We start from the raw sequence: 57408 nt of genomic DNA, 5'->3' as shown, positions 1-57408 counted from the left end.
CGCGGGCGTCGGCCAGGCGGCCCTCCCGCGCGGCGACGGCCACGGTCAGGCAGGACAGCGGCAGGTCGTGCTGGGGCATGGGGTCGTGCGGCCCGTAGGCGGCCCGGCCCTCGGCCAGGTGCCGGGCCGCCTCGGCCACCCGGCCGCGGGCCAGGGCCAGGTACGCAAGGCTGTTGGCGGCCGATCCGTGGGGGCCGGCCGTCTGGCCGCGCCGCTGCGCGGCGGCAGCCGCCTCGGCGGCCTCGTCCCAGCGGCCCAGGGACAGGAGCGACTCGGCGAGGTTGCTCCAGATCCATGCCTCGGCGTCGCGCAGCCCCATCCTGCCGGTGAGCCGCAACCCCTCCTGGAGAACACCCACGGCCTCCTCGGACCGGCCGACGCCTTCGAGCACGGAGGGCAGGTTCACGTGGCTGCGGCCGACCATCGGGGCGAGGCCGCGGGTGACCACCTCCTCGCGCACGTCGTACATGTGGGCCAGTCCGGCGTCGAGCTGGCCGGCGTCGACCATGAGGCAGCCGAGGGTCAGCCGGGCGTGGGAGGCGATGTCGTCGGCGCCGACCATGCGCGCGTACTCCACGGCCCGCTCGGCCGCCGTCAGCGCCTGCGGCCCCGGCTCGCGGAGCATCGACCAGTGAGCGGCGGTGGCCAGCACCTCGGCGTGCACCTCGGACGGCGGCAGGCCGCGCACCAGCTCCTGCGCGGTGGCGATCTCCTTCCAGCCGTCGCCGCGGCCCAGGCCCTGCACCAGGCGGGAGCGCTGGATCCAGAACCAGGCGGCGCGCTGGGGGTCGGCGCTGCCCGGGCGCCGGCCGGGGGGCGCGGTGCCGTCCTCCTCCAGCAGGCGCAGTGCCCGCTTGGTGATCTTCAGGGCCCGTTCGCGCTCCCCGCAGAGCCGGCCCGCCACGGCCGCCTCGGCCAGCAGGTCGAGAAGGCGCAGGGCGGTGGTCGCCGGTTCGCAGCCGCACGGGGGGTAGACCTCGGTGTGGTCGACGGGGCGCAGGGTGCGGCGCACGTCCTCGGGGGCGGCGTCCCACAGCTCCATCGCCCTTTCCAGCAGGCGCAGTTGCTCGGCGTAGGCGTGCCGGCGGCGGGCCTCGACGGAGGCGTCGAGGACGGCGGGCAGGGCCTTGGCGGCGTCGTGCGCGTGGTACCAGTAGCTGGCCAGGCGGGTGGCGCGCTGGTCGGCGGGGACGAGTGCCGGGTCGGCCTCCAGGGCCTCGGCGTAACGGCGGTTGAGGCGGGAGCGCTCGCCGGGGAGCAGGTCGTCGCTGACGGCCTCGCGGACCAGGGAGTGCCGGAAGCGGTAGCCGTCGCCGCCGGGCGCGGGGGTGAGGATGGCGGCGTTGACCGCGGCCCGCAGCGCCTCGATGAGGTCGTCCTCGGCGAGCCGGGCGACCGCCGCGAGCAGCCGGTACTCGACGGTGGAGCCGCCCTCGGCGACGATCCGGGCGACCTGCTGCGCGGGCTCGGGCATCCCCTCGACCCGGACGAGCAGCAGGTCGCGCAGGGAGTCGGTCAGGCCCGTGCGGCAGCCCTCGTGGGCGGCGACCGCGAGTTCCTCGACGAAGAAGGCGTTGCCGTCGGACCGTTCGAAGATCGCGTCGACCTGGTCGGGTTCGGGTTCCTGCGCCAGGATGCCCGCGATCTGGCGGCCCACCTCCTCGCGGGTGAAGCGGCCGAGGTCGAGGCGGCGGACGGTGCGCAGCCGGTCGAGTTCGGCGAGCAGCGGGCGCAGCGGGTGGCGGCGGTGGATGTCGTCGGAGCGGTAGGTGCCGAGGACGACGAGGCGGCCGGTGCGCAGGGTGCGGAAGAGGTAGGCGAGCAGGTGGCGGGTCGAGGCGTCGGCCCAGTGCAGGTCCTCCAGGGCGAGGACGACGGTGTGTTCGGCCGCGACGCGTTCCAGCAGGCGGGCGGTGAGCTCGAACAGGCGGGCCATGCCGTCCTCGTCGTGCCGCCCGGCTGCGGACTCGCCCAGTTCGGGCAGCAGCCGGGCCAGTTCCTCCTCCTGGCCCCGGGCCGCGCCGGCCAGTTCGGCGGGCAGCTCCCGGCGCAGGGCGCGCAGGGCGGTGGAGAAGGGCGCGAAGGGCAGCCCGTCGGCGCCGATCTCCACGCAGCCGCCGAGTGCGACCACGGCGCCCCGGGCGCGGGCCGCGGCGGCGAACTCCTCGACCAGGCGGGTCTTGCCGACCCCCGCCTCGCCGCCCAGGAGCAGTGCCTGCGGTTCGCCATCGCCGCAGCGGGCGAGCGCGTCGTGCAGCGTGCCCAACTCCTCGGCGCGGCCGACGAACACGGGGCTGACGGACCTGGTCTCCACGGCCCCGAGCATCGCACGCGACTCCCCCGCCACGGCACCGGTTTTCCCGGCGGCGACAGCCGCCAGCGCACCGAGGCGACCGCCGGGCCGGGCGGGGGGTGAGGTGCCGGGGGCGGCGGACACGGCTGCCGAAGGGCTGCCGGGGGCGGCGGATGCGGCTGCCGAAGAGCTGCCGGGGGCGGCCGATGCGGCTGCCGAAGGGCTGCCGGGGACGACCGGCTCGGCGGGCTGCGGGGAACCGGGGAGATCAGGACCGGCACCCGGCCTGACGGCCGGGGCGGTCGGAGCGGGGGTTGTGGCTGTGCGGACGAGCGCACCGCCCCCGGAGGGTGTTCCGGGGGCGGTGCCGGTGCGGTCGGTCGTCGGTCGCGGGTTCCGGGACCCGCCGCGCGGGACCCGTCCCGGCGCGGCGTTCACGCCGGCCGGGCGGGGCGCGGACGGCGGAAGCGGCGGCTATGGCTCTCGTGCTCCGCCGAGTCCCGGTCCGTATCGCGGCGGGCGGCGCGGCGGGCCCGTTCGGCCTCGCGGACCCGGCGTTCGTGCTCGGCCCGGCTGATGAGGTCGGCGGTGCGCAGTCGCTGGAGCTCGTACTCGTACATGGTGTGTCCTCGCGGGGAGTCGGTCACGGAGTGTTTCTCGGTGATGACTCCACTGTCGTCCCCCGGGCGGGGCGGCCACATCGGGAGAGTTCCGCATCTCCGGCCGCCGTAGGGGCCTTAGGACACGCCTGAGGGGCCCCGGGTCGCCCGTAAGGTGCTCACGGACGGCCTAAGGCCCCTCGGTGGTCTGCGGCGGGTCAGCTCGCCGACGGCAGTCCGAGCAGGACGTCGGTGTACTTCAGCACGGCCAGGAACAGGCCGATCACGCCGAGCGCGACACCCGCCCAGGCGACCGACTTGACCCAGGGCGCCTGGACGCGTCCGGGCGTGCCGAACGCGGGACGGGCCAGCGTGACGACGCCGACGATCAGCGCGGTCAGCGCGAACAGGCCGGCCCACAGGGCGGTGGTCTGCCAGGCGTCGCCGTAGACGGCCTGGATCTGCTTGGCCACGCTCGCGTTCTGCGTGGTCTCCAGTTGGCCGATGAGGTTCTGGCGGGCGGCGGCCACCGTGCCGACCCAGCTGCCGGTGAGCGAGACGAGGCCCAGCGCGGCGGAGACCACGGCCGCGGCGCCCTGGCCGACGCCGGACGGGCGCTCCTGCTCGGTCGCCGCTTCCCCGGCCTCGTCCGGGGCCTCGTGCTCCTCGGGGGCCCCGGCCGCCGTCACCTCGTCGGACCCGGTGGTCCTCACCGCCTTCTCCTCGGTCGTGGCCTCGGCGGCCTCGGTCTCGTCCACTGCGTTCGTTGCCATGTCTCGCACCGTAGGGTCGCTGTCTGAGAAGTCTCTTAAGGAGCGTCGTCAGCGGCACGCGCGCGTGCGGCGCGCCACTCGGGCGCCAGCAGCGACCAGACTTCGAGATCGTGCCGTACGCCACGATAGGCGTGCGCCTCGCGCCGCACACCGTCGCGGCTCATGCCGAGCCGCCGCGCCACGTTCAGGCTGGGCCCGTTGCCGGCCGCGGCGACCCACTCGACGCGGTGGATGCCGCGCTCCTCGACCGCCCAGTCGATCAGCACCCGCATCGCCCGTGTGACCAGGCCGCGGCCGGTGGCGGCGGGCTCCAGCCAGCAGCCGACCTCGCAGCTGCCGTTCGCCGCGTCGAAGTTGAGGAACAGCACCCCGCCCACGAGCGTGCCGTCCAGCCACAGCCCGTGCAGGGAGCCCGTGTCGGCGGCGCGCATGTCCGCGTACCGCTGGAGCTTCGCCCGGGCCGAGGCCAGGTCGGTCTCGGTCGTGCCGAACGGGATGTACCGGCCGATGAAGTCCCGTCCGCGTTCCAGGTGGGCCAGGAACTCGGCGGCGTGCCAGGGCTCCAGGGGCCTCAGCTCTGCGTCGTCACCCAGGGATATCGCGTACATCCCGCTGCCGCTCCTCCTCCGCCAGGACGTCCGCCACCTCGGCGTCCGTCGCGGCGGCCAGCCTCTCATGGGTGGCACGCGTCTCGGGCGGCTCGATGCTGATGCGCGGCATGCACCGGTCGAGCCAGCGCGGCAGCCACCAGTTCGCGCCGCCCAGCAGGTGCATCAGGGCGGGGACCAGCAGGGTGCGCAGGACGAAGGCGTCCAGGGCGACCGCGGCGGCCAGGGCGATGCCGAACATGGCGATCACGCGGTCGCCGCTGAGCACGAAGGCCAGGAAGACGGAGATCATGATGACCGCCGCCGAGTTGATGACCCGGCTGGTCTCGGCGAGCCCGACGCGCACGGCCCGCCGGTTGTCGCCGGTCTCCAGCCACTCCTCGTACATGCGGCTGACCAGGAACACCTGGTAGTCCATGGAGAGGCCGAAGAGCACCGACACCATGATCACGGGCAGGAAGGGCTCGATGGGCCCCGCGCTGCCGAGGCCGAGCAGGTCGCTGCCCCAGCCCCACTGGAAGATCGCGACGACCACGCCGAAGGCGGAGGCGACGGCGGCGACGTTCATCGCGGCGGCCTTCAGCGGGATGCCGATCGACCGGAACGCCAGCAGGAGCAGCAGACAGCCCAGGCCGATCACGGCCCCGACGAAGACGGGCAGCTTGGAGACGATGACCTCGGCGAAGTCGTCGTAGCCGGCCGTCATGCCGCCGACCTGCACGTCGAGCGAGGTGCCCGACTCGGCGCGCGGCAGCACGTCCTCGCGCAGCCGGTCGACGAGGTCGCTGGTGCGCTGCGACTGCGGGGAGGACTCCGGTACGACGGTGAGGTACGCGGTGCGGCCGCCGGCGTCGAAGGTCACCGGGGTGACCGAGGCGACGCCCTCGGTGGTGCGCAGGGTGGCGTCGAGGTTGTCCAAGGCGAGCCTGTCGGCGGCGCCGTCGACCTCGGTGACGAGGGTGAGCGGGCCGTTCACCCCGGGGCCGAAGCCGTCGGCGAGCAGGTCGTAGGCCTGCCGGGTGGTGGTGGTCCGGGGGTCGTTGCCCTGGTCGGAGGTGCCCAGGTGCAGGGAGAACGTGGGCAGCGCGAGGACGGCCATCACGGCGAGCGCGACCACGCCGAGGAGCTTGGGGTGGCGCTCGACGAACGCGGACCAGCGGGCCGCGAAGCCGGTGGGCAGCTCGGGCTCGGGGCCGTGCTCGGCCAGCCGGCGGCGCTCACGGCGGCTGAGCGCGCGCATGCCGATCAGGGACAGCAGGGCGGGCAGCAGGGTCACGGACGCCGCGACGGTGAGGATCACCGTCAGGCTCGCCGCTATGGCGACGCCGTTGAGGAAGCTCAGCCGGAGGATCAGCATGCCCAGCAGGGCGATGCAAACGGTGGCACCCGCGAACACGACCGCGCGGCCGGTGGTCGCGACGGCGTTGGCGGCGGCCTCGGGGACGGACAGTCCGCGTTTCAGTCCGCGCCGGTGTCTGGTGACGATGAACAGCGCGTAGTCGATGCCGACGCCGAGCCCGACGAGCATGCCGAGCATGGGCGCGAAGTCGGCGACGGTCATGGCGTGCCCGAGCAGCACGATCCCGGCGTAGGCGGTGCCGACGCCGACCAGGGCGGTGGCGATGGGCAGGAGGGAGGCGGCGAGCGAGCCGAAGGCGAGGAACAGCACGACGGCGGCGACGGCCACGCCGACGATCTCGGCGAGGTGCCCGCCGGAGGACTGGGTGAGCGCCACGGCGCTGCCGCCGAGCTCCACCTGCAGTCCGTCGCTCTCGGCGGCCTCGGCGGTGTCGACGACCGCCTGGGCCTCGCTCTTGTCGATGTCCTCGGCCCGGTCGTCGAAGGTGACCGTGGCGTACGCGGTCCGGCCGTCGGCGCTGATGCGGCCGGTGCCCGGACCGTAGGGGCCGGCGACCGAGGCCACGCCGGGCAGGTCCTCGATGCGGTCCAGGGTGCGCGCCATGGTCTGCTCGACGTCGGGGCTGCGCACGCTGCCGGACGGCGTGTGCCACACGACGGTGTCGCTGTCGCCGCCGAGCCGGGGGAAGCCCTCGTGCAGCAGCTGGGTGGCCCGGCCGGACTCGGTGCCGGGGACCTCGTAGTCGTTGGAGTACGTCGTGCCCGCGACGGCGGCGCCGGTGGCGACGCCCGCGAAGGCGAGGAGCCACAGCAGAACGGTGACCAGACGGCGCTGGACGCACCAGCGTGCGAGGGCTGCCACGAACGTGCTCCCGGAGTTGCCTTGTGTGGATCTTTGACCGGGATCAGTCGGTGTGGAACTGAACAGCCCGCAAAGAACGCATGAGCAATGCAAAGCAACTCTTACAGGCGAAAGAGATCGTTTGCCGCTTTCGTGGGCTTATTCACAATGGCCGGGATCAGTCGAACTGGTCACCCAGCGCCATGATCATGACTCCGGCTATGAGCAGCCACAGGGCCCGCCGGGTCCGTCCCCGGGAGCCGAGCACGGCGGCCGCGGCGCAGACCGCGGCTCCGCCGGCGTAGGCGGCCGGGACGAGCGCGGGCACCGAGTGGACGAGGCGGAGCAGGGCGGCGGCCAGGCCGGCCAGCGTCAGGGCGGCGCCGGCACCGGCCGCCGTCCAGCGGGCCCGGCGGGCGTCCTCGAGGAGATCTTCGCCGTCCTCCGGAGAGTCCTCGGCGGCCGGCACGTCTTCGGCGTCGTCCTGCTCAGCGGCCGTCTCCAGGTCCTGCTCAGCGGCCGTCTCCGGGTCCCCTGTGCCGGCGTCGGATTCAGCGCGTCCACTCATGGCCGGAACGGTAGCGCGCCGGCCGGCGAAAACCGGATGCGGGGCCGGTCGTACGGCTGCCGGCTTCCCGCGCGACCCGGGTGCCGGCGGCGGTGGAGCCGCAGCGGGGCCGTGGAGGCCGAGGCCGCTGACCGGCCGGAGCGACCGGCTGCGGTGGTGTCGGCACCGGGTGACGGACGAGGGGGGATGCACCGGGTCCGGTGCATCCCCCCTCGGTCGCGTCGGCGCGAGGTGTCAGCCCTCGCTGACGCCGAGCTTGGCCAGGATCAGCTCCTTGACGCGCGCCGCGTCGGCCTGGCCGCGGGTCGCCTTCATGACCGCGCCGACCAGGGCGCCGGCCGCGGCCACCTTGCCACCGCGGATCTTGTCCGCGACGCCCGGGTTGCCGGCGATCGCCTCGTCGACGGCCGCCGTCAGCGCACCCTCGTCGGAGACGACCTTCAGGCCGCGCTTGTCGACGACCTCGTCCGGAGTGCCCTCGCCCGCGAGGACGCCCTCGATGACCTGGCGGGCCAGCTTGTCGTTCAGGTCGCCCTTCGCGACGAGCTCGGTGACCCGGGCCACCTGCTCCGGGGTGATCGCCAGCTCGTCGAGCGCCTTGCCCGACTCGTTGGCGCTGCGGGCCAGCTCGCCCATCCACCACTTGCGGGCGGACGCCGCGTCGGCCCCGGCCTCGATGGTGGCGACGATCGGCTCCAGCGCACCGGCGTTGAGGATCGCCTGCATGTCGGTGCCGCTGATGCCCCACTCCTCGCGGAGCCGGTTGCGGCGGACCAGCGGCAGCTCGGGCAGACCGGCGCGGATCTCCTCGACCCACTCCCGTGAGGGCGCCACGGGAACGAGGTCGGGCTCCGGGAAGTACCGGTAGTCCTCGGCCTCCTCCTTCACGCGGCCCGAGGTCGTCGACCCGGTGTCCTCGTGGAAGTGCCGGGTCTCCTGCACGATCGTGCCGCCGGAGGACAGCACGGCCGCGTGCCGCTGGATCTCGAAGCGGGCCGCGCGCTCCACGGACCGCAGCGAGTTGACGTTCTTCGTCTCCGAACGCGTGCCGAACTTCTCGGTGCCGTTGGGGCGCAGCGACAGGTTCACGTCGCAGCGCATCTGGCCCATCTCCATCCGGGCCTCGGAGACGCCGAGCGCCTTGATGAGCTCGCGGAGCTCACGGACGTAGGCCCGCGCGACCTCGGGGGCCCGCTCGCCGGCGCCCTCGATCGGCTTGGTGACGATCTCGATGAGGGGGATGCCGGCGCGGTTGTAGTCCAGCAGGGAGTGGGACGCGCCGTGGATGCGGCCGGTGGCGCCGCCGACGTGGGTCGACTTGCCGGTGTCCTCCTCCATGTGGGCGCGCTCGATCTGCACGCGGAAGGTCTCGCCGTCCTCCAGCTGCACGTCGAGGTAGCCGTCGAAGGCGATCGGCTCGTCGTACTGGGAGGTCTGGAAGTTCTTCGGCATGTCCGGATAGAAGTAGTTCTTCCGGGCGAAGCGGCACCACTCGGCGATCTCGCAGTTCAGCGCGAGGCCGATCTTGATGGCGGACTCGACACCGGTCGCGTTGACGACCGGGAGCGCGCCGGGCAGGCCGAGGCAGACCGGGCAGGTCTGCGTGTTGGCTTCCTGGCCGAGGGCGGTCGAGCAGCCGCAGAACATCTTGGTCTTGGTGCCGAGTTCGACATGGACCTCGAGGCCCATGACGGGGTCGTACGACGCGAGTGCGTCCTCGTACGACACCAGGTCGGTCGTGGTGGTCACGGTGAAACTTCCCTCTCAGCCCAGCAGGACGTCGTCGTCGCCCAGCCGCTTCAGCTCGCGGTAGAGAATGGCCAGGTTGGTGACGACCGCGGCACCGGTCACGACGGCGTCGAGCAGCCGCAGCGTGTCGTTGTCTCCGCGGGCCTTCTTGATCTGCTTGTAGACACCGACGGCGCCGAACGCCGACGTGGCCATCGAGACGTACAGACCGGACTTGGACTTCTTGAAGCCCTTGGCCTTGGACAGTGCGCTCACAGCGACGGAGCCTCCTCGATCAGCGGGTGGCCCCACTTTTGCACGAAGGCGGCCTCGACGGCGGCGCCCACCTTGTACAGGCGGTCGTCCTTCATGACGGGGGCGATGATCTGCAGACCGACCGGGAGGTTGTCCTCCGGGGCGAGGCCGCACGGCAGCGACATGGCCGCGTTGCCCGCCAGGTTGGTCGGGATGGTGCACAGGTCGGCGAGGTACATCGCCATCGGGTCGTCGGCGCGCTCGCCGATCGCGAAGGCGGTGGTCGGGGTCGTCGGGGAGACGATCACGTCGACCTGCTCGAACGCCGTGTCGAAGTCCTGCTTGATCAGCGTGCGGACCTTCTGGGCGCTGCCGTAGTAGGCGTCGTAGTAGCCGCTCGACAGGGCGTACGTGCCGAGCATGATGCGGCGCTTGACCTCGGGGCCGAAGCCCGCCTCACGGGTGAGGGAGGTGACCTCCTCGGCGGAGTGCGTGCCGTCGTCGCCGACGCGCAGGCCGTAGCGCAGGCCGTCGAAGCGGGCCAGGTTGGAGGAGCACTCCGAGGGCGCGATCAGGTAGTACGCCGACAGCGCCAGGTCGAAGGACGGGCAGTCCAGCTCGACGATCTCGGCACCCAGTTCCTTGAGCAGCTCGACGGACTCGTCGAAGCGCTGGATGACGCCGGCCTGGTAGCCCTCGCCGCGGAACTGCTTGACGACGCCGACGCGCATGCCCTGCACGCTGCCGTTGCGCGCGGCCTCGACGACCGGCGGGACGGGCTCGTCGATGGACGTCGAGTCGAGCGGGTCGTGCCCGGCGATGACCTCGTGCAGCAGGGCCGCGTCGAGGACGGTGCGGGCGCAGGGGCCGCCCTGGTCCAGCGAGGACGAGAAGGCCACCATGCCGTACCGGGACACCGCGCCGTAGGTCGGCTTGACGCCGACCGTGCCGGTGACGGCGGCGGGCTGGCGGATGGACCCGCCGGTGTCGGTGCCGATGGCCAGGGGCGCCATGTGCGCGGCGAGCGCGGCGGAGGAGCCGCCGCCGGAGCCGCCGGGGATCTTCGTCAGGTCCCAGGGGTTGCCGGTCGGGCCGTAGGCGCTGTTCTCGGTGGAGGAGCCCATGGCGAACTCGTCCATGTTGGTCTTGCCGAGGATGACGACGTCGGCGGCCTTCAGCCGCTTGGTGAGCGTCGCGTCGTACGGCGGGATCCAGCCCTCGAGGATCTTCGAGCCGACGGTGGTCGGGATGCCCTCGGTGGTGAAGATGTCCTTCAGCGCCAGGGGGACGCCGGCCAGCGGGCCGAGCTTCTCGCCGCGCTCCCGCTTCTCGTCGACGGCGCGGGCCTGGGCGAGGGCACCCTCGCGGTCGACGTGCAGGAAGGCGTGCACCTTCTCGTCGACGGCCTCGATGCGGGCGAGGTGGGCCTCGGTGACCTCGACGGCCGTGAGCTCGCCGGAGGCGATCTTCGCGGCGGTCTCGGCGGCGGTGAGCTTGATGATGTCCGTCATGACTTCCTAGTCCTCCCCCAGGATCTGCGGCACCTTGAAACGCTGCTGCTCCTGGGCCGGGGCGCCGGAGAGCGCCTGCTCGGGGGTGAGCGACGGACGGACCTCGTCCGCCCGCATGACGTTCGTCAGCGGGAGCGGGTGCGAGGTCGGCGGTACGTCTTGGTCGGCGACCTCGCTGACGCGGGCGACCGCGCCGATGATGTCGTCGAGCTGGCCTGCGAAGTGGTCGAGCTCTTCGGGCTTCAGCTCCAGACGCGCCAGCCGGGCGAGGTGGGCGACCTCCTCGCGCGTGATGCCAGGCATGCAGCGATCCTCTGGGGTGAGTGAACGGGTTTGGCCCAATCCTATGGGTCCGGGGCCGGTGACCGTGAAACGGTTTGGCGCGCCCGCGGCCGACGGAGGAGCCCGGGCGTGCCGCTACTCGTCGGCCGTCGCCGCCGGCAGGGCGGCGCGCGGGCGCTGCCATCCCCGCGGTCCGCGGGCCCGCAGCCATGCCGTGGTCTCCTCGGGCGGCATCGCCGCAGCGACCAGCCATCCCTGCACGGCGTCGCAGCCGAGGTCGCGCAGGCGCTCCCAGGTCTCGTCGTCCTCGACGCCCTCGGCGACGACGAGCAGTCCGAGGGAGTGCGCCAGGTCGACCGTGCAGCGCACGATCTCGGCGTCCTCGGTGTCGATCGCGAGCCGGGCCACGAACGAGCGGTCGATCTTCAGTTCGCTGACGGGCAGCCGGCGCAGGTGCACCAGCGAGGAGTAGCCCGTGCCGAAGTCGTCCAGGGACATCCTCACGCCGTGCCCGGTCAGCGCGTTGAGGGTGTCGGCGGCGCGCTGCGGGTCCTCCAGCAGCACGTGCTCGGTGATCTCCAGCTGGAGCGCTCCCGCCGGGACGCCGTGCCGGGCCAGCCGGGCGGCGACGGAGCCGGCGAAGCCGGGGGTGTGCACGTCGCGCGGGGAGACGTTCACCGCGACCGGCACGAACAGGCCCTGCTCGCGCCAGCGGGCGACCTGGCCGAGCGCCGTCTCCAGGACGTACTCCGTGAGGTGGGGCATCAGGCCGGAGGACTCGGCGATGGCGATGAACTCGTCCGGCGGCACCTTGCCCCGCTCCGGGTGCACCCAGCGCACCAGGGCCTCCAGCCCCGCGACCTGCCCGTCGAAGCGGACCTTGGGCTGGTAGTGCAGCTGCACCTCGTGCGCGTCGAGGGCGCGGCGCAGGTCGCCCAGCAGGCCGAGCCGGTCGGGGGTGTTGGAGTCCCGCTTGGACTCGTAGACCTCGACGCCCGTGCGGTCCCGCTTCGCCTGGTACATCGCCACGTCCGCGCGGCGCAGCAGTCCTTCGGCGTCCAGGGCGTGGTCGGGGAAGACGGCGACCCCGGCGCTGGCCTCCAGCACGAGGGTGAGGCCGTCGAGGTCGAGCGGGGAGCTGAGCGCGGCGACGAGGGTGCGGGCGACGCGGGTCGCGGAGGTGGTGGAGTCGGCGACCGGCAGTAAGACGGCGAACTCGTCGCCGCCGAGCCGGGCGGCCTCGGCGCCGCGCGGCAGGGCCACCCGCAGCCGGTCGGCGATCTGCAGCAGCAGCCGGTCACCGGCGAGGTGGCCCAGGGTGTCGTTGACCGACCGGAACCGGTCGAGGTCGATCAGCATCAGGGCGGCGCGGGCGTCGATCCGCTCCGCGTCGTCCAGCGCGGTCCAGATCCGCTCCAGCAGCCACTGGCGGTTCGGCAGCCCGGTCAGCGGGTCGCGCAGCTGCTCCTCCGCCCGGGCCCGGGCTATCCACAGGGTGGAGTCCAGGGCCACGAGGGGGATGGCGAACAGCGGCAGCAGGATCGGTTTGGCTACGGCCACCACGCACACCAGCGGCGCGATCCCCAGCAGTGCGACGGCGACCAGGCCCTGCCGGACCAGGGCGGTGCGGGCGACGGTGGGCAGGCCGGGGCGCGGGGCGTGCAAGTACCAGAGCAGGACGCGGGTGACGGCCAGGTAGGCGACGGCGACCAGGGCGACCTGCGGCCCGGTGGCCAGGGTCCAGGAGGCGGGGTCCGCCGGGGACTCGACCGAGGGAACGGTGCCGAAGGCGGCCAGCACCAGGGCTCCGGCGCCGATGCCGAGCAGGTCGACGGCGCCGTGCAGCACGCCCTGGCGCCAGCGGTTGCGCCGGGCGACCCCGACCAGGACGACGACGGTGAGGCTGACCATGCCGGCCGGGACCCAGCCGTACAGCAGCAGCACGGCGAGGGTGAGGGCGGCGCCCGAGCCGGTGCCGCCCCACCAGCGGGAGCGGCCGAGCATGACGAGGTGGCCGACCACGATGCCGGTCAGCACGGCCAGCGACCAGCCGGCCGTGCCCGACGGGAAGAGGGCGTGGCCGCCGGTGAAGGCGCGCTGGAAGCCGGCGCCCAGGACGAGCGCGGCCGCCGCGACGACGGTGGCGGGCAGGGCGGGCCAGGAAGGGTGCCGGTCGGTGTCCCCCGCGCCGAGGGCGCCGCGCGGCCGGTCGCCCGGTCCGGTCCCGCCGCGGCCGTCCGGCGCTGCGGCGCCCTCGCCGGTGGTGTGCCCGTCCGCGGTGTACCGTCCGGCGGCGCGCACCCCCGCGCCCGGACGTCCCGCCGGCCGGCCCGCCCCACGGACTGCGCGCCAGGCGACCGCCATGCGGCGCAGGCGCAGCCGTGAGCCCGGCACGGCGCTCTCGGTCGGTTCCATTCCCGTCCCTCTCACAGCCGGCGGTGCCCACGCCACGCGGGCCGGTGCCCGACAACCTCAACGGCCCGCGCTGGAAAACCTTTCCCCGTGCCCCTGCCCGAGCACGAAGATGCCCCGACCGCAGCTGGGCACGGCAGGCGCACATCTCAACAGTAGGCCGCGGAAGGCTTCCTCGGGCGGCGGTCGCCGACGGTTGCCCGAATGCGCCCTGGCCACCCGTATGCATCTGGTATGCGCCGAACGGGTGGCCTTCAACCGCTACTCCTCGGACGAAAGAGCGACTTCGGCCGCGGCTTCGGGTCCCTGTTCCAGCAGGACGCCGAAGCCTTCCTCGTTCAGAACCGGAACCTTCAGCTGCATCGCCTTGTCGTACTTGGACCCGGGACTGTCACCCACGACCACGAAGGACGTCTTCTTCGAGACAGAGCCGGTGACCTTCGCCCCGCGGCTCTGCAGGGCCTCCTTGGCGCCGTCCCGCGTGAAGTTCTCCAGGGTGCCGGTGACGACCACCGTGAGTCCTTCGAGGGGGCGCGGGCCCTCGTCCTCGCCGGTGCTCTCCTCCTCCATGCGGACGCCGGCGGCCTTCCACTTGCGGATGATCTCGCGGTGCCAGTCCTCGGCGAACCACTGCTTCAGGGAGGCCGCGATGGTGGGGCCGACGCCCTCGGTGACGGCCAGTTCCTCCTCGCTGGCCCGGTCGATCCGCTCGATCGAGCGGAACTCGCGGGCCAGCGCCTCGGCCGCGACCGGCCCGACGTGACGGATCGACAGGCTGGTGAGGATGCGCGCCAGGGGGCGCTCCTTGGCCGCGGCGATGTTCTCCAGCATGGCGAGCGCGTTCTTGCGGGGTTCGCCCTGCTGGTTGGCGAAGATCGTGGCGACCTTCTCCTCGCCGGTCTTCGGGTCGCGCTTGGGCAGGCCGCTGTCCGGGTCGAGGACGTAGGCCTTGATGGGCAGCAACTGCTCGACGGTGAGGTCGAACAGGTCGCCCTCGTCCGCCAGCGGCGGGGTCTCCGGCTCCAGCGGGGCGGTCAGCGCGGCGGCGGCGACGTAGCCGAAGTGCTCGATGTCGAACGCCTTGCGGCCGGCGAGGTAGAACAGGCGCTCGCGCAACTGGGCAGGGCAGCTGCGGGCGTTGGGGCAGCGCAGGTCGACGTCGCCCTCCTTCATGGGCCGCAGCGGTGTGCCGCACTCGGGGCACTCGCTCGGCATGACGAACTCGCGCTCGCTGCCGTCGCGCAGGTCGGCGACCGGCCCGAGGATCTCCGGGATGACGTCACCGGCCTTGCGCAGCACCACGGTGTCGCCGATGAGGACGCCCTTGGCCTTGACCACGTCCTGGTTGTGCAGCGTGGCGAACTCGACCTCCGAGCCGGCGACCGTGACCGGCTCGACCTGGGCGTACGGGGTGACGCGGCCCGTGCGGCCCACACCCACGCGGATGTTGACGAGCTTGGTGTTGACCTCCTCCGGCGCGTACTTGTACGCGATGGCCCAGCGCGGGGCGCGCGAGGTGGTGCCGAGGCGGCCCTGGAGGGGGATCTCGTCGAGCTTGACGACCACGCCGTCGATCTCGTGCTCCACGGAGTGGCGGTTCTCGCCGTAGTAGGCGATGAACTCCCGTACGCCTTCCAGGCCGTCGACCACCCTGTTGTGCCGGGAGGTGGGAAGGCCCCAGGTCTTGAGCAGGTCGTAGGCCTGGGACAGGCGGGTGAGGCCGCTGAAGCCCTCCAGGGCGCCGATGCCGTGGACGACCATGTGCAGCGGGCGGGTGGCGGTGACGCGCGGGTCCTTCTGGCGCAGCGAACCGGCCGCCGCGTTGCGGGGGTTGGCGAAGGGCTTGTCGCCGGCCTCGACGAGGCGGGCGTTCAGCTCCTGGAACTTCTCCATCGGGAAGTAGACCTCGCCGCGGATCTCCACGAGGTCGGGGACGTCGTCGCCGGCGAGGCGGTCGGGGATCTCGGCGATGGTGCGGACGTTGGGCGTGATGTCCTCGCCGGTGCGGCCGTCGCCGCGGGTCGCGGCGCGGGTGAGGCGGCCGTGCTCGTAGGTGAGGTTGACGGCGAGGCCGTCGACCTTCAGCTCGCACAGGAAGTGGTAGGTCTGCTCGCCCAGTTCGCGGGCGATGCGCTCGGACCAGGCGGCCAGCTCGTCGTCGTTGAACGTGTTGTCCAGGGAGAGCATCCGCTCGCGGTGCGCGACGGCCGTGAACTCCGTCTCGTAGGACCCGGAGACCTTCTGGGTCGGGGAGTCCGGGGTGCGCAGCTCGGGGTGCTCCTCCTCCAGTGACTCCAGGGTCCGCAGCAGCTGGTCGAACTCCGCGTCGCTGACGACGGGAGCGTCCTTCACGTAGTAGCGGAAGCGGTGCTCCTCGATCTGCTCCGCGAGGCGCGCGTGCTTCTCCCGTGCCTCGGCGGGCACCGTCGTCGTCTCCGCTTGCTTGTCGCCGGCCACCGTGTCGTCCTCCCGTTACTCTGGGTTGTCCGCGAGAGATCTCGCCGCCCTGGCGCAGTGGGCGAGAGCCGCGCGCGCGTACTGCGGGGAGGCCCCCGCCAGTCCGCACGCCGGGGTGACCGTGACCGCCTCCGCGAGAAGCCCCGGAGACAGCCCCAGCCTGCGCCACAGCGTCCTGACACCCATGACGCTACCGGCAGGGTCTGACAATGGGCCCTCCGCGGACGGGACGACACCGGCGAAGAGCCGGGTGCCGCCCTCCACCGCCTCGCCGATCGCGTCGTCGTCACGCTCGGTGAGCAACGAGAAGTCGAAGGAGACCGCCGCCGCCCCGGCCCGGCGGAGCAGGGCGAAGGGGACGTCCGGGGCGCAGGAGTGGACGACGACGGGCCCGTCCGGGTGCACCGCGACCAGGTCGCGCAGCGTCTGCTCGGCGACCTGCCGGTCCACGGACCGGTGCGTGCGGTAGCCGCTGGCGGTCTTCACCTGCCCGCGCAGGACGGCGGTGAGGGACGGCTCGTCGAGCTGGAGCACGAGCTGCGCGCCCGGGATCCGCCGCCGCACCTCGGCCAGGTGCTCCCGCAGCCCCTCGGCGAGGGAGGCGGCCAGGTCCCGGCAGGCGCCGGCGTCGGACAGGGCGGCCTCGCCGCCGCGCAGCTCCAGGTTGGCCGCGAGGGTCCAGGGCCCGACGGCCTGGACCTTCAGCGGTCCCCGGTACTCCTGGGTGAACTCCTCCAGCGCGTCGAGGTCCTCGCCGAGCCAGGAGCGGGCCCGCCTGGTGTCGCGGCCGGGCCGGTCCCCGAGCCGCCAGCCGCTGGGCTCCACGCGCGCGTACAGCTCGACCAGCAGGCCGGCGGTGCGTCCGATCATGTCCGCGCCGGGGCCCCGGGCGGGCAGTTCGGGCAGGAAGGGGAAGTCCTCGAAGGTCCCGGTGACCGCCCTGGCGGCCTCCCGGGCGTCGCCGCCGGGCATGGACCCCACGCCGGTGGCGGCACCGAACCTGAACTGGCTGTTTTCGCTCACCGCAACAGCCTAGTGAACGGCGGGCCGCGCTCAGGCGCCCGGCCGCACCGTCAGGTCGTTGACCTCGGCGTCCCGCGGCAGGTCCAGGGCCATCACGAGGGTGGTGGCCACCGACTCCGGGTCGATCCAGCGCGCGGCGTCGTACTCCTTGCCCTCCTGCTGGTGGACCTTGGCCTGCATGGGGCTGGCCGTGCGGCCCGGGTAGACCGAGGTGACCCGCACACCGTTGCCGTGCTCCTCGTGGCGCAGCGAGTCGGCGAGGGCCTTCAGGCCGTGCTTGGAGGCGGCGTAGGCGGACCAGCCGGCGTGCGCGTTGAGTCCGGCGCCGGAGTTGACGAACACCACGTGGCCGCGGGCGGCGCGCAGCTGCGGCAGGAAGTGGCGGGTCAGCTCCGCGGGGGCGACGAGGTTGACGTTGAGCTGGTGGCGCCAGGTCTTGGGGGTGAGCTCGCCGACCGGGCCGAGGTCGACCACCCCGGCGATGTGCAGCAGGGAGTCCACCCGGTCCGGCAGCGACTGGTGGGAGAAGGCCCAGGACAGCCTGTCGGGGTCGGCGAGGTCGCCGACCAGGGTCGTCGCCCCGGGGAACGCGGCGGCCAGTTCCTTGGCGCGGCCCGCGTCGCGCGCGTGCAGCACGAGGGCGTCCCCGCGCGCGTGCAGGCGGCGGGCCACGGCCGCGCCGATGCCCGAGCCGGCTCCGGTGATCACATGAGTAGCCATGGGCGCCATGCTCGCATCAGCCGGGCACCGCACCGGTGACCGGGCCGCGCCCGGCGCCTGCGGGGCCGCCCCGGCACCTGGCCGGCCGGGGTCAGACGATGCCCTGGCTCTCCTCCAGGTAGGCGAGCGCGCCGGCCGGCTCCTCGGCGAAGAAGACCAGCTCGCCGAGCGGGCGGGGCAGGAAGCCCTCCGCCTCCATGCGCCGGAACTGCTCCTTCAGGCCGTCGTAGAAGCCGGCCGTGTTGAGCAGGACCACCGGCTTGTCGGTGTGCCCGTGCTTCTTCAGTTCCAGGATCTCGGTCGCCTCGTCGAGCGTGCCGGTGCCGCCGACCATGACGACCACGGCGTCGGCCTTCTCCAGCAGCAGCTTCTTGCGCTCGGCGAGGTCCTCGGCGATCACCATCTCGTCGACGCCGGGGCGGGCGGTGGCCGCGAGGAAGCGCACGGACACGCCGGTCAGCCGGCCGCCCGCCTCCTGCACGCCGTCGGCGACCACCTTCATCAGGCCGACGTCCGAGCCGCCCCACACGAGCGTGTGCCCGCCCTTGCCCAGCAGTTCGGCGAACTCGCGGGCGGGCCGGGTGTAGCGCTCGTCGAGGTCGGCGGCGGAGAGGAAGACGCAGATGTTCATGCGCCCACGGTACGGGCCCGGCCGGCGGCGACGGTGAGGCGCATCTTGGACTGCCGGTGCGGCAGCCGCTCCCAGTCGTCCATGAACCGGGCGTCCAGGCCGTGCCGGGCGGCGAGTGCGGTCAGGGTGCGGGTGCGGTAGTAGAAGTCCTCGCGCAGCACCTGGTGCTCCTCTCCCTCCGTCCGGTCGAAGGTGAAGTCGAAGAACCCGCCGGGGGCGAGGATGCGGCCGACGTGGGCGAAGCACTCCTCGATGACGTCCGGCGGGGAGTGGGAGAAGACGCTGTGCGCGTGCACCACGTCGAAGTGCCCCTCGGGCAGGAACGCGAAGGTGAGGTCGCCGGCGAGGGTCAGGTGCGGCAGTTTGTCCTGGAGCTTGTCGGCCACCAGGGTGTCCTGGGCGGCGAGCAGGATGTCCGGCGAGATGTCGATGCCGTAGTAGTTGCCGGTGTCGAGGTGGCCGATGAACAGCCGCCCGGCGCGCAGGTTGCCGCAGCCGATGTCGAGCATCCGGTGGTGGGGCCGCAGGCCGTGGCCGACGAGGTAGTCGAACTGCAGGCGCCCGATGCGCTCCCACTGCTCGTGCGAGGGGTTGTGGCCCACCGCGGCCTCGACGCTGCGGGCCGCGTCGGAGGCCATGACGGCCCGGTAGTAGGCGATGTGGTCGCGGTGGCGCAGCCGCAGCAGGGCGTCCCGAGCCGCGCGCCGGGCGTGCGCGGGGACGCGCTCGGGGTGGCGCAGGGCGTAGCGGACCTGGTGCAGCAGGCTGGAGCGGTTGCCGGACGGGTCCGTGGCGCGCATGGGGCCTCCTGCGGCAGGGGGAAGAACTCCGCTTCAGCGTGCGCTGTAGGCGAGGAGTCGGCTACCCGAGGAGGGGCGATCGTGACGACAGGACACCGGATCACCGTGGAGCGGAGCGACCGGCACGTGCGCGTGGTGCACGGCGGGGAGGTCCTCGCGGACAGCGACCGGGCGCTGGTCCTGCGCGAGACGGGCTGTCCGGAGCGGTACTACATCCCGCCCGAGGACGTGCGCCTGGACCTGCTGACGCCGTCGGGCACGCGGACGTACTGCCCGTTCAAGGGCACCGCCGCCTACTGGTCGCGGCCCGGCGCGGACGACCTCGTCTGGGCGTATCCCGACCCGAAGCCGGGTGTCGCCGGGATCAGGGATCACCTGTGCTTCTACGAGGTGGAAGTGGAGTGATCGGCTGACGCGCGGCTGGCCTCACCGATGAAGCCGGTGCGGTGCGGCAGTCTGCATGGGCATGGACAAGAAGACCCTTTCGCGCGACGGCACCCGCATCGCCTACGAGAGCACCGGGCAGGGCCCCGTGGTCGTGCTGGTGAGCGGCGCGATGTCGACGGGCGGCACCCTGGCGCCGCTGGCCGTGTCGCTCTCCGAGCGTTTCCGGGCCGTCGTCTACGACCGCCGGGGCCGCGGCGCCAGCGGCGATACCGCGCCCTACGCCGTGGAGCGTGAGGTCGAGGACCTGGCGGCGGTGATCGAGGCGGTGGGCGGCGAGGCGTTCCTGTACGGCATCTCCTCGGGCGGGGCACTGGCGCTGGAGGCGGCGGCGGCCGGACTGCCGGTGCGGCGCGTCGCGGTGTACGAGACGCCGTTCGCGATGTCCGAGGAGGGCGCGAAGGAGCGCGCGGAGTACACCCGGAGGCTGACGGAGGCGCTCGGCGAGGGCCGGCGCGGGGACGCGGTGGAGCTGTTCCTGCGGCTGACCGGCCTGGCCGAGAACGTGATCCAGGGCGCCCGCCAGTCCCCGATGTGGGCCGGCATGGAGGCGATCGCCCCGAGCCTGGCCTACGACGACGCCGTGATGCGCGACGGCCGGGTCCCGCGCGACCGGCTGGGCGCGATCGGGGTGCCGGTCCTGGCGGTGGCGGGCGAGGCGAGCCCCGGGTGGCTGCGCGAGGCGGCCCGGGCGATCGCCGACTGCGTGCCGCAGGGCGCGTACCGGGCGCTGCAGGGCCAGACGCACATGGTGGAGCCGAACGTGCTGGCGCCGGCGCTGACGGAGTTCTTCGGCCGGGGCTGACCGGGCCCGCGCGCGTGGGCCCGGCCGATCGTCCTCGGCGGGTCAGGCCACCCCGGCCGTGGCCCGCGTGGTCGACGCGATGGTCGCCGAGCCCACCACGCGCGTGCCGTCGTACAGCACGATCGCCTGGCCGGGGGCCACGCCGCGCACCGGCTCGGCGAAGGTGACCTGCAGGGTGCCGTCGACCGGTACGGCGGTGACCTCGGTCTCGCCGCCGTGGGCGCGCAGCTGGGCCGTGTAGGTGCCGGGGCCGGTGGGGGCGGCGCCGCACCAGCGCGGCTTGATCGCCCGCAGCCCGGTGACGTCGAGGGCGTCGGCCGGGCCGACCGTCACGGTGTTGTCCACCGGGGAGATGTCCAGGACGTAGCGGGGCTTGCCGTCGGCGGCGGGCGTGCCGATGCGCAGCCCCTTGCGCTGGCCGATCGTGAAACCGTACGCGCCCTCGTGGGTGCCCAGCTTGTTGCCGGCCTCGTCGACGATGTCTCCCTCGGCCTTGCCCAGCCGCCGCGCCAGGAAGCCCTGGGTGTCGCCGTCGGCGATGAAGCAGATGTCGTGGGAGTCGGGCTTCTTGGCCACCGCCAGGCCGCGGCGCTCGGCCTCCGCGCGGATCTCGTCCTTGGTGGTGACGGTGTCGCCGAGCGGGAACAGGGCGTGGGCGAGCTGCCGGTCGTCGAGCACGCCGAGGACGTAGGACTGGTCCTTGGCCAGGTCGGAGGCGCGGTGCAGCTCCCGCGTGCCGTCCTCGCGGACGATCACCTTGGCGTAGTGGCCGGTGCAGACCGCGTCGAAGCCGAGGGCGAGCGCCTTGTCGAGGAGCGCGGCGAACTTGATCTTCTCGTTGCAGCGCAGGCACGGGTTGGGGGTGCGGCCGGCCTCGTACTCGGCGACGAAGTCCTCGACGACGTCCTCGCGGAAGCGGTCGGCGAGGTCCCACACGTAGAAGGGGATGCCGATGACGTCGGCGGCGCGGCGGGCGTCGCGGGAGTCCTCGATGGTGCAGCAGCCCCGCGCGCCGGTCCGGAAGGACTGGGGGTTGGCGGAGAGCGCGAGGTGCACGCCGGTCACGTCGTGGCCCGCTTCGGCCGCGCGGGCGGCGGCGACGGCGGAGTCGACGCCGCCGGACATGGCGGCCAGGACGCGGAGGGGGCGGGAGCGCTGCGGGGTCTCAGTCATAACCCCTCCAGGGTACGGGGGCGCGGGAACCGGGGCCGCCGGGTATCCGTTGACGATCACATGGGAGAGCGGAAGGCTTCGAAGGACGGCGACCGGAAGGTCGGCCGCCGCGCGCTGCTGATCGGCGGCACGGTGGCCGCGGCGGGTTCGGCCGTGCTGGCGCGTGACGAGCTGGCGCGGTTGTGGTGGCGCACCCCCGGTGTCGAGAAGCCCCGTGAGGAGGGCGAGGTCGACCACGCGGGCGCGCGCTGGGTGGCGGCGTCGGAGGCGAACTGGCGCCGGGCGGACCGGCCCGACGACTACGGCATCGACATGGTGATCGTCCATGTGACGCAGGGCAGTTTCGCCAGCGCGGTGAAGGCCTTCCAGGACCCGGGCCACCGGGCGGCCACGCACTACATCGTCCGCCAGGACGGCCACGTCACGCAGATGATCCGCGAGCTGGACGTGGCCTACCACGCGGGCAACCGCTCCTACAACGAGCGCAGTGTCGGCATCGAGCACGAGGGCTTCGTGGACCGCCCGCAGGATCTGACCGACGAGATGTACGAGGCCTCGGCCCGCCTCACCGCCCGGATATGCGCCCGCTACGACATCCCCGTCGACCGCGAGCACATCATCGGCCACGTGGAGGTCCCGGGCACGGACCACACCGACCCGGGCCGGCACTGGGACTGGGACCGGTACATGCGGCTGGTGCGCCGGGCGCGCACCGCGCCCGCCTGACCGGCCCGGCGTCAGAACGGGGCGGCCGGCAGGGCGACGGCGGGCGCCGGCCCCTGGCCGAGCGCGCCGCGCCACGACCGCGGGAACGACACGGCGAAGACGACGGCGGAGACGACCAGGAAGGCGCAGAGGAAGAGGACGAGCGTGCGCCCGGCGGTCTCGTCGCCGGTGTGCCAGACCACGACCCCGGCGGCGAGTCCGAGGCCGAGCAGCATGTTGTACACGGCGACCCCGGAGCGCCACAGCGTCACCTCGGGCGCGTCCGCCGTGGACGTGGTGAGGACGAGCCGGACCTGCGGGCGATGGTGGAGGAAGCGCTCCAGGACGCCCACGACGAGGTGGATCAGGGCGGCGAGCAGGGCGAGGAGCTGGATGACGGCGCTCACGTCCGGAGTGTCCGCCCGGCCGCGTGATGCGGCAAGGGCACGCGCCGGGGGCCGCGCGCGCCCTTCGTGCGCGCGGCGCGTTCCGCCGGGGGCCGGGACTAGGTGAGGCCCGCCGCCCGGGCCCGTTCCACCGCCGGGCCGATGGCCTTGGCCAGGGACTCGACGTCGGCCTCGGTGGAGGTGTGGCCGAGGGAGAAGCGCAGCGTGCCGCGGGCGAGGTCCGGGTCGGTGCCGGTGGCCAGGAGGACGTGACTGGGCTGGGCGACACCGGCGGTGCAGGCGGAGCCGGTCGAGCACTCGATGCCCTGGGCGTCGAGGAGCAGCAGCAGGGAGTCGCCCTCGCAGCCGGGGAAGGTGAAGTGGGCGTTGGCGGGCAGGCGTCCGGCCGGGTCCGGGTCGCCGCCGAGGACGGCGTCCGGGACGGCGCGCAGGACCGCGGTGACGAGTGCGTCGCGCAGGGCGCCGATCTCGCGGGCGAACCACGCGCGCTGTTCGGCGGCGAGCCGTCCGGCGACTGCGAAGGAGGCGATGGCGGGCACGTCGAGGGTGCCGGAGCGCACGTGCCGCTCCTGGCCGCCGCCGTGCAGGACGGGCACGGGGGTGTGCTCCCGGCCGAGGACGAGCGCGCCGATGCCGTACGGGCCGCCGATCTTGTGGCCCGACACCGTCATCGCGGCGAGGCCGGACGCGGCGAAGTCCACGGGGATCTGGCCGAAGGCCTGGACGGCGTCCGAGTGCAGCGGGACGCCGAACTCGGCTGCGACGTCGGCGAGTTCGCGGACCGGCAGGATCGTCCCGATCTCGTTGTTGGCCCACATGACCGTGGCGAGAGCCACGTCGCCGGGGTTGCGGGCGATGGCCTCGCGCAGGGCGTCGGGGTGGACGCGGCCGTGGGCGTCGACGGGCAGGTACTCGACGGTGGCGCCCTCGTGTTCGCCGAGCCAGTGCACGGCGTCGAGGACCGCGTGGTGCTCGACGGGGCTGGCGAGGACGCGGGTGCGGGCCGGGTCGGCGTCCCGGCGCGACCAGTACAGGCCCTTGACGGCCAGGTTGTCCGCCTCCGTGCCGCCCGAGGTGAAGACGATCTCGCTGGGGCGGGCGCCGAGGGCCTCGGCGAGCGACTCGCGGGCCTCCTCGACGGTGCGGCGGGCCTGTCTGCCCGATGCGTGGAGGGACGACGCGTTGCCGGTGGCACCCAGCTGGGCGGTGAACGCCTCAACCGCCTCCGGGAGCATCGGGGTGGTCGCGGCGTGGTCGAGGTAAGCCATGGTGAGCCCGATTCTACGGCTCCCCTCGGACGGGTCCCGGCGCGCGTCCGGCCGGACCCGGGCCGCTTCGCGCGCGGCGGTGCGCGGCGGTGCGCGGCGACGGCCCGTCGTCCACGGGCCCGGCAGCCTCGCGGCGCGGGCGGCTCGCGCGCGGGGCTACAGGCTCCAGGAGATGGAACTGTCGGCCTGCATGAAGGCCGCCAGGACCACGAGGTCGGCGATGCCGAGACCGAGTCCGAGGAGGGCGCGGCCGCGGCGCTCGGTGCCGCGCCACAGGGCGACGCTCGCCAGCACGATGGCGATGGGGCCGAGCAGGAGGTTCAGCACGAGCAGGCCGAGCAGGCCGAGGACGAAGGACGCGACGGCCATGCCGTCGGTGTCGCGGAGACCGGTGCGGCGCGAGGCCGGGGCGGTGAGCTGCATGGTGATCGACTCCCGGAGGGGGTGCGGTCGTGCGGCGGTCGGTGGTGGTCAGTGGGCCTGCGTGTGGCGGCGGCGGCCGCGCTCGCGCAGCGCGAAGACGGCGAGCCAGACGGCGATGACGACGCCCGCGCCGACGGAGAAGGTGAGCGGCGCGTGGGCCACGGTGCCCAGCAGGACACCCAGCAGCAGGAGCGCGGCGACGATGAACAGCACGGGAAACAGCTCCCTGAGTTCGGTGAACGATTGTGGTTACAGTTGTTCACTGACTTCCCAGTCTAGCGTCTCTCATGACTTTCCAATTCCAGAGAACAGTTGTTAACTGCATGGTATGAGTCACACCCTCGGGATCCGGCAGGCCCAGAAGCAGAAGACCCGTCAGGCGCTCCTCGACGCGGCCCTGGGGCTGCTGGAGGAGCAGAGCCTGAGCAGCCTCGGACTGCGTGAGGTCACCCGCGCGGTCGGGGTCGCCCCGACCGCCTTCTACCGCCACTTCCGCTCCACGGCGGATCTGGGCGTGGCCCTGGTCGAGGAGGCGCTGGGCAGCCTGCACCCGATGATCCGGACGACGGTGTCCGCGACGGGTGACCACGAGGAACGCGTCACGCGCGCCATCGAACTGATCGCCCGTCACGTCGACGGGTACCCCGCGCACGTCCGGTTCATCGCCCGGGAACGGCACGGCGGGGTCCAGCCGGTGCGCGAGGCCATACGGGAGCAACTGTCGCGGTTCGCCCGGGAGGTGAGGGACGAGCTGGCCAAGGACCCGGTGTCGCAGGGCTGGAGCGGGGACGACCTGCTGATGCTGGCCCACCTCTACGTGGACCAGATGCTGAGCACGGCGTCGCTGTTCCTGGAGACGCTGGAGGGTCCGCAGGAGGAGCGCGAGGACCGCAAGCGGCAGGTCGAGCGGGTGGCCGCGCGGCAGATGCGGCTGATCGGACTGGGCCGCCGTCATTGGCTCGATTGATACGCCCGCGAACGCACAGGGGCGGCGCGCCCGTTCACGAGCGCGCCGCCTCTGCCGTAGGGGAAGGCCCTGGCGGGCCGGCGGGGGTCAGCCCAGCCGCACCCGGGCCAGCTGCCGGGACTGCGCCACCAGCCGGTCCGCGCTGTCCCAGACCTCGGCGTCCTCCTCCAGGAAGCCGCCGGCGAGGTTGCGCGTGGTGATCGACACCCGCAGCGGGCCCGGGGCGGGGCGGCACCGCACGTGCACGGTCAGCTCGACGGTCGGCACCCAGCCCTTCAGCCCCATCTCGAACGCGGTCGGCGGCAGGGCGTCCACCGCGAGCAGCAGGGAGAGCGGGTCGGGGTCGCGCCCGTCCTTCAGGCCGAACCAGGCCCGCATCTCGCCCTTGCCGGACGGCTGCCCGAGGGCCCAGCCGAGGGTGGAGGGGTCGAGCTTGAGCATCAGGCGCTCGGTGATGGCCGAGCTGCCGTCGACGGGAGCGGGCCCGTCCTCGGGGCCGAAGCAGTGCTCCGGCGGCGGCATGGCGGGCGGCCGCGCCGTGGTGCGGACGTCGTCGGGCAGGGCGTCCAGGTCGCCGTAGGAGGCCAGGACGCGGATGCGCTCGACCTCGCGGCCCTCGTCGTCGTACTGCAGGAGCGAGGCCTGGCCGGTCGACAGGGTGCGGCCGGCGCGCACGACGTCCGTGCGGACCACGGCGGGACCGGGCTGGGACGCGGTCAGGTAGTGCGCCGAGACGGTGAAGGGGTCGGCGTGCGGCAGGGCGTCCGCGAGGGCGCGGCCGAGGACGGCCAGCAGGTAGCCGCCGTTGACGGCGCTGATGATCGTCCAGCCGGCGGACAGGTCGATGTCGTACACACCCGGCGCGCGGCGGGTCAGCGCGGTGTCGCGGTCGAACTCGCTGTCGCCGATCGTGGCCCGGACGGCCGGGGCGGAGGCTGCTTCTGGCATGGCTGAACAGTACAAGAATCAGCTACTAAGCGGTAGCTTTTGCGCTCTCCCCCGGGGTCGACGCCGGGCCGTCAGGGCAGCACGGGCTGTTCCTCCTCGCTCACCGTCGAGCGCCGGTGCCAGGCCCGCGGAGCCCGCCAGTGGTAGCGCATCGCCAGCAGGCGCAGCACGAAGGCGGTGATCACCGCCAGGGAGCTGGTGAACGGGTTGAGGGCGTCGTAACGGATGCACAGGGCGACCAGGGCGGCGCCGACGATCGCCGGGACCGCGTAGAGGTCGCGGTCCCAGCGCAGCAGGGAGGGCACCTCGTTGGCGAGGACGTCCCGCAGCACGCCCCCGCCCACCGCGGTGGTCAGCCCCAGGCCGGCGGAGGCGGTCAGGCCGAGCCCGTAGTCGTACGCCTTGGTGGTGCCGGCGACGCAGAACAGGCCGAGGCCCGCCGCGTCGAAGACGTTCACGGCGACCTGGATGCGCTCCACCTGGGGGTGCAGGAAGAACACCAGCAGCGTGGCGAGCAGCGGGGTGAGGAAGTACCCCAGGTCCGTGAAGGCGGCGGGCGGGACGGCCCCGATGACCAGGTCGCGGAAGAGCCCGCCGCCCAGCGCGGTGACCTCGGCGAGGACGGCCATGCCGAAGACGTCGAAGTTCTTGCGCACGGCCAGCAGCGCGCCGGAGATCGCGAAGACGAAGATGCCGATCAGGTCGAGCGTGTGCTGGACGGACGGACTGAAGAGTTGCTGGAGCACCCTTACATTCTTACGCAGTGGCCGACCCTTGCCTTCCGTTGAAAGGCAAGGAATCGGCCCTGCTTACTTGTCCTCGCTCTTGTCCACGCCCTTGGCGGAGTCCTCGCTCTTGGCGGAGTCCCCGCTCTTGGCGGTGTCCTCGCTCTTGGCGGCGCCCATGCCCTCGGCGGTGCCGGCGCCGGCCGGGGGCTCGTCCGCCGCCGGCTCGGGCGTCCGCCCCGGCGCGGCGAGCACCTCGTCGGCCACCAGCTCGGCGGCCTCCTTGGCGGCGGTGAGCAGCACGGTGTCCTGCGGCTGCTGGTCGGCGAAGTTCTCCGGGTGGTGGCAGGCGACCCGCTGGCCGGGACGCAGCTCCAGCAGCGGCGGCTCGGTCGTCCTGCAGATCTCCGTCGCCTTCCAGCACCGGGTGTGGAAGCGGCAGCCGCTCGGCGGGGAGATCGGCGAGGGCACGTCGCCCTTGAGCAGGATGCGCTCGCTCTTGGCCGACTTGCGCCGCGGGTCCGGGATCGGCACCGCCGACAGCAGGGCCTTGGTGTACGGGTGCATCGGCGACTTGTAGAGCTGCTCGCGATCGGCCAGCTCGACGATCTTGCCGAGGTACATCACCGCGATCCGGTCCGAGACGTGCCGGACGACCGACAGGTCGTGCGCGATGATCACGTACGTCAGGCCCAGCTCCTGCTGGAGGTCGTCCAGCAGGTTCACCACCTGCGCCTGGATCGACACGTCCAGCGCGGAGACCGGCTCGTCCGCCACCACCAGCTTCGGGTTGAGCGCGAGCGCGCGGGCGATGCCGATGCGCTGGCGCTGGCCGCCGGAGAACTCGTGCGGATACCGGTTGTAGTGCTCGGGGTTGAGGCCCACGACCTCCAGCAGCCGCTGCACCTCCTTCTTCACGCCGCCCTCGGGCGTGACGCCCTGGAGCCGGAAGGGGGCGCCGACGATGGTGCCGATGGTGTGGCGCGGGTTCAGCGACGAGTAGGGGTCCTGGAAGATCATCTGCACGTCGCGGCGCAGCGGGCGCATGCCGCCGACGCCGAGGTGCGTGATGTCGCGTCCCTCGAACTCGACCGTGCCGGCGGTGGGCTCCAGCAGCCGGGTGATCAGCCGGCCCATCGTCGACTTGCCGCAGCCGGACTCGCCCACGACACCGAGGGTCTCACCGGCCCTGACCTCGAAGTCGATGCCGTCGACCGCCCGTACGGCGCCGACCTGCCGCTGCAGCAGGCCCTTGCGGATCGGGAAGTGCTTCTGCAGGCCGGTCACCTTCAGCAGGATCTCGCCCTGGGCGGCGTCCGCGGTGAGGGTGGCTGCGCCCCCGGCGGTCGCCTCGGTGCCGTCGCTCTCGGCGGGAGTGGTCACGGCCGTGTCCTTGGAATTCTCGCTCACAGCTTCGGCGCAATCTCTTCGGTCCAGATACGCTCCCGCTGCTCCGCGGTCATGTGGCAGGCGGCCCAGTGCGAGCTGCCGACCTCGGTCAGCTCGGGGCGGACCGTGCGGGTGACGTCGCCCTTGGGCAGGTCGGCATACGGGCAGCGCGGGTTGAAGGCACAGCCGGACGGGACGTTGATCAGGGAGGGCGGGGACCCCTTGACCGGGATCAGGCGGTCCTGCTGCTCGCGGTCGAGGCGCGGCATCGAGCCGAGCAGGCCCCAGGTGTAGGGGTGCCGGGGCTCGTAGAACACCTTCTCGGCCGGGCCGCGTTCGACGCACCGGCCTCCGTACATCACCAGCAGGTCGTCGGCCAGCTCGGCGACGACGCCCAGGTCGTGGGTGATGACGATGACCGCGGACCCGAACTCCTTCTGCAGGTCCCGGATCAGGTCGAGGATCTGCGCCTGGACGGTCACGTCCAGGGCGGTCGTCGGCTCGTCCGCGATGAGCAGTTCGGGGTTGTTGACCAGCGACATCGCGATCATGGCGCGCTGGCGCATACCGCCCGAGAACTCGTGCGGGTAGCTGTCGACCCGCTTGTCGGGCTGCGGGATGCCCACCCGGTCGAGCATCTCGACCGCCCGGCGCCGGGCGGTCTTCTTGTCGACGTCGTGGTGGATCCGGTACGCCTCCACGATCTGCTGGCCGATCGTGTAGTACGGGTGCAGCGCGGACAGCGGGTCCTGGAAGATCATCGCCATCTCGCGGCCGCGCAGCCTGCGCACGTAGTCCGGGTCGGCGGACAGCAACTCGGTGCCGTCGAGCCAGATCTCGCCGGAGATCCGGGCCTTGCGCTTGCCGTACTGCCCGGCGGTGTGCAGGCCCATGATGCCGAGCGAGGTCACCGACTTGCCGGAGCCGGACTCGCCCACGATGCCGAGGGTCTTGCCCTTCTCCAGCTGGAAGCTGAGCCCGTCGACGGACTTGACCAGGCCGTCGTCGGTGGGGAAGTGCACCTTCAGGTCGCGCACTTCGAGGAAGGCGGTGGGCGCCGGGGAGTCGCCGGTGGGCTCGCCCACGGCTGCACCGGTCTTGCTGAGTTCGGTCATGCGAGCCTCACTCGGGGGTCGATCACGGCATACAGGACGTCCACCACGAGGTTGGCGACGAGCACGGCGAGCGAGGTGATCAGGGTGACGCCCAGGATGATGGGCAGGTCCTGGTTCTTGATCGCGTTGAGGACGGCCTGGCCCAGACCCGGCAGGCTGAACGTGGTCTCGGTCAGGATGGCACCGCCGATGAGGGCGCCGAGGTCCATGCCGAGCATGGTGAGGATGGGCGTCATCGTCGAGCGCATGGCGTGCTTGCGGATGACGACCTGCTCGCGCAGGCCCTTGGCGCGGGCCGTGCGGATGTAGTCCTCGCCGAGGATCTCCAGCATGGTGGCGCGGGTGATGCGGGCGTACATCGCGGCGTACAGGAACGCCAGGGTGACCCACGGAAGGATCATGCCGCCGAGCCAGCCGGTGACGCTCTCCTCCAGGGGCACGTACTCCGCGTTGATCCAGCCCAGCCCGTACGAGAAGATCGCGAGGCTCAGCAGGCCGGTGAAGTAGATGGGCAGGGAGACACCGGCGAGGGCGACGACCATCGCGCCGCGGTCCCACAGGCTGCCCCGCTTGAGCGCCGACAGGACACCCGCCGCGATACCGAACAGCAGCCACAGCACGGCGGCGCCGAGCGCGAGACCCAGGGTCACCGGGAAGCGGTCGGTCAGCACCGGCCAGATGGCCTGCTCGCTGCGGAACGAATAGCCGAAGCACGGCGCGGCGCAGTCGGTGACGTCACCGCCGGCCGCGTACGTGCGGCCCACGAAGATGCCCTTGAAGAACTCCCAGACCTGGACGTAGATCGGTTCGCCCAGGCCGAGCTTCTGCCGCACGGCCTCGACGGCCGCCGGGTCGGCCTGCTTGCCCACGAAGCTGCTGGCGATGTCGACGCCCGCCCATTGGGGGACGAGGAAGAAGATGCCGAAGACCACCATGATGATGACCGCGAGCATCACTACGGCGGCGAACAGCCGCCTGATCAGGTAAGCGAGCACAGATCTCGGCCCACCGCGGACCTCGGGCCACCGGAGGTCTTCCGGTGGCCCGAGGTCACGCCGCGCCGGCCTTCACCTGCCTTTCGTGCCGTACGGCGGGTGTGCCGGTTACTTCGCGGACTTCAGACCGAGGTTGACGAAGTCGTACATGCCGCTGTAGGCGTCCGTCGTGTAGACGTTGGCCAGGCGGCTGGAGCGCCAGTTGATGAACTTCTCGAAGACGAAGGGCAGGTAGTAGCCGCCCTCCATGACCTTGTGGTTGATCTCCGTGGCGATCTTGGTCTTGTCGGCGTCGTCCAGGGTGGTGGTGTACTGGTCGAACAGGCCGTCGATCTTCTTGTCCTTGATCAGGGCGTAGTTGTTGTTGCCGCTCTCGAGGATGTAGCTGCTGTCCCACAGCGGCAGGCCGTAGCCCTGCACGGACGGGAAGTCAGGACCCCAGCCCATGATGATGATGCCGTAGCCCTTCTTCTTCACGTTCGAAGGGCTGCCGATGATGCCGGCCGTCTGCGAGCCGTCGTACTGGTCGATGTCGGCGGTGATGCCGACCTTCTTCAGCGACGCCTGCAGGGACTCGGCGGTGGCGACCTCGGCCGGCTTGTTGTTGCGGACCGCGATGGTGGTCTTGAAGCCGTTCGGCTGACCGCAGGCCTTCAGCGCTTCCTTGGCCTTGTCGACGTTGCCCTTCTTGTTGGCACCGGCGAGCTCGTACGGGTCGTACTTCTGGCCCTCGGCGCCCGGGACGGCCGGCGGCAGCATGTTGGTGCCGATGTCGCCACCGGCGATGGGGCCGCCGCGGGCGGTCTGCAGCGACTCGTGGTCGGCGCCGTAGATGACGGCCTTGCGGCACTCGATGTTGTCGAACGGCTTCACGCTCTGCGGGAAGACCGCGTATCGGATGTAGCCGGAGACCGGGTTGTCCAGGTTGCCCTTGTGCTTCTTCAGGGCGGTGGTGCGGCCCTGCGGGGACATGCCGGTCTGGTTGATGTCCAGGTCGTAGTCGCCCGCGATCAGGCGCGCGTCCATGTCGTTGGCGTTGGAGAAGAACTTGACCGTGATCTTGTCCGGGTACGCCTTGCGGATCGGGTCCGAGGCCTGCTTCCACTCGGTGTTGCGGACGAGCGTCAGGTCCTTGCCCGGGTTGTACGACTGGAACTTGTACGGGCCGGAGGAGAACGGGCGCAGGCCGTACTTGGACTTGGTGTCCTTGTCCTGGCGGACCGGGGAGGCCGAGGTCAGGGCCAGCATCTCCTCGAAGTCCGAGTTGGCCTTCGGCAGCTTGAAGACGATGGTCTTGTCGTCGGGGGTCTCGATGGCCTTCAGGCCCAGCTTGTCCGCGGACTTGTCCTTGTACGGACCGGCGTACTCGCCCTTGGGGTCGAGCACGTCCTTGAGGTAGACCGGGCCGCCGGACAGCACGTCCTGCGCCCAGACGCGCTGGATGCCGTACTTGATGTCCTTGGAGGTGACCGGCTTGCCGTCCTCCCAGGTGACGCCGTCACGCAGGGTGTACGTGTAGGTCTTGCCGTCGTCCGAGATCTTGGCCAGGCCGGTGGCGAGGTCCGGGGTCAGCTTGGTACCGGCGCTGCCCGGTTCCGTCTTGCTCGTGACCAGCTGGCGGCTGTAGTAGCGGGAGAAGTTCCACATGAAGCCGTAGTAGCCGCGCGTGGTGTCCCACGAGTCGGCGTCCTGGGCACCGGCGAACTTCAGGGTGCCGCCCTTCTTGGCGAGCGAGGCCTGCGCGACCTTGTTGTTGGCGGCGTTGAAGCCGGCCGCGCCGTTCTTCGACCCCTCGTCGTCGTTGCCGCCGCCGCACGCCGCCGTGGTCAGCAGTGCGGCGACCACGGCCGCAGCGGCCATGGCCTGCTTGCGCCGCCCTGAGGTGCGTTGGGTAGTCACGATCTCGGATCCTCCGGATTTGGATGAGAGCCCCGGTGCCAAATGCCACGGGTTGCTGGAGTACGGCAGTTCAGCGGGAGCCCTTCGGGTCGAGCGCGTCACGCACGCCGTCACCGAAGAGATTGAAGGCAAGGACGGTGATGAAGATCGCCACGCCCGGGACCACCATGTACATGGGGTCCGAGTCGTAGTAGTCGATCGCGCTCGAGAGCATCTGCCCCCAGGAGGCCGTGGGCGGTTTGACGCCCACGCCCAGGAAGCTCAGCGCCGCCTCGGTGAGGATGTTGGTGGGGATCATCATCGTCGTGTACACGATGATGGGCGCGACCAGGTTGGGCAGCAGTTCCTTGAAGAGGATGTAGAACCGGCCGGCGCCCAGCGACCTGGCCGCCTCGACGTACTCCCGCTCGCGCAGCGAGAGCGTCTGGCCGCGCACCACGCGCCCGATGTACGGCCAGCCGAAGAAGCCGATGACCAGGATCATCACGAACAGGCGCACGCCGGTGCCGGTCAACCCCAGCATCTCGCCCGGCATGACGGAGACCAGGGCGATGATGAACAGCAGCTGCGGGAAGGCCAGCAGACCGTCCATCACACGGCTGATGACGGCGTCGACCCAGCCGCCGAAGAAGCCGGCCAGGACGCCCAGGACGGTGCCGATCACGACGGCGACGATCGCGGACAGGAAGCCCACGAGGAGCGAGATCTGGGCGCCGTAGACGATGCGGGCGAAGATGTCGCGGCCGCTCACCGGCTCGACGCCGAGCAGGTGCTCGCCGCTGATGCCGCCCAACGCCCCCCGGGGAGTGCCGAACAGCGGGTCGATCAGATCCTCGTGGCGGGACTCGGGGTCCTGGCCCACCAGGCCCGTGATGACCGGCGCGAGGAGTGCTATCGCTATGAGCGCGAGCACCATGACGCCACCCGCCAGTGCGAGTTTGTCCCGTTTCAGGCGCTCCCAGGCGATCCGACCCAGAGAACGACCCTGTACGGCTTTCGCACTGACGCCGGTAACTGCCGCTTCCTCGGCCGCACTCGGAGCCGCTTCAGCGGTCGGCTCGTGCAATGGTGCCGTCATCAGGCAGGGACCCCTCTTCTCAACCGGCGGTGGCCGGTCCGCGCATTCCGCTGTGGCGGCGTGTCTGTCCGTCGTACACAGGGGCGAACAACCCCCGGTGCGGGGAGTCTTCAACGCTTCGGCATTTTGCTGCCAGACTTGGCGGTGAAAGGATGCGTAAACGTGATGCTGTCTGGGGGATTCCGTTATCCGGACAGCGGGTAACGGCCACCGGTAACAGGCAAGTTGGGACATCCTGATCGGGTCGGGACGTTCCACCCTCGTCTACGCGCGAAGAGGAGGCCCCGGGCCCCGATACGGCCGCGCGGGCGGGGCGGTGGGAAGGCCCTCAGAGCCTGCCCTGCGCGGGAGGGTAGCCGTAGCCGGACGCGGGGGCCTGGACGGGGGCGGTGGCGTGGGCCTCGCGGTCGTAGAAGGGGCGGGCCTTCACCCGCAGCCACATGGCGACCGGGTCGTGCTCGTCCGACATGGCGACGGTCGAGACGGGCAGCCCGTCCGGCACGGCGCCGAGGGACTGCTGCATCATCGCGCGCACGGCGTCCACGGCCGGCGGCGACGTGTCGTACACGTCCAGTCCGATGGCGAGGTAGGGCGCGCCGAGCGCGGGCTGCACCCAGGCCCGGCGCAGCGCGCGCACGGCCGGGGTGCGATGGGCGTTCTGCGCGAGCAGGGCGTAGAACTGCGGGATCTCGATGGCCGGTTCGGACAGCCGCAGGGGGCCGGCCGGCTGGCGGTCCAGGCCGGTGGCGATCCGCCGCAGATCGAGCCAGGGGATGCCGACGCCGCCGCCGGGGGCGTGCGGGTTGAGCCAGAGCCCGTAGTGGTCGGGGTAGAGGGCGCGGGCCACGTCCAGCCCGTCGATCACCTCGTAGGAGCGGCTCCAGCCGCTGGCGGACAGCTCCTGGGCGGAGGTGACGCAGGGCGCGTAGCCGTGGCCGTCGACCTCCATCTTTCCGTACTGGGCGTCCGGGGAGCCGGCCTGGCCGTGCCACAGGAGCATCCAGATCTGGCCCGTGTGCGGGGTCGCGAGCGCGCGCAGGAGTGCCTCGTAGGCGTCGTAGCGCCCGGGCGTGACCTGGCGCAGCATGTGCTCGACCTGTCCGGCCGCGGCCGTGCCGCTCGCGCTCACCTTTACCGCCCCTTCGTACAACGCCTCGACCGTCACCTAGCTTAAGCCCGCCCGCCGGCTCGGGACTTGCCCGCGCGCGGCGGTGCGGGCGCGAGGGGGGTGCGCCGGGGTGCCGGGCCGGCCGCTACCGCTGGTAGAAGGGCCGGACCCGCTCCCTCATCCAGGCGCCCACGGGGTCCTCGGTGACGTCCAGGAGCACCAGGTTGACCGGCCAGGGGGCCGGCGCGGCGGTGACGGCCCGGGTGAGCGCCTCCAGGGGCAGGGCGCGCAGGTCCCCTTCCCACCGGGAGAGTTCGACGCCCACGAACATCACGGGGTCGGCGGTCTCGATCGCGGCGAGGCAGCGGCGGGCGGTGACGACGACGCCGATGGCCTCGAACTCGGTGGAGGCGGCGGCGAGGAAGTCGACCGGGTCGTCCTGCCAGTCGGGTTCGTACAGGCGGACGCGGCCGCCGCTGCCGGGTCCGTCGAGCGGGGTGCGCCCGGCGCGGCACAGCTCGGCGACAGCGGGGGGCGGCAGGGGGATGCCGACCACTCCGCCGGGATTGATCACGATGCCGGCGTGCGGGGGCAGCCCGCGGGCGAACTCCACGGCGGGCGCGATCGTGTACGACATGTGGGAGCCGGCGACGAGGTGGAACTGCTCCTCGGAGCTGAACACCGGCACGTACGCCTGGCCGTCCATCTCGACGGCGGGCAGGTCGAGGGGGCCGCTGTGCGGGCCGCCGCCGTTGGGCAGCGGGACCCAGACGAAGCTGCGCCCGAGCACCTCGACGATCCGGCCGCCGGCCGCGGGCCCGGCGCCCAGGGAGGCCGAGAGCACCTCCTCCAGCTCGTTGCCGGGCCATCCCCCGTGCGAACGGGTCTGCGCCTGCGCCGGGAACCCGGCCGGGAAGTCCGCCGGAACGTCCATCTGCCTACCGCCTGCCTCACGCCAGTGCCAGTGCCGCCAGAAGGCTAACGGCTCGGGGCCGGACACGACCGGGACGGGCCACGCGCCGGGGCGGGGACCGGGGCAGGGGGCCGGGAGCCGAGGACCGGGGGCCGGGGGCTGGGACAGGGACCGGGGGCCGAGGGCCGGGGGCCGGGGGCCGGGGATCGGGGCCAGGCGCCGAGGGCCGGGGTCGGGGGCCGGGACAGGGACCGGGGCCGAGGGCCGAGGGCCGGGGCAGGGGGCAGGGACCAAGGGCCGGAGGCCGGGACAGGGACCGGGGCCGAGGGCCGGGGCAGGGGGCAGGGACCAAGGGCCGGAGGCCGGGACAGGGACCGGGGCCGAGGGCCGGGCGCCGAGGGCCGGGCAGGGGCCGGGGGCAGGGGTCGGGGGCAGGGACCAAGGGCCGGGGGCCGGTGCAGGGACCGGGGGCCGGGCGCCGAGGGCCGGGGTCGGGGGCCGGGGTCGGGGGCACGGACCGCGGCCGGAGGCAGGGGCCGGGGCCGGGGGCCGAGGGCCGGGCACGTGTCCCGGTCGGCAGCCCCGGTGGGGCGGGCGACCGGCCCACCGGGGCGCCGGATCAGCGGCCCTCGGAGCGCCGGTCCGTGAAGGTGATCCGGTGCAGTGCCGCTGCCGTGTCGCGGTCGGTGAGCGTGGCCGAGGCGCAGCCCTGCGGGAGGCGGCCGCGCTGCACGGCGCGCAGCAGCCGGTCCATGGCGGCGCGGTGGCGGCGGAAGGCGTAGCGGGAGACGCCGCGGCCCCGGTCCCGCTGGCCGGCCAGGGCCTGCTCGGGCGGGACGTCGAGGAGGAGCAGGTGCAGGGCGCCGCCCCGGCGGCGGGCCTCGCGGGCGACCCAGCGGCGCACCCACGCCTGGGTGCCGCAGTCGTGCACCACGAGCCCCTCACCGGTGCGCAGCGCGCGGCGCAGCCCGGCGTAGTGGGAGAGGCGGACCAGGGGGCGGTAGACCGCGTACGGCAGGAAGCGCGGGGTGCGGCGCTCCCAGCGGTCGCGGGTGTCCTGGGAGTCGACGCGCGGGCCCGGGACGGCGCGCCGCATCAGCGTGGACTTGCCGCTGCCGGGCAGCCCGGTGACCACGACGACGTCGCGGGCGCCGAAGACCAGCACGCGCGGGCCGCGGCCGCCGCGCTCGCGCAGGTCGCGGACGGTGGGCGCCGGGCCGCGGCCCGCCCGGGCCGCCCTCGCCGGCACGGCCGGCTGCTCGGGCAGCGCGATGCCCGTGGTCGTGGCGTACGCCCTGGACCTGTTCACCGTGATCGTCCTCCCCTGGGGCCAGGTACGCCGGTACCGTCCCCGCCGAGTGTAAAGAGAAGGTAATGCCGCAGGCCTCTCATTTCGGTCCGGTTCCTGCAACAGGGCTGCCACAGGTCTCCGGGCGCGGCGCGCGGGACGGCGCACTTGCTGAGAAGGTCCCCCTGCCGCGCAAGAAGGATGCGTGCAATGATGTGCGCGCCAACTGCATACCGGCCGTTTGAATCCGCGCGGGAGAGTTCCCAGCACCGCTGACGCTGGGGCGCCGAAGGAGCAAGTCCCTCCCTTGAATCTCTCAGGCCCCGTTACCGCGCGGGCGAGGCACATCTGAAAAGCGGGCCCTCCCCTGCCCCGGCAGGCCGGCTCCACCCAAGGTGCAAGCCATGGACCAGCGCGGTCATGGCGAACCTCTCAGGTTCCGATGACAGATGGGGAGGACCGACCTCGCCCTCCCTCACGCTCGAACGAGTTCGCGCGGGAGGTAGCCCCATCGCCCTGGGAGACGACCGACTGTGAGCAGTACAGGAGAACTCCGTCACACCGCGCTCGATGCCCTGCATCGCTCGCTCGGCGCGACGATGACCGACTTCGCCGGCTGGGACATGCCCCTGCGCTACGGCTCCGAGCGCGACGAGCACCTGGCCGTGCGCACGAAGGCCGGGCTCTTCGACCTCTCCCACATGGGCGAGATCACCGTCACCGGCCCCCAGGCCGCCGCCCTGCTCGACCACGCCCTGGTGGGCAACATCGGCGGTGTGAAGCCGGGCCGGGCCCGCTACACCATGATCTGCCGGGCCGACGGCGGCATCCTCGACGACCTGATCGTCTACCGGCTGGGCGAGACCGAGTACATGGTGGTCGCCAACGCCTCCAACGCCCAGGTCGTCCTGGACGCGCTGACCGAGCGCGCCGCCGGCTTCGACGCCGAGGTGCGCGACGACCGGGACGCCTACGCGCTGATCGCCGTCCAGGGCCCGGAGTCCCCCGGCATCCTGGCGTCCCTCACGGACGCCGACCTGGACGGGCTGAAGTACTACGCGGGCCTGCCCGGCACGGTCGCCGGGGTCCCGGCCCTGATCGCCCGCACCGGCTACACCGGCGAGGACGGCTTCGAGCTGTTCGTGAAGCCGGAGCACGCCGTCGAGCTGTGGCAGGCGCTGACCAAGGCCGGTGAGGGCGCCGGGCTGGTGCCGTGCGGTCTGTCCTGCCGCGACACGCTGCGCCTGGAGGCCGGCATGCCGCTGTACGGGCACGAGCTGACCACCGCCCTGACGCCCTTCGACGCCGGTCTCGGCCGCGTGGTGAAGTTCGAGAAGGAGGGCGACTTCGTGGGCCGCGAGGCCCTGCGCGAGGCCGCCGCCCGGGCCGAGCAGAACCCGCCGCGGGTGCTCGTGGGCCTGGTCGCGGAGGGCCGCCGCGTCCCGCGCGCCGGGTACGCCGTCGTCTCGGGCGGCGAGGTGATCGGCGAGGTCACCTCCGGCGCCCCCTCCCCCACCCTGGGCAAGCCGATCGCCATGGCCTACGTCGACGCCGCGCACGCCGCGCCCGGCACCCCCGGCGTCGGTGTGGACATCAGGGGCAGTCACGAGCCGTACGAGGTTGTGGCGCTGCCGTTCTACAAGCGGCAGAAGTAGACACTGGCCGGGGGCCGCCCCCGTGGCCCGGCCGTCGTCACCCCGTTCACCAGCAGTCCCCCTTTTCACAGCACTCCCGCGCGTACAGGAGAATCCAGGCCATGAGCAACCCCACGCAGCTGCGCTACAGCAAGGAGCACGAGTGGCTGTCGGCCGCCGAGGACGGCGTGTCGACGGTCGGCATCACGGAGCACGCGGCCAACGCGCTCGGCGACGTGGTCTTCGTCCAGCTCCCCGAGGTCGGTGACACGGTGTCCGCGGGCGAGACCTGCGGCGAGCTGGAGTCGACCAAGTCGGTGTCCGACCTGTACTCCCCGGTCTCCGGTGAGGTCACCGAGGTCAACGAGGACGTCGTGAACGACCCGTCCCTGGTGAACTCGGCCCCCTTCGAGGGCGGCTGGCTGTTCAAGGTGCGGATCACGGACGAGCCGGGCGACCTGCTCTCCGCCGACGAGTACACCGCGTTCTCCGCCGGCTGAGAGGTCGTAGCCGTATGTCCGTCCTGAACACCCCCCTGCACGAGCTCGACCCGGCCGTGGCCGCCGCGGTCGACGCCGAGCTGCACCGCCAGCAGTCCACGCTCGAGATGATCGCCTCGGAGAACTTCGCCCCGGTCGCGGTCATGGAGGCGCAGGGCTCGGTCCTCACCAACAAGTACGCCGAGGGCTACCCGGGTCGCCGCTACTACGGCGGCTGCGAGCACGTCGACGTGGTCGAGCAGATCGCGATCGACCGCGTCAAGGAGCTGTTCGGCGCCGAGCACGCCAACGTGCAGCCGCACTCGGGCGCCCAGGCCAACGCGGCGGCGATGTTCGCGCTGCTCAAGCCGGGCGACACCATCATGGGCCTGAACCTCGCCCACGGCGGTCACCTGACCCACGGCATGAAGATCAACTTCTCCGGCAAGCTCTACGACGTCGTCGCCTACCACGTGGGCGAGGACGGCCGGGTCGACATGGCCGAGGTCGAGCGGCTGGCCAAGGAGTCCCGGCCGAAGCTGATCGTCGCCGGCTGGTCGGCGTACCCGCGGCAGCTGGACTTCGCCGAGTTCCGCCGGATCGCCGACGAGGTCGGCGCGTACCTGATGGTCGACATGGCGCACTTCGCCGGGCTCGTCGCGGCCGGGCTGCACCCCAACCCGGTGCCGCACGCGCACGTGGTCACCACCACGACCCACAAGACCCTCGGCGGCCCCCGCGGCGGTGTGATCCTCTCCACGGCCGAGCTGGCCAAGAAGATCAACTCCGCCGTCTTCCCCGGTCAGCAGGGTGGTCCGCTGGAGCACGTGGTCGCCGCCAAGGCGGTCGCCTTCAAGGTCGCCGCCTCGGACGACTTCAAGGAGCGCCAGCGCCGTACGCTGGAGGGTGCCCGCATCCTGGCCGAGCGTCTGGTGAAGGACGACGTCCGGGCCGTGGGCGTGGACGTCCTGTCCGGCGGCACGGACGTGCACCTGGTCCTGGTCGACCTGCGCGACTCCGAGCTCGACGGGCAGCAGGCCGAGGACCGGCTCCACGAGATCGGCATCACCGTCAACCGCAACGCGATCCCGAACGACCCGCGTCCGCCGATGGTGACGTCCGGTCTGCGGATCGGCACCCCGGCCCTGGCCACCCGCGGCTTCGGTGCCGATGCCTTCGCCGAGGTCGCGGACGTCATCGCCGAGGCGCTGAAGCCGTCGTACGACGCGGAGGCCCTCAAGGCCCGGGTGAAGGCCCTGGCCGACCGGCACCCGCTGTACCCCGGTCTGAACAAGTAACGAAGAAACCTTTCGGGCGCCGCGCCGGCCACAAGCGGGCGCGGCGCCCACCCCCTTGGCACCACCCCCGTAGTCAGGAGTTCCCCCCGTGGCCATCTCGGTCTTCGACCTGTTCTCGATCGGCATCGGCCCGTCCAGCTCCCACACCGTCGGCCCGATGCGCGCGGCCGGCCTGTTCGCCCGGCGGCTGCGCAACGAGGAGCTCCTGGAGTCCGTCGCCTCGGTCCGGGCGGAGCTGTACGGCTCGCTCGGCGCCACCGGCCACGGCCACGGCACACCCAAGGCCGTGCTGCTCGGCCTGGAGGGCGACTCCCCGCGCACGGTGGACGTGGAGAGCGCCGACGAGCGGGTGGAGGCGATCAAGGCCGGCGGCCGGCTGAACCTGCTCGGCGAGCACGAGATCGCCTTCTCCTTCGACGACGACATGGTCCTGCACCGCCGCAAGGCCCTGCCGTACCACGCGAACGGCATGACCCTGTGGGCGTACGACGCCTCGGGCGCGGAGCTGCTGACGAAGACGTACTACTCGGTGGGCGGCGGGTTCGTCGTCGACGAGGACGCGGTCGGCGCGGACCGCATCAAGCTCGACGACACGGTGCTGAAGTACCCCTTCCGCACGGGCGACGAGCTGCTGCGCCTCACCCGGGAGACCGGCCTGTCCATCTCGGCGCTGATGCTGGAGAACGAGCGGGCCTGGCGCACGGAGGAGGAGATCCGGGAGGGCCTGCTGGAGATCTGGCGGGTCATGCAGGCGTGCGTGGCGCGCGGGATGTCCCGGGAGGGCATCCTGCCGGGCGGTCTGAAGGTGCGCCGGCGGGCCGCCAACACCGCGCGCAAGCTGCGCTCCGAGGGCGACCCGCAGGCCCTGTCGATGGAGTGGATCACCCTCTACGCGATGGCCGTGAACGAGGAGAACGCGGCCGGCGGCCGGGTGGTCACGGCCCCGACGAACGGCGCGGCCGGCATCATCCCGGCGGTGCTGCACTACTACATGAACTTCGTGCCGGGCGCCGACGAGGAGGGCGTGGTCCGCTTCCTGCTGGCCGCGGGCGCGATCGGCATGCTGTTCAAGGAGAACGCCTCGATCTCCGGCGCCGAGGTCGGCTGCCAGGGCGAGGTCGGCTCGGCCTGCTCCATGGCCGCGGGAGCCCTCGCGGAGGTCCTCGGCGGCTCGCCCGAGCAGGTCGAGAACGCCGCGGAGATCGGCATGGAGCACAACCTCGGGCTCACCTGCGACCCGGTGGGCGGGCTGGTCCAGATCCCGTGCATCGAGCGCAACGGCATGGCCGCGGTCAAGGCCGTCACCGCCGCCCGCATGGCGATGCGCGGCGACGGCTCCCACAAGGTGTCCCTGGACAAGGTCATCAAGACCATGAAGGACACCGGCGCGGACATGTCGGTCAAGTACAAGGAGACGGCCCGGGGCGGGCTGGCGGTGAACATCATCGAGTGCTGAGCGGCCCCGGCCGCGCGGCGGCCGGGCCGTGTCTCACATCGCGAGAGGGCCGTACCGCGCCACAAGATCGCTGACATCGTTGTACGTGCCATGTTTCGCGCGTGAAAGACCGATCGATGTCCGCTCCCCCCTCCGGTTCAGCCTCGGCACCCGTCAACCCGCGGTCCCGTGTCCTCGTCGCCAGCCTCATCGGCACGACGATCGAGTTCTACGACTTCTACATCTACGCGACCGCAGCGGTGCTCGTCTTCCCGCAGCTGTTCTTCCCGAGCAGCGACCCGACCACCGCGCTGCTGTCGTCCTTCGCGGTGTTCGGCGCCGCGATGGTCGCCCGGCCGGTCGGGGCGGTGGTCTTCGGGCACCTCGGTGACCGTCTCGGCCGCAAGAAGACCCTCGTCGCCTCGCTGCTGACCATGGGCGTCGCCACCTTCCTCATCGGTGTCCTGCCCACCTACGCCCAGGCCGGCTGGGTGGCCACCGCGCTGCTGGTGCTGATGCGGCTCGCCCAGGGCTTCGCGCTCGGCGGCGAGTGGAGCGGCGCGGCCCTGGTCGCCACCGAGAACGCCCCGAGCGGCAAACGGGCCCTGTACGGCACCTTCCCGCAGCTGGGCGCCCCGTTCGGCTTCATCATCGGCAACGGGCTCTTCCTGCTCATGGGCGCGCTGCTGCCGTCCGCGGCGGGCGCGGACCCGTCCCAGCCCTCGGACGCCTTCGTCAGCTGGGGCTGGCGGGTGCCGTTCCTCTTCTCCGCCGTGATGGTCGCCATCGGCCTGTGGGTGCGCTCCCGGCTCGTGGAGTCGGCGGTGTTCACCAGGACCCGCGACGCGGGCGGGGTGCGGCGGCTTCCGCTGGCCACCGTGGTGCGCGGCCACGGCAGGCAGCTGGTCCTCGGCACCTTCATCATGCTGGCGACCTACGTGCTCTTCTACCTGATGACCACGTTCTCGCTGAGCTACGGACGCGCTCCCGAGGACGCCGCCGTGCCCGGACTGGGCTACGGCTACATCACCTTCGTCCTCATGATGATCTTCGGTGTGCTGTTCTTCGCCGCGTTCACCCTCGTCTCGGGCCCTCTCGCGGACCGCTACGGGCGGCGCGCCTGCCTCCTGTGGACCACCGCCGCGATCGTGGTCTTCGGGCTGGTCTGGGTGCCGCTGATCGGTCTGGGCACCCCGGGCGTGGTGCTCTGGCTCGTGCTGGGCTTCACCCTGATGGGCCTGACCTTCGGCCCGATGGGCGCGCTGCTGCCCGAGCTGTTCCCGACCGGCGTCCGGTACACCGGATCGGGCATCTCGTACAACGTCAGTTCGATCCTGGGGGCGGCGGTCGCGCCGTTCATCGCCGTGGCGCTGTGGGAGGCCGGGGACGGCTCGCCGTGGCTGGTCGGTGTCTACCTCTCGGCGATGGCGCTGCTGACGCTGGTCGCGCTGCTGCTGAGCGGGGAGACCCGGCACGTCTCCCTCGACGACGCGCAGGCCGCCCCGGCCGGGGCGGCGAGCCCCGCCCCGGCCGCCTCCGCCGGCTCCTGAGTCCCACCGGCGCTCACGCCCGCCGGGCCGGGAGCCTCCCCGCGCCCGGCGTACGGCCGGTTCCGGCGGGCATACAACAACCCTCCACCCGGGTGCAGTTCCGCCCCACCGGAACGTGAGGGAGCCCCCCCATGCTGCGCGGAATCGACGTGAGCGCGTACCAGTCCTCGTCCTACTCCACCGACGGCCTGTCCTTCGTCTTCGTCAAGGCCACGGAGGGCCGGTCGTACGTCAATCCCAAGCTGGCCGCGCAGACGAAGCGGGCGCGCGACGCCGGGCTGGTCGTCGGCTTCTACCACTTCCTGTGGCCCGGCAACCTCACCGACCAGGCCGAGTACTTCGTGGGCAGGGCCCCGGACCGGCCGGGCGACATCCTCGCCGTCGACTGGGAGACGACCGGCGACGGGACCCGCGCGAGCAACGCCGAGAAGGACCGCTTCCTGCGCAAGGTGAAGCAACTGCGCCCGGACAACCGGGTGGTGCTCTACTGCAACCGCGACTTCTGGCTCAACGTCGACACGACCTCCTACGCGGGCGACGGCCTGTGGATCGCCGACTACGTGAGCGCCGGCAAGCCCCGGATCAAGGCGAAGTGGCGCTTCCACCAGTACACCGACGACCCACTGGACAAGAACGTCGCCGCCTTCGAGAGCAGGGCGGACCTGCGCCGCTGGGCCGCCGGCGCCTGAGACGGCCCCGGAGCCTGTCGTCCGGACCACGCGTTGGCGGGCGGGTCCTAGCCGCGGAAGTCGGGGGTGCGCTCCGGGGAGGCCTCCGCGAGCGCCTTGGCGACCTCGTCGGTGCCGGCGCGCAGTCCGTAGACCGGGGTGCCGGGCTGCTGGCGCCAGGAGTCGTCGATGCCGCCGGCGTCGACGGTGTCGAAGCCCAGCTCGTCGATGAGGGCGCGCACCGTGCGCTTGGCGGCTTCGTCGTCGCCGGCCACCGGCAGGGCCATGCGCTCGGCGTCACCGGCCGGGCGGTGGCGGTCCAGGATGTCCTGGGCGTACGTGCCGTTGAACGCCTTGATCACCGGGTGGCCGAGCTGCCGTTCGGTCCAGCGGCTCTCGGTGAGGCCGTCGTCCTCGATCGCGGCGATCCGGCCGTCGCGCTGCTTCGGGTAGTAGTTGCCCGTGTCGATGACGGCCGCGCCCTCGGCGGCACCGTCGAGCACGCCGGACGGCAGGTCCGGGACGGCCTTCAGCGGGACGGTCACCACGACCACCTGCGCGCCCCGGGCCGCCTCCTCCACGGGTACGGGCGTCGCGCCGGTCTCCTCGGCCAGGGCCGTGAGCGTGTGCGGTCCGCGGGAGTTGGCGACGGACACGTCGTGACCGAGGGCGGTGAGCCGCCGGGTCAGGTTGCCGCCGATGTTGCCCGCGCCGATGATGCCGATCTTCATGTCCTCGCCTTGCCCTTCCGGGGGTCGGTCACGCCGGCCGAAACGTCTGTGACCGGCGTCAACCGCGCCCGGGGACGGGCTATTCCGCCGCCCGGGGCCGCTCACCCGGACGGGCGAGGCGGGAGACCCGCGCACGCCGAGGGGCCCGGTCCGGGCGTGGACCGGGCCCCTCGCGCCGCGTGGGCGGCGCCGGCCTACTTGTTCAGGAAGGCCCAGAACTCGTCGAAGCTGAGCTGCTTGTCGCCGTCCAGGTCACGGGCCTTGATGACGACCTCGGCGACCGACTCGGTGACGTTCCAGTCGCCCGACTGCGCCAGGGCGGTCTTGAACTCGGCAGCGGTGATGTAGCCGTCACCGTCCGTATCGATCCGCTCGAACTGCTTGCGTGCTTCCTCGATGTCCGCCACCGATCCGCCCCTCTTCTCGTGCTGTGCGTCCTCATGACGCGGTTTCGACGGAGGTCAGGTTATCCGCCCGCTCCGGCCTGCGACGCGGCGCCTGTCCCGCAGGCCCCGCAGGGCGGCCCGGGCGCGGCGTGACGCCGGCCCCGGGCCGTTCACCGCGGGACGGCGCGCCTCACCGGAAGACGCCGGTGTGGCCGAGGGAGTAGCGGCCGGGCTGGGGGTAGACGGCGAGGCCGTGCGGCCCGCTGCCGACCTTGATGCGGGCGAGCTGGGTGCCGGTGCGGGTGTCGAGGGCGTACACCTCGCCGTTGTAGCGGCCGGACAGCCACAGCACCTTGCCGTCGGCGGAGACGCCGCCCATGTCGGGGCTGCCGCCGCCGGGCAGCTTCCACTTCTTGGTCAGCTCGTTGCGCGTGAAGTCGAAGACGGAGATCGTGCCCTCGCCGCGGTTGGACACGTACATCTCGCGCGAGTCCCGGCTGACGTACAGGCCGTGGGTGCCCTTGCCGGTGGGCAGCAGCGTGGGCGGGGTGAACTTCTCGCCGTCGAGGACCCACATGCCGTGGGCCGCCATGTCGGCGATGTAGAACCTCCTGCCGTCGGGTGAGAGCTTCACGTCCTGCGGCATGGCGCCCTGGAGCGGCAGCCGCTGCTGCCCGACGACCTCCATCTTCTCGGTGTCGACCTTGAGCAGTTCGCCGCTGAACTCGCAGGAGACGACGAAGTAGCGGCCGTCGAGGGAGAAGTCGGCGTGGTTGACGCCGTAGCAGGAGACCGGGACGGTCTTCTCGATCTTCATGGTGTGCGGGTCGCGGAAGACCAGCTCGCGGTCGAGGGAGGCCATCACGACGGCGTACCTGCCGTTGGGGGTGAAGTAGAGGTTGTAGGGGTCGTGGACGTCGACCTCCCGGCCGGCCCTGCCGGTCCTCGGGTCGATCGGGGTGAGGGTGTGGCCGCGGTTGTTGTTGACCCAGAGCGTCTTGAGGTCCCAGGAGGGCACGACGTGCTGGGGCTGCCGGCCCACCTTGATCGTCTCGACGATCTCGTAGGTCTTCGGGTCGATGACGGACACCGTGTCGGACTCGGTGTTGGGGACGTAGACCCGGGAGGGGAAGTCCTTGACCACCGGCGACAGCCGGCCGGGGCGGTCGGCCGCGTACACGTCCCGCGGGTCGAGCACGGGCGGCATGCCGGGCAGACCGCGGACGGGCTTCTTCTCGGGCGGGGCGGGCACGGCGGCCCGGGTGCCGCGGGGCTCGGCGGCCCGTTGCCCGCTCGGGGCGCCGCAGGCGGCGAGAACGGCGACGGCGGCGCCCGCGACGAGGGCGCTCTTGGCGAGATGGCGGTGCATCGCTCCATTCAAGGAGCACCGTGGTGCTGAAAGCCGTGATTCGTCCGTCCGGCGGCCGGGTGGGGTGCGCCGCGGTGTGCCCCCCGGCTGTCAGCGTTCGGCGACCCGCATCTCGAACCAGGTGGTCTTGCCCCGGGGCAGCAGGTCGACGCCCCAGCGGTCGGCCAGCTTGTCGACGAGGAACAGGCCCCGGCCGCTGAGGTCCAGCTCCTGGACCGGCATCAGGCAGGGCAGCCCCCGGGAGGGGTCGCGCACCTCGACACGGATCCAGCCGCGGCGCCGGTGCAGGCGGAGCCCGAAGACGCGGGCGCCGGTGTGGCGGACGGCGTTGCCGACGAGTTCGGAGACGAGCAGGACGGCGTCCTCCGTAATCCTGGGGGTGAGTCCCCACTGGCGCAGGACCACGACCTGGGTGAGGCGCCGGGCGATGGCCGCGGACTCGGGCAGGGACGGCAGCGGGACCTCCGCCTCCGTCGGATTGCCGTACAACTCCAGCGCCTTCAGCGCATGTTCGTCCTCGACCGCCGGCGACCAGCGTGCCGCGGCCGCATGGGCGTGCCCCCGCGGCTGTTCCGTACCCTCCAGCCCCGCCATGCCCCCATCATGGCCGTCTGACGTGGCCGGGGAGGCCGTTCCCGGGGAACACGCCCCCGGGGACGACCCCCCGTCAGGTGGTCCTCCGGCATGTGCCGGCGGCACTTCGGAGCCGTCGGCACCCTCTCCGAGCTGCGGGAACGTCCCTTTTCGGGGCAATCGACGGACTCCCTCGGCCGACCGGGCTTAAGGCTGCGTTAAGGCTGCCATAAACCGCCCCTTCGAGGGACCCCGGATGAGACACCGCGTCAATTGCAAGCCCCCGTGGGAAGGTTCAGAGGAACTTCGCCTTGCCCGGCCCCTCCTCGACGAAGCTGCGCATCCCGCGCTCGCGGTCCTCGGTCGCGAACAGGCCGGCGAACCAGTTCCGTTCCACCGCCAGGCCGGTGTCGATGTCCGTCTCCAGCCCCGTGTCGATCGACTCCTTGGCCGCCCGCAGCGCCAGGGCGGGCCCCTGCGCCAGCTGGGCGGCCCAGGCGTGCGCCTGCGTGTACACCTCGGCGGCGGGCACGATCCGGTCGACCAGGCCGATCCGCTCGGCCTCCTCGGCCTTGACCATCCGGCCCGTGAAGATGAGGTCCTTGGCCCTGGACGGGCCGATCAGCCGGGCCAGGCGCTGGGTGCCGCCCGCGCCGGGGATCAGGCCGAGCAGGATCTCCGGCTGGCCGAGCTTGACGTTCTCCGCGGCGATGCGGAAGTCCGCGCACAGGGCGAGTTCGCAGCCGCCGCCCAGCGCGTAGCCGGTGACGGCCGCGACGACCGGCTTGGGGATCCGGGCCACCGCGGTGAACGCGTCCTGCAGGGCGCGGGCGCGCAGGACCATCGCGGTGTGGTCCATCGCCTGCATCTCCTTGATGTCCGCGCCCGCCGCGAACACCTTCTCGCCGCCGTAGATCACCACGGCGCGCACGTCCTCGCGGCGCGTGGCCTCCTCGGCGAGTTCCTTGAGCCGGTCCTGCGTGGCGATGTCCAGCGCGTTCATGGGCGGTCGGTCCAGCCGGAGCGTGCCGACGCCTTCGGCGACTTCGAGAGAGACGGTCATGGGCAGCAGGTTAACGGGGATTAACGGCCGGGGCCCCGGTGCGGTCCGTCACACCGGGGCCCTGCCGTCAGCTGCGGGGTGCTAGTTCTTCCACTTCTCCCACGACATGTTCCAGCCGTTGAGACCGTTGTCCGGGGCGACGGTGCGGTCCTCGGAGTTCTTGACGACCACCACGTCGCCGACCATCGTGTTGTCGAAGAACCACGCGGCGGGCACCTTCTTGTCCCAGCCGCCGCGCACGTCGCGCAGTCCGATGCAGCCGTGGCTGGCGTTGTACTCGCCGAAGGCGCCGCTCGCCCAGTAGTTGCCGTGCAGGAACGTGCCGGAGGTGGTGAGGCGGACGGCGTGCGGGACGTCCTTGATGTCGTACTCGCCGCCGTAGCCGACGGTCTCGCCGTTCATCCGGGTCACCTTCAGCATCTCGCTGACGACCATCTGGCCGTTCCAGGTCTCCATGCCGGGCTTGCCGGTGGTGACCGGGATCGTCTTGACGGTCCTGCCGTCGCGGGTGACCTTCATCGTGAGCTTCTTGGCGTCGACGACGGAGACCTGGTTGCGGCCGATGGTGAACTCGACCTTCTTGTCCTGCTCGCCGTAGACGCCGGGCCGGCCCTCCACGCCGTCGAGGCCGAAGTCGACGGTCACCTTGGTGCCGGGCTTCCAGTACTTCTCGGGGCGGAAGTCGAGCCGGTCGTTGCCGAACCAGTGGCCCTCGACCTCGACGGCGGGCTCCGTGGTGATGCGGATGGCCCGCTCGACGTCGTCGGGGTTGGTGATGCCCCGGGAGAAGCGGACCGAGAACGGCATCCCGACCCCGACCTTCGAGCCGTCCTCCGGGGTGAAGGTGCCGATGAAGGTGTTCTGCGGGGTCAGCGTGGTGAAGTCGGCGTCCTCCGCGGCCGTGCGGCCCTCGGAGTCCTTGGCGACCGCGTGGACGGTGTACTTGGTCGCGCCGGCCAGGTGGGTGGACGGCGTCCAGGTGGCGCCGTCGGCGGATATCTTCCCGTCGACCTTCTCGCCCTCGGAGTTCTTGACCTCGACCTCGGTCAGCTTGCCCTTGGCCGCCGTGACCTTCAGCGCGCCGCTGGTGTCGACGGACTTCGCGCCGTCCTTCGGCGCGATGCTGACGACCGCCTCGGACTGCTTGCTCTGCGCGCTGCCCGAGTCCTTGCCCTCGCCGCCGCCCGAGCCGGAGCCCGAGCCGGTGTCCCCGCCCCCGCAGGCCGTCACGGCGAACAGCAGCGCCCCGACGGCCAGTGCGAGACGTCCCCTCCTGCGCCCAACCGACGCCCCCGATATCGGTCGCCCGTTCACGTGGTTCTCCCCTCCCAGGGCCTGACCAGGCCCGCTCCCCGGCGCGTGACCCCCGCGCACCGGCGAATAGTAACCACTGGCCGCCCGGCCCCGGCGGCCCGCGATTGTCACTGTTCGGTCCCAACGGAACGCCGGGTCAACCCGCCCTCGTGTCGGGCTACTTCACGGCACTGCCCGCCTTCCAGGCATTCCAGCCCATATTCCATCCTCCGAGCCCGTTGTCGGGAGCGACCTCTTTGTCCTTGCTGTTGACGACCTCGACCACGTCCCCGACGAGGCTGCGGTCGAAGAACCAGCCGGCCGGGGTGTCCGCGCCGCCGCCCTTCACGTCGCGCAGCCCGATGCAGCCGTGGCTGACGTTGGTACGGCCGAAGACGGAGCGGTGGGCCCAGTAGTTGCCGTGCAGGAAGGTGCCGGAGTCGGTCAGGCGCATGGCGTGCGGGACGTCGGGGATGTCGTACTCGCCCTTGCCGTCGCGCTTCTTGAAGCCGACCGTGGCGCCGTTCATGCGGGTGACGTCCAGCATCTCGGTCACCACCATCTTGCCGTTGTAGGTGGTGGTCTTCGGGGCGCCCGCCGTCACGGGCACGGTGGCCAGCGGCTCGCCGTCGCGCCGGACCTCCATGGAGTGGGCGGCGGCGTCGACGATCGAGACCTGGCTGCGGCCGACGGTGAACGCGAACGTCTTGTGCTGCAGGCCGTAGACGCCGGGTGCGCCCTCGACGTCCCGCAGGCGCAGGGAGACGGTGACCTCGGTGCCCGGCTTCCAGTAGTGCTCGGGGCGGAAGTCCAGGCGGGTGCGGCCGAACCAGTGCGGCCGGACCTCGACGGCGGGGCGGGCGGTGACCGTCACCGCGCGCTCCACGGCGGCCCGGTTCGCGATCGCCCGGTTGAACGCCAGCGACACGATCATCCCGGTGCCGACCGTGGCGCGGTGCTCCGGGGCGACGTAGCCGATGAAGCGCTCCTCCGGGACGTACGTGGTGAAGGTGGTGTGCCGGGCCGAGCGGCGGCCGGCGCCGTCCACGGCCACCGCGTCGACCGTGTACTTCGCGGCCAGCGCCAGCCGGTCCTGCGCCGGCTCCCAGCTCAGGCCGTCGGCGGAGATCCGCCCGGGCACCGGGGTGTCCTGGGCGTCCTGGGAGCGGACGACCTTCACCGACTCCAGCCGGCCGCCGGACACGCGCACCCGCAGCTGCCGGCCGGGGCGCACACCGCGGCTCCCGTCGCCGGGCGAGATCTTGATGACCTCCTCGGGCGCCGGGGGCGCGCCGAAGGCGCCGGCGATGCCGCCGCCGCCGTCCGAGGTACAGCCGGTGGCTCCGGCGAGGAGCCCTGCCCATGTCACTACGGCGGCCAGCGCGGCCCTCGCGCGCCGCGCGCGCCCTTGTACGTGCCTCACGGGGTGCCCAACGACCGGCCGCGCCCCCGGGAAACGACCATGCCCGCCTCCGGGGAAACGTGAGTGCGACCCACGCTCTGGGCAGAACAGTGGGGAGGACGGCGCGCAGGGGAGCCGCGACCCGGGCCGCAGCACAGGGCCGCACCCCCCTGTTCCCCGTCGTTCCACGAGCCGCGGGAGGCTGACAGGTGTCCAGCGCAGCCGAGCAGGAGGCGGTGGCCGGTCGCCGGACCACCGAGGCGGGACGCCGGCCCGCCGCCGTGAACGGCGCGCCGAGGGCCGCGCCGCCGCCCGTCGTGCCCGCCCGGCCGGGTGCGCCGACACCGCTGGGCGCCCGGTTCCGGGTCGGTCCGGACGGGGTGGCCGGGACCAACTTCGCGTTGTGGGCGGGCGGGGCGGAGGGGGTGGAGCTGTGCCTGTTCGACGAGGCGGGCAAGGAGTCCCGGGTGCGGCTGGCGGAGCTGACCCACGGGATCTGGCACGGCTTCGTGCCGGACGTCCTGCCCGGGCAGCGCTACGGCTACCGGGTGCGGGGGCGCTGGGACCCCTGGACGGGCGCCCGCTGGAACCCCGCCAAGCTGCTGCTGGACCCCTATGCCCGGGCCGTCGACGGCGACTTCGGGCTGCCGCCCGAGGTGTACGGGCACGTCCGTGACTGGCCGCAGCAGCACGTCGCCGACACCGTGCGCGACGACCGGGACTCGGCGCCGTACGTGCCGAAGGGCGTGGTCGTCCACGACGACGACGACTGGGCGGACGACCGGCGCCCCAAGACGCCCTGGGCGGACTCGGTGATCTACGAGCTGCACGTCAAGGGCTTCACGCAGCTGCACCCGGGCATCCCCGAGGAGCTGCGCGGCACCTACGCCGGCCTCGCCCACCCGGCGGCCGTGGAGCACCTGGTGAGGCTGGGCGTGACGGCGGTGGAACTGCTGCCGGTGCACCAGTTCGCGCACGAGGACCACCTGCTGCGCCGGAGCCTGCGCAACTACTGGGGGTACAACTCCGTCGGCTACTTCGCCCCGCACGCGGCCTACGCCGCCTCGGGGACGCGGGGCCAGCAGGTCGGCGAGTTCAAGCGGATGGTGCGCGCCCTGCACGCGGCCGGCATCGAGGTCATCCTCGACGTGGTCTACAACCACACCGCCGAGGCGGGCGAGCTCGGCCCGACCCTGTCCCTGAAGGGCATCGACAACCGCGGCTACTACCGCCTCCAGGACGACGCCCGCCGCTACGCCGACTACACCGGCTGCGGCAACACCCTGCACGTGGTCCAGCCGCACGTGCTGCGCCTGATCACGGACTCGCTGCGCTACTGGGTCACCGAGATGGGCGTCGACGGCTTCCGCTTCGACCTGGCGGCGGCGCTGGCCCGCTCGATGCACGACGTCGACATGCTCTCCCCGTTCCTGGCGGTGATCGCCCAGGACCCGGTGCTGCGCCGGGTGAAGCTGATCGCCGAGCCGTGGGACGTGGGCTCGGGCGGCTACCAGGTGGGCGCCTTCCCACCGCTGTGGACGGAGTGGAACGACCGGTACCGCAACGCCGTGCGGGACTTCTGGCGGCACGCGCTGCCGGACGTGCGCGAGATGGGCTACCGGCTGTCGGGCTCCAGCGACCTGTACGCCTGGGGCGGGCGCCGGCCGTACGCGTCGGTCAACTTCATCACCGCGCACGACGGCTTCACCCTGCGCGACCTGGTGTCCTACGAGCGCAAGCACAACGAGGCCAACGGCGAGGGCAACCGGGACGGCACGGACGACAACCGGGCCTGGAACTGCGGCGCCGAGGGCGAGACGGACGACGAGGGCGTGCGGGCGCTCAGGCGCCGGCAGCTGAGGAACCTGCTGACCACGCTGCTGCTGTCCACGGGCGTGCCCATGCTGGTCGCGGGCGACGAGCTGGGCCGCACCCAGCGCGGGAACAACAACGCCTACTGCCAGGACAACGAGATCAGCTGGATGGACTGGGGGCTGCTGGAGGACCCCGGCTGGCGGGCGCTGTTCGAGCTGACCTCCCGGCTGATCGCGCTGCGCCACCGGCACCCGGTGCTGCGCCGCCGGGCGTTCTTCTCCGGCCGGGCGCACTCCGCCGACGGGCTGCGCGATCTGGCCTGGTTCACCTCCCGGGGCACGGAGATGACGGAGCAGGACTGGTACGCACCGGCGGCCACGCTCGGCATGTACCTGTCCGGCCGGGACATCCCGGGCCGGGACGAGCGCGGGGACCAGGTCCTGGACGACAGCTTCCTCGCGGTGCTGCACGCGGGCGAGGGGCCGGTGGACTTCGTGCTGCCGGGGCCGCCGTGGGCGGAGCGGTACGAGGTCGTCGTCGACACGAGCCTGGAGGAGCAGGGCCGGGCGCCGGGCGTGGAGCACCCCGCGGGGACGGAGATCACCATGCCGGCCCGGGCGGTGCTGCTGCTGCGGGTGACGGGCTGACGCCGTCCGGCCGGTCGGACGGGCAGGTCGTAGGACCGGAGGCGGAGGCGGATCCGGCGGAAATCCGGTGGGCACTGTCAGTGGTGAACCGTAGGCTCGCTGCTGATGCCCACGACACCCGCCCCCGCCCAGGACCGCTCCGCCGTGCGTGCGCTGCTGCGCCTGTGGCCGTACGTACGGCCCGTCCGGGTGCGGCTGTTCACCGCCGCGTTCGTCGCGATACTCGCCTCCTGCGTCGGGCTGGTCATCCCGCTCGTGCTCAAGTGGATGGTGGACGGGCCGATCGCCGACCGGGACCCGGCCGGCGTCCGGCTCGGCGCGCTGTACCTGCTGCTGCTCGGGTTCGCGGAGGCCCTGCTGTTCGGGCTGCGGCGCTGGCTGGTGGCACGTCCGCTGTCGCGGGTCGAGGCGTCGATGCGGGCGGAGCTGTACCGCCACCTCCAGCGGCTGCCGGTGGCCTTCCACGACCGGTGGGCCTCGGGGCAGCTGCTGTCCCGGGGGACGACGGACCTGATGCTGCTGCGCATGTTCCTCGCCTTCCCGCTGACGTTCCTGCTGGTCAACGGCGTGACCATTCTGGTCGGCGTGATCATCATGCTGGTCCAGGACGTGACGCTGGGGCTGGTCGTCCTCGGGCCCGCGGTGCCCGTCGTCGTCATGTGCGTGATCTTCGAGAAGCGCTACGCGGCGGTGGCCCGGCGCGCCCAGGACCAGGTCGGCGACCTGACGACGGTCGTCGAGGAGAGCGTGCTCGGCATCCGCATCATCAAGGGCTTCGGCCGCCACCGCAGCCAGGCGACGGCGTTCCGGGACCTGTCGCGGACCCTGCGCGGCACGGAACTGCGCAAGGCGCGGCTGCTGGCCGCGATCTGGGGCGTGATCGTCACGCTGCCGGAGGTGGCGATCGGCGCCGCCCTGGTGGTGGGGGTCGTGCAGGTCGCCGACGGGGCGCTGTCGGCGGGGACGCTGGTGGCGTTCCTCTCGACGGCGCTGGCGCTGCGCTGGCCCGTGGAGTCGATCGGCTTCCTGCTGGCGATGAGCCAGGAGGCGGCGACCGCCACGGAGCGGTACTTCGAGGTGATGGACGAGCAGCCCGAGGGCGCCGAGGCCGGCGCGGCCCCGGCGCGCACCGTCCCCGCCGCACCCGTGCGCGAGCGGGGCCTGCGCTTCCACGACGTCACCTTCCGCTATCCCGACGCGCCGCCGGGCACCCCGCCCGTCCTGCGCGACATCGACCTGCACATCCGGCCCGGTGAGTCGATGGCCCTGGTCGGCGCCACCGGCAGCGGCAAGACCACCCTCACGGCCCTCGTCCCCCGGCTCTACGAGGTCACCTCGGGGCGCATCACCCTCGACGGCACCGACATCACCGAGCTGTCCAGGAAGGCGCTGCGGGCCAAGGTCGCGGTGGCGTTCGAGGAACCCACCCTGTTCTCCGCCGCGGTGGGCGAGAACGTCCTCATGGGCGCCGGCGACACCGCCTCGGCGGCCGACCTGGAGCGCGCCCTGGCCGTGGCGCAGGCCGACTTCGTGCACGCGCTGCCGCAGGGCGCGGACACCCGGGTCGGCGAGCAGGGCCTGAGCCTGTCCGGCGGCCAGCGCCAGCGCCTGGCCCTGGCCCGGGCGGTCGTCGGGCAGCCCGAGTTCCTGGTGCTGGACGACCCGCTGTCGGCCCTGGACGTGCACACCGAGGCCGCCGTGGAGGCCGCCCTGCGGCAGGTGCTCGCGGACACCACGGCCCTGATCGTGGCGCACCGCCCGTCGACCGTGCTGCTCGCCGACCGCGTCGCCCTGCTGTCCGGCGGCCGGATCACCGCGGTCGGCACCCACCACGAACTGCTGCGCACCAGCGCCGAGTACGCGCACCTGATGGCCGGGGAGCCGGCGGGGGAAGAGGAGGACGCACGATGACGGCGGCCACCACGGCACCGGCGGACCGGCGGCCCGGGGACCCGGCGGCAGCCGCCGGCGACCCCTTCGACCAGGACCTCCTGCCCACTCCGCCGGGCGCCACCGCCGCGCTGCTGCGGTCCCTGCTCGCGCCGATGAGGGCGCGGGTCGCCGTGACGACACTGCTCCTGCTGGTGCAGCAGGCGGTGGTGCAGGCCGGTCCGCTGCTGGTGGCGTACGCCATCGACCGGGCCGTGCCGGCCTTCCGGGCGCAGGACCACGGGCCGCTCGTCGCGGTGGCCGCCGGGTACCTGGCCTGCGCGCTGGCGGCGGGCGGGCTGCAGTTCGCCTTCGTCGCCGCGGCGGCCCGGGTCAGCCAGGACGTGCTGCTGGACCTGCGGGGCCGGATCTTCCGGCACGCCCAGGCACTCAGCGTGGACTTCCACGAGCGCTACACCTCGGGCCGGCTCATCTCCCGCTCCACGACGGACGTGGAGTCGCTGCGCGAGCTGCTGGACGAGGGCCTGCAGGAGCTGGTGACGGTCGTCCTGTCGTTCGTCTACATCTCGGCGATGCTGCTGTGGCTGGATCTCGGCCTCGGGGGCGTGGCGGTGGCGTCGCTGGTGCCGCTGTACGCGCTCGTGCGGCTGTACCAGCGGCGGGCGGGGCGGGTGTACCGGGCGCGGTCGACCGCGATCGCCGCCGTCATCGTCAAGTTCGTCGAGACGATGAACGGGATCCGGCCGGTGCGCGCCTTTCGCCGCGAGGCGGCCAACGACGCCGAGTTCGGCGTGCTGAACCGGCGGCACGAGCGCACCAACGGCGACGCGCTGCTGGAGATGGCCCGCTACGTCACCGGCTCGCGCCTGATCGCGAACACGGCGGTCGCGGCCATCGTGCTGTGGGGCGCCCACCGGGTCGCGGACGGCACGCTGGCCCTCGGGGTGCTGGCGGCGGCGGTGCTGTACCTGCGGCGGCTGTACGACCCGATCGACCGGCTCGGGATGTTCCTCAACTCGTACCAGTCGGCGGCGGCCTCCCTGGAGAAGATCGCGGGCCTGCTGGCCCAGAGCCCGTCCGTGCCGGAGCCGGCGCACCCGCGGCAGCTGCCGCCGCTGGAGGGCGAGCACCCGGGCCGCGAGGTCGTCTTCGACGGTGTGCGCTTCGCCTACCGCACGGGGGGCGAGATCCTGCCCCGCTTCGACCTGACGATCCCGGCCGGCCAGACGGTCGCGGTGGTGGGCTCCACGGGCGCCGGCAAGTCGACCCTGGCCAAGCTGCTGGCCCGGTTCTACGACCCGTCCGAGGGCCGGGTGCTGCTCGACGGCGTCGACCTGCGCGACCTGGCCGTGCCCGAACTGCGGCGCGGGGTGGTCATGGTGACGCAGGAGGCGTTCCTGTTCTCGGGCACGGTCGCCGACAACATCGCGATCGGCCGCCCGGACGCGACCCGCGCGGAGATGGAGCAGGCGGCGAAGGCCATCGGCGCGCACGACTTCATCGCCGCGCTGCCCGACGGCTACGACACCGACGTGCGCAAGCGGGGTGGGCGCATTTCGGCCGGGCAGCGGCAACTGGTGGCGTTCGCCCGGGCGTTGCTGGCCGACCCGGCGGTGCTGATCCTCGACGAGGCGACCAGCTCGCTGGACATCCCGGGCGAGCGCGCGGTGCAGCGGGCGATGGCGACGGTGCTGAAGGGCCGTACGGCGGTGGTCATCGCCCACCGGCTGTCCACGGTGGAGATCGCCGACCGCGTCCTGGTGATGGAGCGGGGCGTGGTCGTCGAGGACGGCACCCCGGCCGCACTCGTCGACGGCACGGGCAGGTTCGCGGATCTGCACCGGGCCTGGCGGGAGAGCCTGGCGTAGGACGCGCGGGCCCCCTGGGCCCGTCCCGGCCGATTCCGGCCGCTCCCGGTCCGGTTCATGTCCGGTCCCGGCCGGGCGAAGCGTTCGTATTGCGGACATGAACTTCCGGTCAACGAACCGTTTCCGGCCATAGTGTTGACGCGCTCCTGACAGAAAGCGCGGTCCCCTGCCACGCTTCCGTGGCGACTGCTCCACAGCAACCCCACAGCAACACCTCCACCTCCCCAGGCCGGGCGACCCCCGGTCCCGCAGAAGGAGTCCGTGTTGAGAAGCAGTTCCTCGCGCAGAGCCACCTCCCACAGACCCGCTCCTCGCACCCGCCGCACCGCGGCCGTGGCCCTGGCCGGCGTCGCCGCGCTGATCGCCGCCGCCGTCCAGAGCGGCACCGCCGTCGCAGCCCCGGAGAAGGCACCGTCGGCCGCGAGCAAGGCGAACCCCGGCTCCGAGTCGGTGAAGCTGACCCCCGCCCAGCGCGCCGCGCTGATCCGGGAGGCCGACGCCGCCAAGGCGGAGACGGCGAAGGAGCTGGGTCTCGGCGCCAAGGAGAAGCTGGTCGTCCGGGACGTGGTCAAGGACCGTGACGGCACGGTCCACACCCGCTACGAGCGCACCTACGACGGCCTGCCCGTCCTCGGCGGGGACCTGGTGGTCGAGGCGGCGAAGTCCGGTGCGACCAGGGACGTCGTCAAGGCGACCCGGACCGCGGTGAAGCCGGCCACCACCACCGCCGCGCTGCCCGCCGCCAAGGCCCGCAAGCAGGCGCTGACCGCCGGCAAGGCCGAGGCCCGGACCGCGGA

The 57408-nt window shown here is 72.6% G+C and carries 52 protein-coding genes and 1 riboswitch (2 of these 53 running past the window's edge); of the genes, 14 read left to right on the top strand and 38 right to left on the bottom strand.

The window, feature by feature from the left end:
* The 16 genes from ACFYWG_RS19980 to ACFYWG_RS19905 all read right to left on the bottom strand — a co-directional run.
* Positions 1–2326, bottom strand: partial view of an AAA family ATPase gene (locus ACFYWG_RS19980; protein ID WP_389202535.1) — the 5' portion only. Its footprint begins 755 nt before the window's first position; only the first 2326 of its 3081 coding nucleotides appear in the window; its start codon is at positions 2324–2326; its stop codon lies off the left edge, out of view.
* A gap of 401 nt (positions 2327–2727) precedes the next feature.
* Entirely contained in the window at positions 2728–2940 is a 213-nt protein-coding gene (locus ACFYWG_RS19975) for a hypothetical protein (RefSeq protein ID WP_383503552.1), read from the bottom strand.
* A gap of 170 nt (positions 2941–3110) precedes the next feature.
* On the bottom strand, positions 3111–3665 hold the full coding sequence (locus ACFYWG_RS19970; RefSeq protein WP_389202532.1) for a hypothetical protein: 555 nt from the start codon (positions 3663–3665) through the stop codon (positions 3111–3113).
* Positions 3666–3700: 35 nt separating this feature from the next.
* Positions 3701–4273, bottom strand: a complete 573-nt coding sequence (locus ACFYWG_RS19965; protein ID WP_389202530.1) for a GNAT family N-acetyltransferase — start codon at positions 4271–4273, stop codon at positions 3701–3703.
* The gene (locus ACFYWG_RS19960; protein ID WP_389202528.1) at positions 4251–6494 is read right to left on the bottom strand and encodes an MMPL family transporter; all 2244 of its coding nucleotides are present in this window, start codon (positions 6492–6494) and stop codon (positions 4251–4253) included. Before ACFYWG_RS19960 ends, ACFYWG_RS19965 begins: the two co-directional genes overlap by 23 nt.
* Positions 6495–6651: 157 nt before the next feature.
* Positions 6652–7041, bottom strand: a complete 390-nt coding sequence (locus ACFYWG_RS19955; RefSeq protein ID WP_385416225.1) for a hypothetical protein — start codon at positions 7039–7041, stop codon at positions 6652–6654.
* A gap of 234 nt (positions 7042–7275) precedes the next feature.
* Entirely contained in the window at positions 7276–8790 is a 1515-nt protein-coding gene (gene gatB, locus ACFYWG_RS19950) for an Asp-tRNA(Asn)/Glu-tRNA(Gln) amidotransferase subunit GatB (RefSeq protein WP_389202526.1), read from the bottom strand.
* 15 nt (positions 8791–8805) lie between these two features.
* Positions 8806–9045, bottom strand: a complete 240-nt coding sequence (locus ACFYWG_RS19945; RefSeq protein ID WP_019329755.1) for a hypothetical protein — start codon at positions 9043–9045, stop codon at positions 8806–8808.
* A complete protein-coding gene (gene gatA, locus ACFYWG_RS19940) occupies positions 9042–10535 on the bottom strand; it encodes an Asp-tRNA(Asn)/Glu-tRNA(Gln) amidotransferase subunit GatA (RefSeq protein ID WP_376329694.1) in 1494 nt (497 codons plus the stop codon). Before gatA ends, ACFYWG_RS19945 begins: the two co-directional genes overlap by 4 nt.
* Positions 10536–10541: 6 nt before the next feature.
* On the bottom strand, positions 10542–10838 hold the full coding sequence (gene gatC, locus ACFYWG_RS19935; protein WP_018531282.1) for an Asp-tRNA(Asn)/Glu-tRNA(Gln) amidotransferase subunit GatC: 297 nt from the start codon (positions 10836–10838) through the stop codon (positions 10542–10544).
* A 114-nt stretch (positions 10839–10952) separates the two neighbouring features.
* Positions 10953–13232: a putative bifunctional diguanylate cyclase/phosphodiesterase gene (locus tag ACFYWG_RS19930; RefSeq protein WP_389202523.1), complete on the bottom strand. Its 2280-nt coding sequence runs from the start codon at positions 13230–13232 to the stop codon at positions 10953–10955.
* Between the two features lie 258 nt (positions 13233–13490).
* On the bottom strand, positions 13491–15686 hold the full coding sequence (ligA, locus tag ACFYWG_RS19925; protein ID WP_389202521.1) for an NAD-dependent DNA ligase LigA: 2196 nt from the start codon (positions 15684–15686) through the stop codon (positions 13491–13493).
* A gap of 15 nt (positions 15687–15701) precedes the next feature.
* Complete coding sequence (locus ACFYWG_RS19920; protein WP_383503544.1) at positions 15702–16709, bottom strand: methionine synthase; 1008 nt, start codon at positions 16707–16709, stop codon at positions 15702–15704.
* Between the two features lie 30 nt (positions 16710–16739).
* The gene (locus ACFYWG_RS19915; protein ID WP_383503543.1) at positions 16740–17438 is read right to left on the bottom strand and encodes an SDR family oxidoreductase; all 699 of its coding nucleotides are present in this window, start codon (positions 17436–17438) and stop codon (positions 16740–16742) included.
* An 82-nt stretch (positions 17439–17520) separates the two neighbouring features.
* Entirely contained in the window at positions 17521–18060 is a 540-nt protein-coding gene (locus tag ACFYWG_RS19910; RefSeq protein WP_376329681.1) for a TIGR00730 family Rossman fold protein, read from the bottom strand.
* The gene (locus ACFYWG_RS19905; RefSeq protein ID WP_376329679.1) at positions 18057–18860 is read right to left on the bottom strand and encodes a class I SAM-dependent DNA methyltransferase; all 804 of its coding nucleotides are present in this window, start codon (positions 18858–18860) and stop codon (positions 18057–18059) included. The genes ACFYWG_RS19910 and ACFYWG_RS19905 overlap by 4 nt, the downstream gene beginning before the upstream one ends.
* 81 nt (positions 18861–18941) lie before the next feature.
* Between ACFYWG_RS19905 and ACFYWG_RS19900 the strand changes: the two genes are divergently transcribed.
* A complete protein-coding gene (locus tag ACFYWG_RS19900; RefSeq protein WP_383503542.1) occupies positions 18942–19265 on the top strand; it encodes a DUF427 domain-containing protein in 324 nt (107 codons plus the stop codon).
* Between the two features lie 61 nt (positions 19266–19326).
* Entirely contained in the window at positions 19327–20109 is a 783-nt protein-coding gene (locus ACFYWG_RS19895; RefSeq protein WP_389202517.1) for an alpha/beta fold hydrolase, read from the top strand.
* Positions 20110–20151: 42 nt separating this feature from the next.
* Here the strand turns inward: ACFYWG_RS19895 and mnmA are convergent, their stop codons facing one another.
* Positions 20152–21282, bottom strand: coding sequence for a tRNA 2-thiouridine(34) synthase MnmA (gene mnmA, locus ACFYWG_RS19890; protein ID WP_376329671.1), 1131 nt, complete (start codon positions 21280–21282; stop codon positions 20152–20154).
* A 60-nt stretch (positions 21283–21342) separates the two neighbouring features.
* On the opposite strand from mnmA, the gene ACFYWG_RS19885 reads away from it, so the two are divergent.
* On the top strand, positions 21343–22008 hold the full coding sequence (locus tag ACFYWG_RS19885) for an N-acetylmuramoyl-L-alanine amidase (protein ID WP_376329668.1): 666 nt from the start codon (positions 21343–21345) through the stop codon (positions 22006–22008).
* A gap of 11 nt (positions 22009–22019) precedes the next feature.
* On the opposite strand, the gene ACFYWG_RS19880 is transcribed toward ACFYWG_RS19885, so the two are convergent.
* From ACFYWG_RS19880 to ACFYWG_RS19865, 4 genes are all read right to left on the bottom strand, one after another.
* Positions 22020–22394 (bottom strand): DUF1304 family protein, encoded by a 375-nt coding sequence (locus ACFYWG_RS19880; RefSeq protein ID WP_389202515.1) that lies wholly within the window; start codon positions 22392–22394, stop codon positions 22020–22022.
* Positions 22395–22492: 98 nt separating this feature from the next.
* Complete coding sequence (locus ACFYWG_RS19875; RefSeq protein WP_389202513.1) at positions 22493–23662, bottom strand: cysteine desulfurase family protein; 1170 nt, start codon at positions 23660–23662, stop codon at positions 22493–22495.
* A gap of 156 nt (positions 23663–23818) precedes the next feature.
* Positions 23819–24085 carry a DUF4190 domain-containing protein gene (locus tag ACFYWG_RS19870; RefSeq protein WP_376329663.1) on the bottom strand — a complete coding sequence of 89 codons (267 nt, stop codon included), beginning with the start codon at positions 24083–24085 and terminating at the stop codon, positions 23819–23821.
* A 48-nt stretch (positions 24086–24133) separates the two neighbouring features.
* Positions 24134–24298 (bottom strand): hypothetical protein, encoded by a 165-nt coding sequence (locus ACFYWG_RS19865; RefSeq protein WP_369193606.1) that lies wholly within the window; start codon positions 24296–24298, stop codon positions 24134–24136.
* Positions 24299–24413: 115 nt separating this feature from the next.
* On the opposite strand from ACFYWG_RS19865, the gene ACFYWG_RS19860 reads away from it, so the two are divergent.
* Positions 24414–25052, top strand: a complete 639-nt coding sequence (locus ACFYWG_RS19860; protein WP_376329660.1) for a TetR family transcriptional regulator — start codon at positions 24414–24416, stop codon at positions 25050–25052.
* Positions 25053–25139: 87 nt separating this feature from the next.
* Here ACFYWG_RS19860 and ACFYWG_RS19855 read toward each other — a convergent pair whose 3' ends face one another.
* From ACFYWG_RS19855 to ACFYWG_RS19810, 10 genes are all read right to left on the bottom strand, one after another.
* Entirely contained in the window at positions 25140–26000 is an 861-nt protein-coding gene (locus ACFYWG_RS19855; protein ID WP_376329657.1) for a thioesterase family protein, read from the bottom strand.
* 71 nt (positions 26001–26071) lie between these two features.
* Complete coding sequence (locus ACFYWG_RS19850; RefSeq protein ID WP_376329654.1) at positions 26072–26746, bottom strand: trimeric intracellular cation channel family protein; 675 nt, start codon at positions 26744–26746, stop codon at positions 26072–26074.
* A gap of 63 nt (positions 26747–26809) precedes the next feature.
* Positions 26810–28108, bottom strand: a complete 1299-nt coding sequence (locus tag ACFYWG_RS19845) for an ABC transporter ATP-binding protein (RefSeq protein WP_383503538.1) — start codon at positions 28106–28108, stop codon at positions 26810–26812.
* 23 nt (positions 28109–28131) lie between these two features.
* Positions 28132–29229: an ABC transporter ATP-binding protein gene (locus tag ACFYWG_RS19840; protein ID WP_356446953.1), complete on the bottom strand. Its 1098-nt coding sequence runs from the start codon at positions 29227–29229 to the stop codon at positions 28132–28134.
* The gene (locus ACFYWG_RS19835) at positions 29226–30224 is read right to left on the bottom strand and encodes an ABC transporter permease (RefSeq protein ID WP_356446951.1); all 999 of its coding nucleotides are present in this window, start codon (positions 30222–30224) and stop codon (positions 29226–29228) included. Before ACFYWG_RS19835 ends, ACFYWG_RS19840 begins: the two co-directional genes overlap by 4 nt.
* Positions 30225–30332: 108 nt before the next feature.
* Positions 30333–32123, bottom strand: a complete 1791-nt coding sequence (locus ACFYWG_RS19830) for an ABC transporter substrate-binding protein (protein WP_383503537.1) — start codon at positions 32121–32123, stop codon at positions 30333–30335.
* A 70-nt stretch (positions 32124–32193) separates the two neighbouring features.
* The gene (locus ACFYWG_RS19825) at positions 32194–33201 is read right to left on the bottom strand and encodes an ABC transporter permease (RefSeq protein ID WP_376329646.1); all 1008 of its coding nucleotides are present in this window, start codon (positions 33199–33201) and stop codon (positions 32194–32196) included.
* Between the two features lie 328 nt (positions 33202–33529).
* Positions 33530–34330 carry an enhanced serine sensitivity protein SseB C-terminal domain-containing protein gene (locus ACFYWG_RS19820; RefSeq protein WP_376329643.1) on the bottom strand — a complete coding sequence of 267 codons (801 nt, stop codon included), beginning with the start codon at positions 34328–34330 and terminating at the stop codon, positions 33530–33532.
* A 124-nt stretch (positions 34331–34454) separates the two neighbouring features.
* On the bottom strand, positions 34455–35243 hold the full coding sequence (locus ACFYWG_RS19815) for an enhanced serine sensitivity protein SseB (protein ID WP_376329641.1): 789 nt from the start codon (positions 35241–35243) through the stop codon (positions 34455–34457).
* Positions 35244–35841: 598 nt separating this feature from the next.
* Entirely contained in the window at positions 35842–36531 is a 690-nt protein-coding gene (locus ACFYWG_RS19810; RefSeq protein ID WP_383503536.1) for an AAA family ATPase, read from the bottom strand.
* A gap of 221 nt (positions 36532–36752) precedes the next feature.
* Positions 36753–36852, top strand: a riboswitch (glycine riboswitch).
* A 191-nt stretch (positions 36853–37043) separates the two neighbouring features.
* Here ACFYWG_RS19810 and gcvT point away from each other — a divergent pair.
* The 6 genes from gcvT to ACFYWG_RS19780 all read left to right on the top strand — a co-directional run bounded on the left by gcvT (position 37044) and on the right by ACFYWG_RS19780 (position 43595).
* Positions 37044–38165 carry a glycine cleavage system aminomethyltransferase GcvT gene (gene gcvT, locus ACFYWG_RS19805; protein WP_383503535.1) on the top strand — a complete coding sequence of 374 codons (1122 nt, stop codon included), beginning with the start codon at positions 37044–37046 and terminating at the stop codon, positions 38163–38165.
* A gap of 101 nt (positions 38166–38266) precedes the next feature.
* A complete protein-coding gene (gene gcvH, locus ACFYWG_RS19800; protein WP_383503534.1) occupies positions 38267–38644 on the top strand; it encodes a glycine cleavage system protein GcvH in 378 nt (125 codons plus the stop codon).
* Between the two features lie 14 nt (positions 38645–38658).
* Positions 38659–39921 (top strand): serine hydroxymethyltransferase, encoded by a 1263-nt coding sequence (glyA, locus tag ACFYWG_RS19795; protein ID WP_389202505.1) that lies wholly within the window; start codon positions 38659–38661, stop codon positions 39919–39921.
* 88 nt (positions 39922–40009) lie between these two features.
* The gene (locus ACFYWG_RS19790) at positions 40010–41377 is read left to right on the top strand and encodes an L-serine ammonia-lyase (RefSeq protein ID WP_383503533.1); all 1368 of its coding nucleotides are present in this window, start codon (positions 40010–40012) and stop codon (positions 41375–41377) included.
* Positions 41378–41493: 116 nt separating this feature from the next.
* Entirely contained in the window at positions 41494–42906 is a 1413-nt protein-coding gene (locus ACFYWG_RS19785; RefSeq protein WP_389202503.1) for an MFS transporter, read from the top strand.
* A gap of 131 nt (positions 42907–43037) precedes the next feature.
* The gene (locus tag ACFYWG_RS19780) at positions 43038–43595 is read left to right on the top strand and encodes a glycoside hydrolase family 25 protein (RefSeq protein WP_376329621.1); all 558 of its coding nucleotides are present in this window, start codon (positions 43038–43040) and stop codon (positions 43593–43595) included.
* Between the two features lie 47 nt (positions 43596–43642).
* On the opposite strand, the gene ACFYWG_RS19775 is transcribed toward ACFYWG_RS19780, so the two are convergent.
* From ACFYWG_RS19775 to ACFYWG_RS19745, 7 genes are all read right to left on the bottom strand, one after another.
* Positions 43643–44410 (bottom strand): NADPH-dependent F420 reductase, encoded by a 768-nt coding sequence (locus ACFYWG_RS19775; RefSeq protein WP_389202500.1) that lies wholly within the window; start codon positions 44408–44410, stop codon positions 43643–43645.
* An 89-nt stretch (positions 44411–44499) separates the two neighbouring features.
* Complete coding sequence (locus ACFYWG_RS19770; RefSeq protein ID WP_333933865.1) at positions 44500–44712, bottom strand: EF-hand domain-containing protein; 213 nt, start codon at positions 44710–44712, stop codon at positions 44500–44502.
* Between the two features lie 169 nt (positions 44713–44881).
* Positions 44882–46060, bottom strand: a complete 1179-nt coding sequence (locus tag ACFYWG_RS19765; RefSeq protein ID WP_389202497.1) for a YncE family protein — start codon at positions 46058–46060, stop codon at positions 44882–44884.
* Positions 46061–46150: 90 nt separating this feature from the next.
* Entirely contained in the window at positions 46151–46759 is a 609-nt protein-coding gene (locus ACFYWG_RS19760; protein ID WP_383503554.1) for an ATP-binding protein, read from the bottom strand.
* A 169-nt stretch (positions 46760–46928) separates the two neighbouring features.
* Positions 46929–47696 (bottom strand): enoyl-CoA hydratase/isomerase family protein, encoded by a 768-nt coding sequence (locus tag ACFYWG_RS19755; protein ID WP_389202495.1) that lies wholly within the window; start codon positions 47694–47696, stop codon positions 46929–46931.
* 81 nt (positions 47697–47777) lie between these two features.
* Positions 47778–49010, bottom strand: coding sequence for an Ig-like domain-containing protein (locus tag ACFYWG_RS19750; RefSeq protein WP_385416279.1), 1233 nt, complete (start codon positions 49008–49010; stop codon positions 47778–47780).
* 157 nt (positions 49011–49167) lie between these two features.
* Complete coding sequence (locus ACFYWG_RS19745; RefSeq protein WP_376329607.1) at positions 49168–50412, bottom strand: Ig-like domain-containing protein; 1245 nt, start codon at positions 50410–50412, stop codon at positions 49168–49170.
* Between the two features lie 188 nt (positions 50413–50600).
* On the opposite strand from ACFYWG_RS19745, the gene glgX reads away from it, so the two are divergent.
* The 4 genes from glgX to ACFYWG_RS19725 all read left to right on the top strand — a co-directional run.
* Complete coding sequence (gene glgX / locus ACFYWG_RS19740; RefSeq protein ID WP_376329604.1) at positions 50601–52853, top strand: glycogen debranching protein GlgX; 2253 nt, start codon at positions 50601–50603, stop codon at positions 52851–52853.
* Between the two features lie 105 nt (positions 52854–52958).
* Positions 52959–54764 carry an ABC transporter ATP-binding protein gene (locus tag ACFYWG_RS19735; protein WP_383503528.1) on the top strand — a complete coding sequence of 602 codons (1806 nt, stop codon included), beginning with the start codon at positions 52959–52961 and terminating at the stop codon, positions 54762–54764.
* Positions 54761–56611 carry an ABC transporter ATP-binding protein gene (locus ACFYWG_RS19730; protein ID WP_389202491.1) on the top strand — a complete coding sequence of 617 codons (1851 nt, stop codon included), beginning with the start codon at positions 54761–54763 and terminating at the stop codon, positions 56609–56611. The genes ACFYWG_RS19735 and ACFYWG_RS19730 overlap by 4 nt, the downstream gene beginning before the upstream one ends.
* Positions 56612–56875: 264 nt before the next feature.
* On the top strand, positions 56876–57408 hold the 5' portion of the coding sequence (locus ACFYWG_RS19725) for a M4 family metallopeptidase (RefSeq protein ID WP_383503526.1). 1522 nt of this gene lie beyond the right edge of the window; 533 of the gene's 2055 nt are visible here — the first part of the coding sequence; it begins with the start codon at positions 56876–56878; its stop codon lies off the right edge, out of view.

Origin of the sequence: Streptomyces sp. NPDC003456 (assembly GCF_042878735.1) — a bacterium.
Taxonomy (GTDB): domain Bacteria; phylum Actinomycetota; class Actinomycetes; order Streptomycetales; family Streptomycetaceae; genus Streptomyces.
The sequence above is the reverse complement of the archived record's forward strand: the minus strand, read 5'-3'. Positions and strand labels throughout refer to the sequence as shown.

What these genes read in the sequence shown, in the direction of transcription:
- ACFYWG_RS19785 (WP_389202503.1), top strand. Translation starts at nt 41,494, where the DNA reads ATGTCCGCTCCCCCCTCCGGTTCAGCCTCGGCACCCGTCAACCCGCGG.
- ACFYWG_RS19930 (WP_389202523.1), bottom strand. Translation starts at nt 13,232, where the DNA reads ATGGAACCGACCGAGAGCGCCGTGCCGGGCTCACGGCTGCGCCTGCGC.
- ACFYWG_RS19915 (WP_383503543.1), bottom strand. Translation starts at nt 17,438, where the DNA reads ATGGCGCCCATGGCTACTCATGTGATCACCGGAGCCGGCTCGGGCATC.
- ACFYWG_RS19730 (WP_389202491.1), top strand. Translation starts at nt 54,761, where the DNA reads ATGACGGCGGCCACCACGGCACCGGCGGACCGGCGGCCCGGGGACCCG.
- gatA (WP_376329694.1), bottom strand. Translation starts at nt 10,535, where the DNA reads ATGACGGACATCATCAAGCTCACCGCCGCCGAGACCGCCGCGAAGATC.
- ACFYWG_RS19780 (WP_376329621.1), top strand. Translation starts at nt 43,038, where the DNA reads ATGCTGCGCGGAATCGACGTGAGCGCGTACCAGTCCTCGTCCTACTCC.
- ACFYWG_RS19825 (WP_376329646.1), bottom strand. Translation starts at nt 33,201, where the DNA reads ATGACGGCACCATTGCACGAGCCGACCGCTGAAGCGGCTCCGAGTGCG.
- ACFYWG_RS19875 (WP_389202513.1), bottom strand. Translation starts at nt 23,662, where the DNA reads ATGGCTTACCTCGACCACGCCGCGACCACCCCGATGCTCCCGGAGGCG.
- ACFYWG_RS19755 (WP_389202495.1), bottom strand. Translation starts at nt 47,696, where the DNA reads ATGACCGTCTCTCTCGAAGTCGCCGAAGGCGTCGGCACGCTCCGGCTG.
- glyA (WP_389202505.1), top strand. Translation starts at nt 38,659, where the DNA reads ATGTCCGTCCTGAACACCCCCCTGCACGAGCTCGACCCGGCCGTGGCC.
- ACFYWG_RS19855 (WP_376329657.1), bottom strand. Translation starts at nt 26,000, where the DNA reads ATGCCAGAAGCAGCCTCCGCCCCGGCCGTCCGGGCCACGATCGGCGAC.
- ACFYWG_RS19895 (WP_389202517.1), top strand. Translation starts at nt 19,327, where the DNA reads ATGGACAAGAAGACCCTTTCGCGCGACGGCACCCGCATCGCCTACGAG.
- ACFYWG_RS19765 (WP_389202497.1), bottom strand. Translation starts at nt 46,060, where the DNA reads ATGCACCGCCATCTCGCCAAGAGCGCCCTCGTCGCGGGCGCCGCCGTC.
- ACFYWG_RS19970 (WP_389202532.1), bottom strand. Translation starts at nt 3,665, where the DNA reads ATGGCAACGAACGCAGTGGACGAGACCGAGGCCGCCGAGGCCACGACC.
- gatC (WP_018531282.1), bottom strand. Translation starts at nt 10,838, where the DNA reads ATGCCTGGCATCACGCGCGAGGAGGTCGCCCACCTCGCCCGGCTGGCG.
- ACFYWG_RS19955 (WP_385416225.1), bottom strand. Translation starts at nt 7,041, where the DNA reads ATGAGTGGACGCGCTGAATCCGACGCCGGCACAGGGGACCCGGAGACG.
- ACFYWG_RS19910 (WP_376329681.1), bottom strand. Translation starts at nt 18,060, where the DNA reads ATGAACATCTGCGTCTTCCTCTCCGCCGCCGACCTCGACGAGCGCTAC.
- ACFYWG_RS19860 (WP_376329660.1), top strand. Translation starts at nt 24,414, where the DNA reads ATGAGTCACACCCTCGGGATCCGGCAGGCCCAGAAGCAGAAGACCCGT.
- ACFYWG_RS19815 (WP_376329641.1), bottom strand. Translation starts at nt 35,243, where the DNA reads ATGGACGTTCCGGCGGACTTCCCGGCCGGGTTCCCGGCGCAGGCGCAG.
- mnmA (WP_376329671.1), bottom strand. Translation starts at nt 21,282, where the DNA reads ATGACTGAGACCCCGCAGCGCTCCCGCCCCCTCCGCGTCCTGGCCGCC.
- ACFYWG_RS19870 (WP_376329663.1), bottom strand. Translation starts at nt 24,085, where the DNA reads ATGCAGCTCACCGCCCCGGCCTCGCGCCGCACCGGTCTCCGCGACACC.
- ACFYWG_RS19840 (WP_356446953.1), bottom strand. Translation starts at nt 29,229, where the DNA reads ATGACCGAACTCAGCAAGACCGGTGCAGCCGTGGGCGAGCCCACCGGC.
- ACFYWG_RS19735 (WP_383503528.1), top strand. Translation starts at nt 52,959, where the DNA reads ATGCCCACGACACCCGCCCCCGCCCAGGACCGCTCCGCCGTGCGTGCG.
- ACFYWG_RS19905 (WP_376329679.1), bottom strand. Translation starts at nt 18,860, where the DNA reads ATGCGCGCCACGGACCCGTCCGGCAACCGCTCCAGCCTGCTGCACCAG.
- ACFYWG_RS19885 (WP_376329668.1), top strand. Translation starts at nt 21,343, where the DNA reads ATGGGAGAGCGGAAGGCTTCGAAGGACGGCGACCGGAAGGTCGGCCGC.
- gcvH (WP_383503534.1), top strand. Translation starts at nt 38,267, where the DNA reads ATGAGCAACCCCACGCAGCTGCGCTACAGCAAGGAGCACGAGTGGCTG.
- ACFYWG_RS19965 (WP_389202530.1), bottom strand. Translation starts at nt 4,273, where the DNA reads ATGTACGCGATATCCCTGGGTGACGACGCAGAGCTGAGGCCCCTGGAG.